The organism is Vibrio sp. 1641 (assembly GCF_033339995.1).
GTDB classification, from domain to species: domain Bacteria; phylum Pseudomonadota; class Gammaproteobacteria; order Enterobacterales; family Vibrionaceae; genus Vibrio; species Vibrio alginolyticus.
This window is the reverse complement of sequence record NZ_JAWOVP010000002.1, coordinates 668,115-725,785: the sequence shown is the minus strand read 5'-3', so window position 1 is coordinate 725,785 and position 57,671 is coordinate 668,115. Positions and strand designations below refer to the sequence as shown.

Sequence of the window (57,671 nt, the reverse complement as noted above, 5' to 3'; positions counted from 1 at the left end):
GCAATGATCCCAAAACATATCCAAAGCGATAGGTGCAAAACGTCTCGCAACACCAGTGAAATGAGGCTTACATTCGTTGACGATTGGATGATGATCGGTAATACGGTCAACAAATCTATGTAATCTGATGCCATTTGAGATATCGCGTTCATACAGCTTGCTTGGATCTCCTTTTACGAAGTCTCCAAGCAAGTTTCCCAACAAATGGCTGTTACTGTGATCTGCGATATGCAGGTGGGCTAGAAAGTTCATTCGACGCCAGTTTTGGCCTCTAGGGCTTGGTGTGACATGAACCTAGTATAACGTCAATTACGACGAGATGAGAGTGTTCCGCTATTCGGCTTCGTTGTCTGAGCCAACGTATTCCGACAAGATAATGCCAATTTCAAGCGCATCTAGCAGCTCTAGGCTCTCATCGTTTTGGTATTGGTCGCTCATTGTGACCTCCTTTATTTTAAGCTCTCTTGCTTTTACTTGCTGACGGCCTGGCTCTTGCCATATCCACATCAGCAACTCCTTTTTATAGTCTTTATATGACACATTCATGACAGCGAGAAGTAAAGATTTGAAAACCTATGAGCACAATCAAAAGTAAACGATTGCAATTAAGTTTCATATCCGCTTAACACTTTAGAGAAATGACTCTTTTATCAACATTCATGTCAATTTAAAGATATAACATACTGTTATAGGCGTCCTTAGATCTCATTTCTTAAACTAAATTTAGTATTCGTTACATATTTTGCTGATTAACTTCGCATATTTTGTTTCGATATAGCAATAGATTTGGTCAATATCTTTTATCTCTAATGGAGCTTTAAATGAGAGAAGTTGAGTTTAGAACGATAGACAGGCTGTTTATCAAGATGTCTATCAACGACAAAATGTGGGTTATATTCCTACTGTTTTTAGTAGCCCTCACTTCAGTGGCTGGAAGCCGCTACTTCAATGAAATACAACAATTTGAGCAGCAAGCCATCTCGGCGAGCGAAGCGAAGCTTTCTGGTATCGTTGATGCTCAATCAAACCGCGCTACAGAAATTGACGGCGTATCGAAATCGAACCGCGTAAGCGAGAGTTCTTTTGTCGATGGGTCTGTCACCGCTTATGCCAAGTTGCATTCTGGAGAAGTGATTAAGCTGACTCAAAATGTGTCCACACAATACGAATCGGTAAAATCATCAGCTCTATCGTCACTATTACTCAGCTTCTTATGGGTTATTCCTTTTGCCCTATTCTCTTACTGGGTGGCAACGTTTATCGGAGGAGCTCTGTGGGTTTTATATACAACAACCGAAAAAATTGGTGACGGTGACTTAACCTCTCGTCTTGGTTTTCACCCTGGTCGAGATGAATTCGGTACCATCGGCTGTGCGCTAGACAAGTCTATGGATACCTTAAGTGAACTGGTTAATAGTGTTAAAAATAATGCAACGATGTTGAGCGAGACATCTTCTGCATTCGAAAAAGATATGCAGTTGAGTGAAACCCAGATATCTCATCAATATCAAACGCTTGATTCAGTCGCGACGGCAATGGAAGAAATGACAGCCTCTGCAAAGGAGGTATCAAGTATTTCTCAACAAGCAACGACGCAGTCAGACCAAGATGCCCAGAAGATCGAACTAAGCAGAAGCCGTGTACAAAACGTGATTGGCGAGATAGAGACGTTATCTAGCTATATTGAACAAGCCTCTACGTCAGTAACCAATTTAAACGAGAATACGACGCAGATTAATGACGTGATCACAACGATTAACGCCATTTCAGAACAAACTAATCTGTTGGCGCTAAACGCAGCAATCGAAGCAGCCCGTGCTGGTGAACAAGGTCGTGGATTTGCAGTGGTTGCCGATGAAGTACGTACATTAGCAAGCAGAACTCAACAGGCAACAGTAGAGATCCAAGCCATGATTGAGAAGCTTCAAATTGAGAGCCAGAACATTGCTTCAATCACCAACCGAACCGTTCAGCAAGCTCAAACCAGCAGCCAGCTTATTGATGAAATCGGCCATGATGTTACCTCTATTGCCGAGTCAGCACGCTCATTAATGGACATGAGCATTCAGATTTCCACATCTGCTGAAGAACAAAGCGCAGTTGCTAACGATATTGCATCGGAACTTTCAGAAATTCGTAGTCAATCAAGCACAATCAGAGAAGTGGCGGAGCAATCTACCGCTGGCGTCGCTAATCTCACGCAAGCCTCCGTTTCTCTTGGTGAGATATTACAACGCTACCGCACCGCATAAGGTTGTGGAACTTATGATCAACAAGGGCTCCTTAAGGAGCCCTTTTCTTTAAACCGTGTTCAACTATTACCTTCGATATTTTCTACGACATCCAAGTGGATATTTGAAGTGAATCTCAAGTTCTCGCTGTACCGGATGAAATAATGTTCTTAAACAAAGCGTTCCGCTATGCTTGATCTTGCCAATTCCAATTTGCTGCTGGAAAACAATATGAATAATTACAAAGACACAAAAGACATAGAGAACCTGAACTGCCCACTCTGCCAAGGAGATGAATATCTCATTTCATCGGATGGCGAGAAATTCACATGCGCTGCTTGTGGATTTCATACAAAAAACTTCTCATCTATCCAATGTCTACATCAAACGCCTTACCTACAGTCTAAACTTAAGCACATCCACAGCTTGAGTCCGGTTTGCCATTAGTAGGTCAAACAGAGCAGCCACACAGCTGCTCTTTTAATTCATCTAAATGATGAATGCGAATTACACGCTCGTCATCAACACGATTGATAGCTTCACCATTAAATAACTGCACCGTTTTGATACCGGCGTTTAGTCCCGCCTCGACTCCTTTAGGCGTGTCATCAATATAAAGACAGTCACTTGGTAAAAAGCCCATGCTCATAGCACTGTACATGATTAAATCGGGCTCAGGCTTCCAACTATTCGCATCGAATGCCGAGAACACTTTCCCTCGGAAAGCATCGAGTAAACCGGTTAACTCCAAAGCGTATTCAATTTTATCTTTAGGTCCATTAGACGCCACACAATATTCGATATTATGCGAATCCAAAAACTGAATTAATCGTTTTGCGCCATCCATCGGCTGTAAGTGACGCACAAAAAGAGACTGGACTTCTTCTCGGTATTGCGGTTCTAAAACATCAATTGGGACTTTGATATCTTTCAATTCTTTAGTATCTAAAAGGATGTCAGCGAGCTTTCCTCCTTTAAAGTGAGAAACGCACTCTTCCATCGTTAACTCAGCCCCATGCTGGTTAAATACATTGACGAGCGCTTGGCAACACAGTCTTTCGCTGTCGACCAACGTACCATCACAGTCAAATATCACGCACTTAATATTGGTAATTGCCATAGCCATCTCCAGACGTCTTAAAGGCTCAAGCCCAAGCTGATTTTAAGAATGTTTGGATTAATCTTATTTGAGTTTGGGATTGTTGAAACGACGAGCTTGGCATTTCATGGAAATAGAAGGGAGCAATTACAGTTTTTCTAAGCAAGATCACCCAACGTCATCTTGCTTTACTTTTTATGCACATTGATGTGTAAGTTAGTCTTCGATAACCACTGAGTCTAACAGTTTTTGCTCGGTGCTTAGTCTTTTAGCCAGATCAGCCACAAACGAGCTTTTGTATTTTGATTCAGAAACAGCAACATCAGAGATGAGTGTATTTCCTTCGAGATGGCTAACAATAGCAGCACCAATTGGGACTCCTGATTTAAAACCAACATATAATTCAAAATCTGGCGTGAGGATAATCTGTGTCAGATATTCAATGATCATATCTTTATCATACTGCTGTTCCCAGCGCTGAGATTGCAAGATAGAGAACATAATGGTCAGTCGATGAAAATCGACCAGAAAAATGTCGTCGGGGTTAAATTCAGAGTCACTTTCCAGTAGTGTGTCTTTGTCGACTACTTGATACGTTGCTTTTTCTAGCGTTTTGAAATAGACATCGCGCCCTTTCAAACTCTCTGGTGTCGGAAATTCAACTTCGACCAGATCATACAGCCATGTATTTTTACGCTCGATACTGGCTAACTGTTGTTCATTCATCTTGATACCTTCGTTTAGAGCAGTACATTAGCATGAAGCCCGCAACAAACCTAGCGCACATAGACCTTTCCGTGGCTAAATTTTGTTTTAGGTGCAAACCTCTGATAGATTTCATCAATATCTTTCCTAGTTAAGGACAAAAATAATGAAAAAGATGCTGTTAAGTGCATTGCTTGCTACTACTCTAGTTGGTTGTTCAGATAACGATGTTGCTGACGTGGGGCTCGGTTGGTTTACTTTGAAAGACATCAAAGTCGGTGAGTTGAAAGACGAGGTGGTAACAGGTGTCACATGTCACATCGCCTCTATCGAAGCGGATTTCAGCTTAGCAGATCCAAGTGATAGCTCAATATCATGTCGTCAGACTGGCGAAATCACACCGGAAATGATTGCAAAAATAGATAAGAGTAAGTCCGGTGAAATTGTATTTAAGAAGTCAAAAAGCATTTTCTTCAAAACAATGAAGGTTCGCCGTATTTATGATGCCGATAACCAAACCTTACTCTACTTGTCTTATACAACAAAAGAGACCGATGGTAGTTTTAAACATAGCCTTTCGACAGTCCCACTTTGGGGTACCAAGGCTTACGTTGAGCCAACTGAAGTGAAAAAGTAACGCGGGTAAATTTAGTTAGCGCGGAGCAGGCTCTTTCCGGGCGCTGCTGAGCAACAAGTTTAAAAAACAACCCATTGCAATACGACAAGCGTCATAAATTGCAGCTGCTTTGGTTGCTATTTACTCAGCTCGCTGATTTTTTCAGCGAGCAGACTTCTTTGTAATAAATCGCCACGATTTTCATTTTTTTGTGATACAATCCCGCCTCTTTTTTTTCTCACTCAAGAACAAGCATGAAGTTTCCTGGTCAGCGTAAATCTAAACACTACTTCCCAACTCACGCTCGAGATCCATTAGTAAACCAAATCCGACAGGCACCTAAGCTATATCGCCCAACTATTGTTGGTGTCGGTCAAACCATTGTAGATATCGAAGCACGTGTAGATGACGCGTTTTTAGAGAAATACAACCTGAGTAAAGGACATTCGCTCGTTCTTGAAGAAAGCAAAGCAGATGCTCTTTACGAAGAACTGGTTGAGCAAGGCCTGATCACACACCAATACCCAGGTGACACGATTGGCAATACTCTTCACAACTACTCAGTTTTAGCCGATAGCAAATCCGTTTTGCTCGGTGTGATGTCTAAGAACATTCAAGTCGGTTCTTTTGCTTACCGCTACCTTTGCCGTACGTCTTCACGCATGAACCTTAACCATTTACAAACGGTAGATGGCCCTATTGGTCGCTGCTACACCCTAATTTCTCAAGACGGTGAGCGTACATTTGCTATCAACGAAGGTCATATGAATCAACTACTTCCGGAAAGCATTCCTGAAGAGATCTTTGAGAAAGCATCAGCCCTGGTTGTTTCTTCTTACCTAATGCGTGGTAAAGAAGAAGATCCAATGCCTAAAGCGGTACAAAGAGCGATCGACTTTGCTAAGAAGCACGATGTCCCTGTTGTACTTACGTTAGGGACAAAGTACGTTATCGAAGGTAACGCACAGTGGTGGCAAGAATACATTCGCGAAAACATTTCTGTTGTCGCTATGAATGAAGAAGAAGGTGCGGCGCTAACAGGTGAAACAGAGCCGCTAGCTGCTGCTGATAAAGCACTTGAGTGGGTTGATCTCGTACTTTGTACAGCAGGACCAAATGGTCTGTACATGGCTGGTTACACCGACGAGAAAGTAAAACGAGAAACCACACACGACATCCTTGAAAGCTCCCTCGAAGCCTTTAACCAGTACGAGTTTAGTCGTGCGATGCGTAAAGAAGACTGTCAAAACCCAATGAAGGTCTACTCTCACATCGGCCCTTACCTTGGTGGACCACTAGAGATTAAGAACACTAACGGTGCAGGTGATGCAGCCCTTTCAGCCTTACTGCATGACATGGCAGCAAACTCTTTCCACCAAAAAGAAGTGCCTAACTCAGAAAAGCACGAAGTACGATGCTTAACCTACTCCTCGCTTTCTCAGATCTGTAAATACGCAAACCGAGTAAGCTATGAAGTGTTGACGCAGCACTCTCCTCGCCTATCGCGAGCGCTTCCTGAACGAGAAGATAGCTTAGAAGAGACTTATTGGGATCGTTAAAACGACAGCTTTAAAGCTAAAAATATATCAAGGTCACCATTTGGTGGCCTTTTTGTTTTTATCTAGCACTATAACGAGTAGATTTCGTTAGTATGTCGCACAATACGAAGCAGTAAACTCTTTACAAGCCTAACCGAAACAGTACCATCACCAAGCAGACCTTTGCCTCACAATAATACTCGTTATAACTTAGGTAGTTTTTCAACGCTACCTGAGTGCCACTTTGGGGATTCTCCATGCAGTCAGATATCGAAATTTGCCGAAACACACCACTTTCTTCTATTGATGTTATCGCGGAAAAAGTAGGACTATCACCCGAAGAGTATGACACTCACGGGAAGCACAAAGCCAAAGTCCACCCAAAATGTTTGGAACGACTCAAAGCAAATGATGACGGTAAACTTGTACTCGTCACTGCGATCACGCCGACTCCTCTTGGCGAAGGAAAAACCGTTACGACGATAGGCCTGGCGCAAGGTTTAGCAAAGCTTAATCAATCTGTTATTGCATGTATAAGGCAACCTTCGATGGGACCCGTCTTCGGTATTAAAGGTGGCGCAGCGGGCGGCGGTTATTCTCAAGTAGCTCCAATGGAAGAGTTAAACTTACACCTTACTGGTGACATTCACGCAGTGACAGCGGCGCACAACCTTGCTTCAGCCGCTCTTGACGCTCGCTTGTTCCATGAACAACGCGAGGGTTATGATGCCTTTGAATCACGCACCGGGTTAAGAGCACTTAAAATCGACACGGCAAGTATTACTTGGAAACGAGTGATGGACCATAATGATCGTGCACTACGTAAAGTCAAAATTGGCCTCAATGATGCAGGAAAAACCATCAATGGTTTCGAGCGTGACGAAGGGTTCGATATTTCAGCGGCTTCCGAGTTGATGGCTATCATTGCACTAGCCAAAGATTTAAAAGATTTACGCCAACGTATCGGGAAAATTGTCGTAGCGTACGATTTGAACGGAAACCCCGTCACTACGGAAGATCTACAAGTTGCAGGAGCAATGGCAGTAACACTAAAGGAGGCGATTGCACCAACACTGATGCAAACTCTAGAAGGTGTTCCTACGTTGATCCATGCAGGTCCATTTGCAAACATCGCCCATGGAAATTCATCCATTATCGCGGACGATATTGCGCTAAAACTGTCAGGTTACACGGTAACTGAAGCCGGTTTTGGTTCGGATATGGGATTTGAGAAAGCGTGTAACATTAAAGCTGCTGCCGCCAACAAAGCCCCGGACTGTGTAGTGATCGTAGCAACATTACGCGGCCTCAAAGCGAATTCTGGACACTACGATTTACGGCCAGGTATGGCTATTCCAGATTCCATTTTTAATCCGGACCAAGCAGCATTGGAGGCTGGGTTTGAAAATTTAAAATGGCACATAAATAACGTTCATAAATACGGTTTACCTGCTGTCGTTGCCATTAACCAGTTTCCACAAGATTGTGTGAAAGAGCTTAAAGCTCTTGAAGAGCTGATTCACCAATTTAATCCCGAAGTTAAAGTAGCCATCAGCACCGCTTTTTCGCAAGGCGGACAAGGCGCAACGGAACTAGCTCAACATGTTATTGATGCGTGTACCACGCCTGTAGAGTTTTGTCCGTTATACAACAAAGAGCAATCATTACTCGAAAAGCTCATGGCAGTATGTGAAGCGGGCTATGGAGCAACCAATATAGAAATGACTCCTATCGCGACTGAACAGCTCAAACATTTTGAGCAATTAGGCTTTAACAACTTAGCGGTTTGCATCGCGAAGACACCACTATCGATAACCACAGACTCCGCAGTCAAAGGCGCACCAACTGGTTTTACCGTCCCAATCCGCGAGCTGCGCTTGTGTGCGGGCGCAGGATTCGTTTATGCATTATCTGCTACCGTGATGACGATGCCAGGCTTACCTGATAAACCCGCATTTATGAATTTAGATCTTGATGATGAAGGAAATATCATCGGTCTCTCTTAGTGCAGTGATAACGTATCGCTATCAGTGAAGTGAGCATATTCATTAAGTGAGTGGTCTACTTACCTATCCACTCACTCTCAACAACTGTGAAAAGAGGTGTCTCAGGCCTTCTACTCTTGAATCGTTGATACAAAGCTCTCCTGCCTTACATCAACGCGCCTGTTTTAGGCCTTTAGAGTTAAGACGCTAACCCTAAGCCTTGTTTGGCGATAGTTATTAAGCTAGAAAACCCTATTTATCTTCTTGTTTTGTCGCCACTTTACATTGTAAATCCATACTTGTTGACTTCTCCTTTCTACAATTTTGCGCCAATTTGATGCACGGGCTATTTAGCGCTTCACTAATATGGTGCAGTTGTCTTACAGTGAAATTTTAACCTCCTTGATTTTTAAGGAGATATTCTATGGCGCGATTCTTGTAGTAGACTTTTCACTAATAAGCACATTAGCACATGCTTTTCAAAACCTCTGCGTTGCATACCACCTCCTTCAGGTTAGCACCGTTTTGATGCATGTCAGAAAAGGGAAAGGGAATACTATGGAAGACGCACTCGCCGTAATTTTAGCAGGAGGGATGGGGTCTAGACTCAGCCCACTCACCGATGACAGAACCAAGCCAGCCGTACCTTTTGGCGGAAAATATAGAATTATAGATTTCACACTAACCAATTGTTTACATTCGGGTTTACGCAAGATCCTTGTTTTAACCCAATATAAATCTCATTCACTTCAAAAACACTTACGAGACGGCTGGTCGATATTCAATCCAGAGCTAGGCGAGTACATTACTGCTGTTCCACCACAAATGCGCAAGGGTGGTGCATGGTATGAAGGAACCGCCGATGCGATTTATCACAACATGTGGTTGCTATCGCGAAATGATGCAAAGTATGTGGTTGTGTTATCCGGCGATCATATCTATCGAATGGACTACGCCGCAATGCTTGAAGAGCATAAAGAGAAAGGTGCTAAGCTCACTGTTGCCTGTATGGATGTTCCCGTAGAGGATGCTTCAGCATTCGGTGTAATGGGCACCGCAGAAAACGGGCTCGTTACTTCGTTTATAGAGAAACCTGAAACCCCACCTACTCTTCCTGGAAGCGCGACCAGAAGCCTTGTTTCTATGGGAATATATATCTTTGATATGGATGTTTTGAAAGAAGCGCTTGAAGAAGACTCAAAACTCGATTCATCAAGCCATGACTTCGGAAAAGACATCATACCTAAGCTGATTGATACCGAATCCGTTTACGCCTATCAATTCTGTGGCAGTAAAGGGCGCGTCGATAAAGATTGCTATTGGCGCGACGTGGGTACCATTGATTCCTTCTATGAAGCGAATATGGATCTACTAGAACCTGTGCCGCCAATGAACCTTTATCAGTCTAATTGGGCGATTCGTACTTACGAGCCGCAGTTTCCACCAGCTCGTACTGTATCGTCGGCTACGGGTAATGAAGGTATTTTTATTAACTCCATCATTGCTACCGGTGTCATCAATTCCGGCGGCTCAGTACAGCACTCCATTATTTCTTCTAATGTACGCATCCAAGACAGTGCAACGGTAGTCGATTCCATCATTTTTGATGACGTGGAAGTCGGTGAAGGAAGTCAGTTGGTCAACTGCATAGTTGATAAACATGTTCGTATTCCGCCACATACTCAAATTGGCATCAACAAACTTGAAGATGCGAAGCGATTTAAAATCTCAGACAAAGGTATTGTCGTCATACCCGAAAGTTACCAATTTGATTAAACGACAAACTATCACAACAAAAAAGCGCACGATAATCATCGTGCGCTTTTGTTTAAGTGCCTGTAAACATTAGGCTATAACAAATAATCCATAATAATTAGATGTTACATACCGTCGACCAGCTACCATCTGTACCCGGTTCAGCCGCTGTCCACCAGTTCGCTTGGTAAACCACACCGTTGTGGATGATCTTATCACCTTGGTTAGCGTGGCTTGGATTACCTGCCCAATCCGTTTGTGGCAGAGCTGGGTATGTCACTAAACCTGTCGTATCACACGTACCTGGTTCAGTGGTACCACCACCCGTGCCCGCATTGAGATCACCAATTGGTAGATCTGGCTGTTCAAACTTGAACGCAAACTCTTTACCACCAGAAATCACTGAGTAGTTAGCAGGACCAGAGATTGGTAGGTAGTAAACCATATCAAGCTCGTAAGTGCCGCCCGCTGGCAAGTCTTTCCATGCTGGTAGAGAGAACGACACACGGTGCATTACGCCATCTAAGCCACCAATGTTGTTTGCTCGAGTATGTCCAGAAGCAATCACTTTCAAACCACCACCTGATTGGTCTTTCGCGTTGTCCGGCGCAGATACTGGGATATCGAATTGGAATTCAGTACCGCCAGGGATCGCTTGACCAGTGTTGTTCGTAAACGTGATTTTCGGGTTAATTGGGTAGTTTTGATCGCCAACTTTGAAGCCGCCAACACTAACAGTAATGTCTACTGCTTCAGTTGGTGTTGGACCAGTCGCTACTTTATTACCGTAAGGCGTCGCAGACTTAAACTTGTCGTAGATAGCTTTGGTCATAGTGTTACCCATGTGGTATTCACCATTACCTGCCGCACAAGCTTGTTCAGTGGCATCTACTGCCGTACGATTACCATTTGCATCCAGTACGTAACAGTTGTAGTCACCGGCTAGTTCCCAGAACATGATACCGCCGATCTCTTTATCGATAACGTAATCGGCTTTCACCTCGATAGAAGCTTTATCTTCCGTAGATAGGAATACGCTCTTCTCTGCGTTCCACAACCAAGGTGCCACAGCAACGCTATCGTAATGACGGGTATAAGTACCAACAAACTTATCTGAAGGATCGTTGACAGGGTCGAGACCGTAAGCAGCTGCGTAAGAGCCCCAAATACCGTTTTCTAGGTTCTTAGCATGCCACATTGGGTTAGAACCAGCGCCCATTTCGTTTCCTTTAGGGTCGGTATCATGCCACATGTTGTCGATACCAATAGCGCCGTGACCACAGTTGTTCTTCTCACCTTCACCTGTGCCCGGTTGGCACTCTGCTTGGTTTGGTAGTGCCGCTCGGCCCCAAAGGCCATTGTCGCCACCAGTAACACCTTGCCAACCACGGGTGTAGTAAGGAACACCAATGTTGATACGACCTGCTGGCATAGAGCCACGGAAGTAATGGTAAGCCCAGTCTGTGTTCAAGTAACCGATACCACCGTATGCAGCAGTGCCGTATACGTTCCACTGCGCTAGCTCAGAGTCTTTACCTGTATCGAATAAAGCCGCGTTATGACCAACGTGATCATTCCAAGCCCCATGCAAGTCGTAAGACATGATGTTTACGTAGTCTAGGTACTTAGTTACATCGAAGGTTTCCATCCCACGTAGCAAGTAACCTGAAGATGGTGCTGCGATAGTCAGCATATAATGAATACCATCTTGCGCGGATGCCGCATCAAGTTTCTCACGCAATACTTTCATCAGCTCTTGGTAAGACGCCCATAAATACTGACGACGTGGTTCCATGAAGTCTTTGTCGTAAGGGTTACCAGCACCAGCCATTGACGTCGGGTATTCATAGTCGATATCCAGACCATCGAACTTGTACTGACGCATCATTTCAACGGCTGAAGTTGCGAACTTCTCAATACCAGCATGATTAATAGAACCGTCCGCATTCGTCGTCATGGTGTAGAAGCCACCATCAGCTACACGATCGCCGTTCGTATCGAAGTGACCGCCCGTTTCAGCCCAACCACCAATCGAGATTAGCGTTTTAACATCATGTTTTTGCTTGTAAGTTGCTAGTGCACCAAAATGACCTTTAAAACCAAGAGCGGGATCTACCTCAACGCCTGGCCAAGTTTTACCTGTAGCAGGGTTGTTAGGATCATTTACGTCGCCAACGTTTACTTTGCCGTCAGAACCAATGCTCACAAACGCGTAGTTAATGTGAGTAAGTTGTTCCCAAGGAATGTCTTTAACAAGGTAAGTCGATTGTGGGTCGTCACCTGATCGCCAACTGGTGAAGTAGCCGATTACACGACGTGGGTGATCAGCCCCCATTTTCTCACGGCCTTCTTCGTCATAAATAGAACAGTAAGGAACATCTACACCCGTTGTTTGATAAAGACCATCAGGACGACAATTAGATGTCACTGCGCCGCCGTTTACTGTTAACGTCGCAATTGCAGAATCTGCTGTTGCTCCAGCATCATCGGTTGCTCTCGCATAAACACTTAATGAGCCAGCTTGTGAAGGGGTTACATCCAGCGTGTATGGCGCTGTTGTAGCAGTGCCAGCAAGCACACCTGCAACATAAAAATCAACTTTAGCAACGGTACCATCCGCATCCGTAGCATTTGCAGTCAGTGTTACGGAACCACCCAGGTCAATAGAGCTCGCAGAAAGCACGACATCCACTGTCGGCGCTTCGTTACCAGGTTGCGCTGATGCCACAGTTAACGTCACAACACTTGCCGTACTAACGGCACCTGCATCGTCATAGGCCTTGGTAGAGAACTCGTGCTGTCCTTCAGTTGCTGTCCACGATGCAGCATACGGCGCAGACGTTGCCTGACCAACTAATACACCATCAACAAAGAACTCTACTTTGCTAACAGTCCCATCAGTATCTGCCGCATCTGCAGCTAGGTTAACAACATCACCCGCAGTCACAGAAGCCGACGCAGAAGGCGATGTCAGAGTAACCGTCGGGACTTCATTCTGAGGTGGATCAACCGGTCCAGTGCCATCACAAGCGCCAAGTGTTTCCCACTCGCCCCACTCACCAGATTGCGCTGGATTGTTGTTTTGCGTCCAGTAACGCGCTTTATAAGCATTACCTTCATGCTGAACTTGGTCGCCACCGTTATAAACTTTTGATGATTGCCAAGTTTCTAGAAGGGCACAGTCAACTGCTGCGTAGCTATTGAAGGCCATAAGACAAGAAGCGGTGAGTGTGCTTAGTGTGAACACGTTTTTCACTGCGTTGCCGTTTTTAAGGTGCATAATCGCTCTTCCTTAAGTTATTGTTAAAACAATACTAAATGCGCTAAACGAAGCGCATCTATACTTTTATTTCGACGTAAAATAACTTAAGTACAAGTTGGTGATTTCACACTATCTATTTACGAGTTTTCCACACCGCCTCGCAACAATCCACTAAATGATTGCAACAACGTACCTATTATTTGGCACCAGTAACTAATTTTATAACTCAAATAAATATGTCACTCGCAAATTAATAAAAAAGGTAAAAAAAGTCGCCATTTTGAAATAAAGATCACTAAGCCTTTGTTGACCTTGGCGTTTCATTAAAATGCCGCTTGTACTCGCGACTAAACTGTGATGGGCTCGTGTACCCGACCATTCTCGCTGCATCATTAACACGTCGCCCCTCTAACTGGATCAATTCGCGCGCTTTGTTAAGTCGAACTTTCTTAATATATTGCAACGGAGATTCAAGCGTGACATTGCGAAATGCTTGATGGAAAGCAGACACACTCATGTTGGCTTCTTCAGCCAATGCTTGTACGTTCAACTGTTCGTGATACGCTTGATGTACACGATTTAGTGCTTTAGCGACCCTCGCGTAAGAACCTTCTTGATGTGCTAGGTCAAATAAAACATACCCCTCTTTGCTCACCAAAGTACGATACACAATTTCCTCAAGAAGCAGCTCGCCAAGCATGATGACATCAAGCTCGTCACACATTGCTTTCATTAACCGCTTGCACGCATCCAACATACCTTCATTCATACGTACCGACTTAAGGCCGCAACGGGTCGCATCCAGACACTTATTACTGAATTTCTCACCCTCTAATTTTTTAACGAGTTTATGAAGAAGCGTTGGCGAAATATCTATCGAAATGCCAAGTAAAGGCTCATTGTTTGTCGCAAACGCTTCGCACTCTAGTGGCATGGGAACCCCGACAACAAGGTAATCATCGGGCCCATATTGCACTGGTGTATCACCAATATGAATGTTCTTATGCCCTTGACCCAATACGATGATGCCGGACTGATAGACAAACGGCTGGCGATGATTCCCTTTGCTACTGCGATAAAACCATACGCCATCTATCGCTGTTTTCTTCATACCTTCTAGGTCATGCAGCCCCTGCTTTTCAACATATTGCTGCATGATATCTGCGAGAGTGTGCATTAGAGCGCTCCATCAATGACCAACGAGTTTGGTCTCTATTATCGTTTCGAGCACTATACTTCCTCTCGACTTTAACTTTCTAGCTCAAGAGCATTAATTTTGTAGAAATAGGCAAATTATTTGCAGAAATCGACCTGTTAACGATCGTTAATCAGGACTAATATGCATGTATTCAATCTCCTTCACTGGAAGCAAGAGGGCTAATAATGAACTTTTCTTATGTAAACCCAACCAAGATTTTCTTTGGTCAAAAACAAATCGCAGCAATCAAAGAAGCTATCCCATCCGACCAAAAAGTTTTAGTGGTATACGGTGGTGGCTCCATCAAAAAAAATGGCGTGTACGACCAAGTAGCGGAAGCTCTTGAGGGACATGAATGGCTAGAGTTTTCAGGTGTTGAACCAAACCCAACCAAAGAAACACTCGATAAAGCAGTCGCAATGGTAAAAGAGCATGGCGTTGACTTTATTTTAGCGGTAGGTGGTGGTTCAGTCATCGATGGCTCCAAATACGTAGCAGCGGCATCAAAGTATGATGGTGATGGTTGGGATATCATGATTGGTAAGCACCAAGTCACTGAAGCGACGCCTCTAGCTGCAATTTTGACATTGCCAGCAACAGGCTCAGAGTCAAACATGGGCGCAGTTATCACTAAAAAAGAAACTCAAGACAAACTTCCGTTCATGTCTCCAGCAGTGCAGCCAAAATTTGCCGTGTTAGACCCAGATGTAATGAAAACACTGCCAGAACGCCAGCTTATCAACGGCATTGTTGACGCATGGGTGCACGTATGTGAGCAATACTTGACGCTTCCTACCGGTGCAATGGTTCAAGATGGTTATGCAGAAACACTGCTGAAAACTTTAAAAACACTCGGAGAACAGTTTGCGGAACGAGACGACGATATGTGGCGCGCAAACTTAATGTGGTCTGCTAACCAAGCATTGAATGGGTTAATTGGTAGTGGCGTTCCACAAGACTGGGCAACACATATGATCGGCCATGAATTAACGGCTCTATGGGGCGTTGATCATGCGCGTTCTCTTGCAATTGTCCAACCGTCGTTACTTCGTAACCAAATGCAGTTTAAGCGCCCTAAGTTAGAACAAATGGGTCGCAACGTATTTGGTCTTGAAGCAGGTGAGGATTTAGCAGAGCGCACAATCGAAGCTATCGAAGCGTTTTATCATCAACTTGATGTCGCAACTAAGCTCGAAAACTATGGTGAGAGCCGTGAACAAGCTATCGATGCCATCATTGATCAACTAAACAAACACGGCATGACTGTTTTAGGTGAAAACCAGGCGATCACACTTGAACGTAGCCGAGAAATCTTAGAGTTAGCTGTCTCATAACTGCAACAATTCTTCACTGCCCTTCCTAGGGTTTAACGGTATTGTGACTTAACAGTCACAATACCGTTTTTTTATGCTATTTTGTAAGCCACATCACGTTCAAAACGAGGAGGCTTCTAAAAACAACGATTCCCTCCAGACAAAAAATCGGTCGTGTTGGTTAGTAAAGAGACAACTGTCCAGCTTTACACAAATAAAAATAATTGAGATCAAAGAACGAGTTAACTCGTTAATTAAGTTTTGATTTGTTGTAGTGAAGTACTACATAATTTTGTCTGTTCGAGAAAACACTTTATGTGGCTAGTTGTTGTCGTATTAGCATTCATACATATCATCAGTATCCGTAAAGGCTCTAAATGGCTCTTTTACGTTTCTAAACCATTACCAGTGCTCTGTATGCTTGGTATTTTAATTCAGTCCCCGGCTTACCCAATGCCATATGCGCATTGGATTTTGATTGGCTTATCGCTCTCGTTGCTTGGTGACGTGTTATTAATGCTCCCTAGAGACAAGTTCATTACAGGATTAGTGCTCTTTTGCTCTGCCCATCTCTCCTATAGTTATGGTTTTGCCATCATGTCAGCGTGGCATTTTACACCTTGGCTCCCAATTGCCTTGTTCGGACTGGGTATATGCGTCTACTGGTTGTTCCGACCGGATCTCGGTAAAGAGAAACGGCCAGTTGCCAGTTATATATTGGTACTGATGACTATGTGCTGGGCTTCGATCGAGTATTATTTGAGTGGAAAAACACAATCCTCCTCTTTTGCAGTGCTCGGAAGCTTTATCTTTATTATCTCTGGCATCGTATTGGCTTTTGAACGCTTTGGTGGACGGTCAATATTTTCACGACAAGTTGTCATGGTGACCTACTATTCTGCACAGACACTAATGGTTATGTCTGTTGTTGCGATTGTTGTTCGTTATCCGTATCTCGTTGAACTGAGTTAGTCATACTCTAGACTGCACCAACATTAAAGAAACATGGATGTATCTTGTAAGCGATCTGAATAGAGTCTTAAAATCATCGCCTAAACATTAGCTTATTCTTAATGAAATTACGCGCACAACTTGCTATTGTAAAAGGATATTTTTCCGTTATAGCGTGCCCCTTTGAAAGAGAATACTCCCGTCGTTGAGTTTAGCGACGTAAATAAGTGGTATGGCGATTACCACGCTCTAAAAGACATCAACTTCTCCGTGCATTCTGGCGAGATCGTCGTGGTGTGTGGCCCTTCAGGTTCCGGAAAATCAACGCTCATTCGTTGCATCAATCATCTTGAATCGATTCAAGAAGGCCAGCTTCATGTGTTCGACCAGCCTTCTCACGCAAAATCTCTCAAGCCCGGTAAAATCGGCATGGTGTTCCAACACTTTCACCTTTTTCCTCATTTGACTGTACTGGAAAACCTCACCTTAGCGCCGATTCGCACACACAAATTATCAAAACAAGAAGCTGAAAAACGCGCAAAACATTACCTAAAGCGAGTCAATATTGAAGAGCAAGCGAGTAAGTATCCTATCCAGCTTTCTGGCGGTCAGCAGCAACGCGTCGCGATTGCCCGCTCCTTGTGTATGGAACCGGATTTACTCCTGTTTGACGAGCCAACTTCAGCGCTTGATCCGGAAACGATCAACGAAGTGTTGGATGTCATGGTTGAGCTGGCTCAAAGCGGAATGACGATGATTTGCGTCACGCATGAAATGGGATTTGCCAAAAAAGTAGCGAACCGCGTGGTATTTATGGATGAAGGCCAAATCGTGGAAATGAACTCTCCAGTCTCCTTATTTGAGACACCACAGCATCCACGCACCCAAGCATTTTTGAACCAAATTTTAAGTTACTGATGATAGTTCGCGTAATCAAACCTGTCCTTCAAGCTTTACTGCAAATGACGCTCCTCTTCATAGCGATTGTGTGGGTGTTGGACTCTGGTGCCGACGCTATGGGCTATCAATGGCAATGGGAGCGCGTACCTGATTACATCGCTTTTTATGAAGATGGAGAATGGTGGCCGGCAGAACTTATTGATGGGCTATTGGTCACGCTTAACATCTCGGCTATTAGTCTATTTTTTACCTTAGTATTAGGGTTGGTTACCGCGTTACTAAGGCTTAGCGATTCGAAAGTCGGCAATATTATTGGTACCACTTATGTCGAAGTAATACGTAACACGCCGTTGTTGGTGCAAATCTATTTACTCTACTTCGTGTTTGGCCCCGTGATTGGTTTGGACCGATTCAGCACCGCCGTTTTGGCATTATCCCTTTTCCAAGGTGCCTACACCGCGGAAATATTCCGTGCAGGTTTAAACAGTATTCCTAAAGGGCAATTCGAAGCAGCACAAACTCTCGGACTATCACCGTTTTACACCTACAAAGACGTAATTTTTCCTCAGGTTTTACAGCGCACATTACCGCCATTAACCAATGAAGTGGTTTCTTTGATCAAAAACTCTTCCATTGTAAGCGTGATGGCGATTTTTGATCTAACAACACAGGCACGCAACATCGTCTCAGAGACGGCGATGCCGTTTGAAATTTGGTTTACCGTGGCAGCAATTTATCTTGCTCTCACTCTGTCACTTTCTGGCTTGTCTGCATGGCTAGAACACAAACTCGGAGCCAGTTGGCGCAAATTATAAGGAGATAACATGAAGTTATTCAAAGCGACCATTACTGCATTATTAGGGCTAGCCATCGCTATGCCTACAATCGCGAAAGAAGATGTTGCCACACCCAATGTAGATCAAATCAAAGAACGAGGCACTTTGCGCGTTGGTATGTCAACATTTGTACCTTGGGCAATGCGTAACAAGCAAGGTGAGTTAATCGGTTTTGAAATCGATGTGGCCAAACGCTTGGCACAAGATTCAGGTTTGAAAGTGGAATTCGTACCGACTGCGTGGGATGGCATTATTCCCGCACTACTGGCGAAAAAGTTCGACGTGATCATCGGTGGCATGTCGGTTACGCCTGAGCGTTCCAGAAGCGTCTTGTTTACTGAGCCCTACTCGCACTCAGGCGTTCAAGTAGCAGCAAACAAAGAACTCGCCTCTGGTTTTAGCGAATTTTCGGATTTTGACTCACGACGCGTAAAAATTGCGGCTCGTCGCGGCGCATTCACCGTTCAAGTAGCCAGAGAAACCTTCCCGAAAGCGAAGATCCTGCAATTTGATGACGACGCGCAAGCGTTCCAAGAGGTGCTGAATGGTAACGCCCACGCGGTCATTGCTTCTAGCCCAAAACCAGAACATGAGACAGTGAAACACAGCGACAAACTATTCCTTCCATTCTCTGAGCGACTATCACAAGGTAACGAAGCCTTTGCAGTTCGCTTGGGGGAAGAAGATAAAAAGGCCTTTTTCAATAAATGGATTGAAGCAAGAACCCAAGATGGATGGTTAAAACAACGTTATGAATACTGGTTCTCGACATTAGATTGGCAAGATCAAGTCGCGCAAGGCCAGTAATCTAAATGGCTCGTGGACGCCGCGAGCCTATACTCTCCAATCATCCATTTTACTTTTCCATAACTTATCGGAGTCAAATTTTTGGGCGAACACACTACCACTCGCACAGCACCCGCGAAATCCAGCACAGGCTACCTTTTACCGCAATTAAACACACTAGACTGGGTACTACTTGTTATGTGCGGTATCGGTGGTGTTTGGCTGTACCATCGGTCCGCTGTTGGTGTGCATTATTTGTGGCAGTGGAAAGAGGCGCTTGAATTACTTTTCACGCTTAGAGCAGATGGTGGTTTGCCCTACTTCTTCCAAGGTTTGATTTCGACGTTAAGGCTCAGTATTTGGGGCATCAGCTTCGCATTAGTGTTTGGCACTTTGTTAGGCTTAGCACGCTTCTCTCGTTCCGTTTGGTTGCGCACACCTGCCAATGCGTTTATCCAGTTAGTGAGAAACATCCCTCCGTTGGTGTTTGTTTTTATTTTCTACTTTTTCATTTCTAACCAATTGATCCCGTTACTCGGTTTGGAAGATCTTCTACGAAACTACAACGGCGAACCAAATGCGCTACAGCGCTTTCTGTTTGGGCCTTCTAACCTTTGGGAAAACCTTGCCTCTGGCGTGTTATGCGTCGGCTTACTCTCTTCTGCCTACATTGCAGAAGTTGTGCGCGGTGGTTTACAAAGTATCGACCAAGGTCAGTGGGAAGCGGCTGACTCATTGGGCTTGTCTCGATGGGTGAAATACCGATTTGTTATCGCGCCACAGGTGCTTAAATCAATAACACCTGCACTTGCCGGTCAAACCATCTCTTTGGTGAAAGACACCTCTATTGTTTCACTGATTTCGATACAAGAAATGACGTTTGTTGGGACAGAGATGGCAAATTCATCAGGGTATATATTTGAAATTTGGTTGATTGTCGGCCTTGCTTACTTCTTAATCTGTTTTGGTCTGTCACTTATTTTCCGCCATATTGAAGCAAAATCGGAAGCCATTTCAAATTAACTCAACCGCATATGTAATTAGGCACATTTGATTCTTCAAATCAGAATTGCACCCTGTTACATTGGCAAGATGCTAAATTTTCGGCGTTTTTCATGGAGTTAAAGAATCAATCCGACTACGAGCGATACATAAAACAAGATAATCTTGGTGAATATTACGTAGTTCTCAATCAATTCACTTTTCACAGTGTTTATCAGCCAATTTTTGATAGACGCCAACGTATTATTGGTATGGAAGCCTTACTGCGTATTCGTGGCATTGATGGTTCCCTAATTCGTCCTGACGTGTTTCTGGCCAATAATGGTCTTGATCCCTACTTTCGCTTATGTGTAGAGTTTTTATCTAGAGCAATGCACATTCGAAATTTCGCACGCTATTTCGCAGGGACGCCGATCAAACTGTTTCTTAACGTCATGCCTCAAACGCTACTCACACTAACCAAAGACATGGGCTTTAAAGATAACGGCCTGCTTTACAAACGCCTTTCCGAACTTGGTATGAGCCCATCAGACGTAGTTTTTGAAGTAGTCGAAGAGTCATGCGGAGATACGGATTTATTAATCAAAGCCGTACAGTTAATGAAAGCAAATGGTTTTATCTTTGCTATCGATGATTTTGGCGCCCAACATTCTGATATCGCACGTGTTCAGCAGCTCTGCCCTGACATCATCAAAATAGATCGTTCCTATTTGCTAGACTACTGCGCCGGAGAAACCTTTTCCATACATAGCGCCGTTGAGCTAGCGGATCATATGGGAGCAAAAGTCATTATAGAAGGGGTTGAAGAAGACGTGCAGCTACAAGCTATGTATCAACTTAATTTGGATTATTACCAAGGCTTTTACTTAGGAAAGCCTTGCGCCATTCATCACTGGACAGATAGCCTAAACATCGAGACGACAGTGCATTAACACTGCCCACTTACAGCACAGTGAAACCAAAAAAGCGCCGATATAATATGCTCGGCGCTTTTTAGTTTTACTCAGATGTCACTTATTTAGTTAAGCGTTCATTTCCCTAGAAAAAATCAATAGAATTACGACCGCTCTTCGGATCACGAGTGGCTTGCGGTTTGTCTTCTTTTTTGCCTTTCTTAGCAGACTGAGACAACGCTTCTTTCTGCGCTTTACGCTCTTTATGTGCCGCTTTACGGCCTGTTGATTTAGGCCCAGAGGCTTTAGGTGACTTACTTTGACGAGACTTATCTTTACGAGAAGACTGCGCTTCTTTTTTCGCTTTCTTTTCTGCTTTTTGCTCTGCCGTTTCAGGTTCGGTTACTGGCGCATCGCAAACCACAACATAATATTCCTGGTTAAACTCGAAAAAGTCACCATCATACATCTTGCGGCGCTTACGTGTTTCTAGTTCACCATTCACCGCGACGTAGCCTTCCTCGATGATATGTTTTGCTTCGCCACCACCACTGACCAAGTTTGCGATTTTAAAAAGCTTATACAGTTCGATAGGATGCGCATCAACATCAATGCCGATCGCTTCGATTTCAATCTCGTCGCCTTCTAAATACTCTTCGTGGTCGTAATCTTGGGTCATGTTATTTACTCTTCATATTTGATGCTCTGAAGTTTAAACGCAATGTCCCAAAATAGAAACCTCAGCCAATGCTCTATCGCAGGTTCTTTGTGGCTTTTGAGCACGTCTTGACCTATTTAACTGACCATTCGCAAGCTGTTACGTCAATGCCAACTTCAAACGAGGCTGCAATTCCATAATCCGAAGGTATATACTCTCCAGGTTATTGTTAAAAAGAGTGAATACTTTGTCTCAACCAAGTAGAATTACCTTTGTCACTGCGAACTTGTTTAATTTTGTCGCACCGCCTAACGCCTACTATGATTTCGAGAACATATACTCGTTAGAGCAATGGCGAGACAAACTTTCGTGGACGCAACGTCAAGTTGAAAAACTGGAAGGCGACGTGATTGGCTTACAAGAAGTATTCAGTATCGAGGAGACCCAGGCATTCTTTTCAACCATCGGCTACCCCTACTTTGCGACCGTTGACACTCCACATGTTGAGGATGAGTACATTTACTCAAGCCCTGTTGTGGCAATCGCATCTCGGTTTCCAATAGAAAAAGTACAAGCGGTAGAGTTTGACTTAGCAACGCTTGAACCTTTTGGAGTAAGTGTTGCTCCAGAGTTCAGTCGCAAACCCATCTATGCCCAAATAATACATCCTGTACTTGGTCATATCGCCGTTTACGTAACGCACCTGAAATCTCAACGCCCGGCCGACTCAGAACAGCCAGAAACGTCTAGCACGATTATTGGGCGCTGGTTATCCACCCAGCAAAGGGGCTGGGAAGCAGCGATGTTAAGAGACGCGATGCAAAAAAGGTATCGAAAAGAACCAATGCCGACAGTGTTAATGGGCGATATGAATCAACCTATCACTCCTATCAGCGTTAACAGCGCATTGGTATCCAATACTGGTGACAGCGTCACTGAATTACAACTCAAAGATGGTTGGTTATTGCAAAGTGACGCTCAGAAGGATGAACGCCCCGCCACGCATTATCATTTTTCCACTGGGAACGTACTCGACTATATCTTGCTCTCACAAGAGTTTGACACCTTATCAGATATATCGGTTGCCGAGGTTGTTGACTATCAGGTGTCTAACCAACATCTGATCAACCCGATTTATGACAGAGATAAAAACGCCAGCGACCACGCATTTGTGGCGCTGACTGCTGAAGTAAAGCTTTGAGCAACCTATTTAGTTACTTAGTGACGTTTCACAATTTTACGCGGGATAAGTTCTACGCCAGGCTTGTAACGCTTGGCGGAAGCGTTGAGTGCCAACTCCATTGCGCTGTCCGCGATCAACTCAAACTGTTGAGGCAAAGAGTTGATTTTCACAGGCAAGAAGTCCAGCAGTCGATTATCACCAAATGTTGCTAAACGCACCTTTCCCATCAGTTCTGGTTTTTCTAGCATTACATCCAACACACCTTCTAACAGTGTATATGACGTTGTAACAATGGCATCTGGCAATGCGTTCTCTGTTAACCATCTCTCTAAGACTTTCTTGCCTTCTTCCCGGGAGAAGTGTTGTCCATAGCCCACTGTTGCCGTTTTACCACCTTGTTGAGAAGCAGATAGAAAACCGAGCTCACGCTCTTTTGAGACTTGAAGATCTTGCAATGCACCGATTAAGCCAATGGACTTAATATCCTCTGACAGTACTGACTGAGTGAGTTCAAGTGCGGCATCAAAATCTTCGCTGATGACACAACAAAAGTGCTCATCATCCATTGGACGGTCTAGCGCGATAACTGGCGTACCAGAATTTTGCAACTTAAGGTAATACTCGTTTGCAGTGGGCATACCACTTGCCACAAACAACGCATCAATGCGACGACTGACTAATGCTTCCGCCACCTTTTGCTCTGTATCAGGATCATCATCAGAGCAGCCAATCAAAATTTGGTACCCCGCTTTCCGAGAGTTCTGCTCTATCAGCTTTGCAAGACGCGCATAACTGGTGTTCTCTAAGTCTGGGATGATAAGCCCAAATGAGCGTGAATTACCTGCCCGCAAGGAAGACGCCGCATGATCTGGCTTATAATTGTACTCATCTACAACGGCCATCACCTTTTTCTGAGTCTTCTCGCTGATGCGGTATTTCTGCGCTTTTCCGTTAATCACATAGCTTGCAGTTGTCTTAGAAACACCCGCTAATTTGGCTATTTCATCCAGTGTCATATTCTAAACCTTATTCTGTGCGCGCGATCATATTAATACATCAACGATCTTTCGATAAGTTGAATTATAAGCTGAACCGATTCAGTATAAAAGCTGAAAGGATTCAGCAAAACTTAAAAATTGACGTAAATCACCTGAATACACAACAAACCAATTTGTAGGCTAGGCTATAGGACAGCGCCAAAGACTCATTTGTTAACGTCAGTTTTTAAAACAGTTTTTCTGAGTCTTTTAAAAAATTTACCAACAAGCTGAATCGATTTAGCTTGAAAGATAAAAGGTTTGAGGAGTGATAAGCGCTCAGAAGAAGCGGCGTTCAACTTCTCACACAGAATACATTTTTAAATTGATACCTTAAGGCTGGAGAAGCACCATGCTTAAGCTAAATAAGAACGACATTACCCTCTCGCAATCAGCGACAGATAAGTTTGAAGCAATAAAGAGTATTGCTCATAGCCTGACTGATAAAGGCCTAGTTGAGCAAGGTTACGTTGAAGGCATGCTAAACCGTGAAAACCAAAACTCTACGTTTTTGGGGAACGGTATTGCCATACCGCACGGTACAACCGACACTCGTGCAATGGTGAAAACAACGGGTGTTGCTGTGCACCACTTCCCACAAGGTGTCGACTGGGGTGATGGCAATACTGTGTTCGTCGCTATCGGTATCGCAGCTAAATCTGATGAGCACCTTGGCATTCTTAAACAGCTCACCAAAGTGCTAGGCGCAGATGGCGTAGAAGAACGTCTGCGTAATGCAAAAAATGAAGACGAAATCATCGCCCTACTGCACGGTGATGTTCAGCTTGAAGCAGACTTTGACGCTTCTTTAATTCAACTCATGTTCCCTGCGAGCGACATGCTACAGATGAGTGCTGTTGCTGGTGGTCTGTTAAAAAATACGGGATGTGCTGATAACGAATTCGTTGCTGATCTCGTTACCAAACAACCAACTCACTTAGGTAATGGCCTGTGGTTAATTGGCAGTGACAAACATGTCACTCGCACAGGCGTGTCATTTGTCTCGACGGCAAACGACTGCGAATATGAAGGTCAAAAAGTGCGTGCACTTGTCGCGTTCGCAGCATGTAACAATGCTCACCAATCTATCCTAAAAACGCTTTCTAATATTGTGTTTAACAATGAACACGGCAAGCTTTTAGATGCATCCGTAGAACAGATTCTTGCTTTGTTCAAAGGTGAAGAAGTCACAGCTGCATCTTCAGAAGAAGGCAATACCGCTGTATTTAAAATCAAAAACTCTCACGGCCTACATGCTCGTCCGGGGGCAATGTTAGTCGCAGAAGCGAAAAAGTTTGAATCCACTATACGTGTTGCCAACCTAGACGGAGATGGAAAAGCAGTAAACGCGAAGAGCCTAATGAAAGTCATCGCGCTGGGCGTTAAGCACGGTCACCAACTTCAATTTACAGCAGAAGGCCCTGATGCGCCGCAAGCCTTGGAGTCTATCGGAAATGCAATCGCTTCTGGCCTTGGTGAAGGTTAAGGATCCGATATGACAAACAAAACAAATAAGGTTGTCACTATTACGCTCAACCCGGCATTGGATTTAACAGGTTCAGTAAATGAACTAAACGTTGGTTCCGTGAGCTTAGTACAGCAAAGCAATCTCCACGCTGCAGGTAAAGGTGTCAACGTAGCAAAAGTGTTGAGCGATTTAGGCGCAGATGTCACGGTTACCGGCTTTCTTGGTAAAGATAACCCTGAGCTATTCCATCAGCTTTTCAATGACATCGGCGTTAAGAATGAGTTTGTAGAAGTACAAGGTGCAACTCGTATCAACGTCAAGCTCGTTGAGGCTAATGGAAACGTTAGTGACATTAACTTCCCTGGTGTTCAAGTTACGGCAGAAGAAATCGCGCGCTTTGAAGAAACCCTATTCCGCCTTGCTGAAACACACGATTACTTTGTATTGGCAGGCAGCCTACCGGGCGGTGTTACTGCAGAGCAATGCGCTGCATGGATAGAAGCACTGCATCAACAAGGCAAAAAGGTGTTGTTCGACAGTAGCAAAGCCGCATTGAAGTCAGGTATTGATGCTCACCCATGGTTAATTAAACCTAACGATGAAGAACTTGGTGATTTTGTTGGCGAACATCTAGCAACACCTGAACAGTGCCAAGCTGCAGCGCAAACACTGAGCGACAAAGGCATAGAAAACATCGTGGTTTCTATGGGACCTGACGGTGTTATGTGGCTCAACCAAGGCGAATGGCTTAGTGCAAAACCGCCTCGAATGCATGTCGTGAGCACCGTTGGCGCAGGCGATACGCTGGTCGCTGGCTTGTGTTGGGGCCACATGCAACTGATGCCTAAAAACGATTTATTGCGCTTCGCTACAGCACTTTCTGCTTTGGCAGTTAGTCAAGTTGGCGTAGGGCTAACCAGTCAGGAAGAACTGGAAAATATCAAGCGACAAACTGAAGTTAGCGCGCTTTACCCTATTACAAACTTAGAACAAAACTAAGGAACAGAAGGTTATCGTATGAATATTGCCATTATTACTGCCTGTCCGAGCGGTGTAGCAAATAGCATCCTTGCGGCAGGATTACTAGAACAAGCCGCCGCAAAATTAAACTGGAATGCCAAAATAGAATGTCAATCAAGTGTGGTTGAACCAACACTATTGACGGAAGCTGACGTTGAACAAGCAGAAGTCATTGTCATTGCGGCAAATACTAGCGTCGACACTTCTCGTTTTGTAGGAAAAAAGGTTTACCAAGCGGAAATTAGCGAAGTAGCAAAAGACGCAACTGCGTTTCTCCAGCAAGCGGTTGAAAACGCCACTTTACTTGAAAAAGCAACCACACTTGCAGCCCCTATCACTACAGATACAACATCAGCATCAAAGAAGATTGTTGCAATCACGGCATGCCCTACTGGCGTTGCGCATACCTTTATGGCGGCAGAAGCTTTAGAAGAAGAAGGCAAGCGTCGTGGCCATCAAATCAAGGTGGAAACTCGTGGTTCAGTTGGCGCTAAAAACCAACTGACTGAGCAAGAAATTGCAGACGCCGATCTGGTGATCATTGCTGCGGATATTGAAGTGCCACTTGATCGCTTTAACGGCAAAAAGATGTACCGCACGAAAACAGGTCCAGCTCTGAAGAAAACAGCCGAAGAGATGGACAAAGCATTCGAGCAAGCCACGGTGTATCAACATTCTGGTTCAGCTAACTCTTCATCTTCCACCGAAGAGAAAAAAGGCGCTTACAAACACCTAATGACGGGTGTTTCGCACATGCTTCCTGTCGTCGTTGCAGGTGGTTTGATCATCGCTCTATCTTTCGTGTTCGGTATTGAAGCATTTAAAGAAGAAGGCACACTAGCAGCAGCCTTGATGAACATTGGTGGTGGCTCTGCATTCGCATTGATGATTCCTGTACTTGCTGGTTACATCGCGTTCTCAATTGCTGACCGTCCTGGTCTGGCTCCTGGTCTTGTTGGTGGTATGCTAGCAAGTTCAACGGGTGCTGGTTTCCTAGGTGGTATCGCAGCTGGCTTCATTGCCGGTTACGCAGCGAAACTCCTCGCAGATAAGGTGAAACTGCCACAATCGATGGAGGCGCTTAAACCGATTCTGATCATTCCATTTGTAGCAACATTGTTCACTGGCCTTGTCATGATCTACATCGTAGGCGGCCCAGTTTCAGGCATCATGAACGGCCTGACTGACTTCCTAAACAACATGGGATCTGACAGTGCAGTACTACTGGGTATTATCCTTGGCGCAATGATGTGTTTCGACCTAGGAGGCCCGGTAAACAAAGCCGCTTACGCATTTGGTGTTGGCCTTTTGGCTTCACAAACTTACGCGCCAATGGCGGCAATCATGGCCGCAGGTATGGTTCCTGCGCTAGGTATGGGTTTAGCGACCTTCATTGCGAAGAACAAATTTGAACAAAATGAACGTGAGGCAGGTAAAGCATCATTTGTCTTGGGCCTTTGTTTCATCTCTGAAGGCGCAATTCCATTTGCTGCGAAAGATCCAATGCGCGTGATTCCATCTTGTATGGCAGGTGGCGCACTTACTGGTGCCCTATCGATGCTATTCGGTGCGAAATTAATGGCACCACACGGCGGTCTATTCGTGCTGCTAATTCCTAACGCAATTTCACCAGTATTAATGTATTTAGTGGCTATTGCAGCAGGTACAGCGGTAACTGGCTTTACTTACGCATTCTTAAAAAGCAAAGCAGAAGCGAAACAAGAAGTCGCAGCTTAATTAGAGCGACTCCGGTTAACAATGCCACCCTCGAATTTGGCATTTAGCACCTCCCTTTAATTCCGGTTAAGGGAGGTGTTTTTTATTCCGCAGCCGGAACGGCTACAATGTCTACTTCCCCACTGCTCATATCCACCGTTGCTTGATAAGCGCTATGCGGGTCACCGTAGTGCTTGAAGGTAAAGTGGTAAACGTTAGCTGGCGTCCACAAGGTTTTTGACTCTGCGGGCAGAATGTCATAGCCGTCTTGCTGATAAAGCTCTGTCGCCATTACATTTGCGATTGCCGCCTGCTGGTTAGCGTCTCGATCCACCTTTTGCTCTAGTGACGGGTTACTTGGATAAGACTCACCGTTGTAACTCATGAGTCGATATGAGCCATTACTCCAAACGATAAAGTCCTGCCAACCATTACTGTAACTGTCGGCTAGTACAATAGGCGTGCGAGTTACCGACATTCGATTAATAACGTTTCCCTCATTATCAAACATATATGCAGAGCAGCCACCACTACCACAGAAATAGCGATCTTGAAGCAACACTATGTGTTCTGCCTTGCCGTCGCTGTTTAGGTCGGCGCTACCCGATAGATAACGTAGATTGTCTTGCTCGAGCGACAGCCCTTCAGGGGCTAAAACCTTACTATCAATCCAACTGGAAATGACTTCAGCACTAACACTGTTGACTTTAGGGGCAGGTTGTTTGGTTTCTGTCGGCATGCTATCCGTCGCGGTGCAGCCAACCAAGGTGAAAGAACCAACGAAGAAGAGTCCGTTTAATATACGCTTATTCATGTAATCTCAATCTTTGATGTGTCGTTACATCAGTATACGCATGATTTGCATTGTAATCGTAAGAAAATCATTAAAATCAAGCAAATGAATGGTTTGGTATATATTAGTAAGATCAAAAAAGCCCCGAAGAAAACCTTCAGGGCTAGGCAGGAAGCTGGCAAATAGCCAGGAGTCCCTATGCAGTGGTCGGTTTTACCCTAAACAGAATTGCAAACATCACTGGCACCACTATCAGTGTCAGTACAGTAGCAAAACCAAGACCTGCCATAATCGTTATTGCCATCGAGCCAAAAAAGGCGTCGAAGACCAATGGAATCATCCCCAAGATAGTTGTTAGTGCCGCCATACTTACCGGACGAACGCGGCTTATCGCACTATCAACAATCGCGAGGTAAGGATCTTTACCAGACTCCAACTCAAGGTTAATTTGGTCAAGCAACACAATACCGTTTTTCAAAATCATGCCACTTAGGCTTAACAAACCAAGGAATGCTGTAAAACTGAACGGCATGTTCGTGGTAAGCAAACCAAAAGCAACGCCAATGATCGCTAACGGAACGGTGAACCAAATGACCAACGGTTTTTTGATTGAGTTAAACAGTAAAATAGTAATGATGAACATCAACAAGTAACCCATCGGCAATGAACCGAATAGGCCTTCTTGTGCATCTTTGGATGATTCGTACTCACCACCCCATGTGATTTCGTATCCTTCTGTAACATGCAATGCCATCACTTTAGGCTGTACACGAGCAAATAAGCTTGCTGCCGTGTCGTCACTCAACACATCATGGTCCGCGAGAACGGTTAACGTACGCTTACGGTCACGACGCTGAATTAGCGGCTCACTCCAATCCAGTTGAACGCCATCAATCACTTGATCAACCGGAATGTACGTTTGCAACGAAGGACTCCAAATGGTCACGTTTTGTAGTGATTCAAAATCTACGCGTTCTTCTTCAGGAAGGCGTGTCATAATTGGCAACGTATGTGTACCATCACGCAAGTAACCTAAGGTGCTACCACCAAACGCCATTTGCAGTGTGCTTGAAAGATCTTCTTTCGAAATACCTAAGCGACGAGCTTTAGACTCATTGAAAACGGGTACAAGTTCCTTGGTGCGCTCTCGCCAATCGTGACGAATGTTTCGGGCACCAGGGTCGGTATGAAGGATGTCTTCGACTTGCACCGCCAAGTCACGTAAAACTTGTGGATCAGGGCCAGTAATACGCGCTTCGATCTTAGACGCTGGTGATGGACCAAATTCCATCAATTTAAATTGGAACGTAGGCGCATCAAATGTTTTCGCCAGATTCGCATCTAACTTATGCAGTAAACCAAACATTTTCTCACGATCAGTCGCGCGAACTTGGAACTGAGCGTACGCTTCGTAACTTTTTTCTGGTTGATAGGTTAAAGCAAAACGCTGTAGGCCCTGCCCAATCGAAGCAGAAACAAAGTCAATATCATCTTGCTGACGAATGTAGCTTTCGATCTCTTCAGCTTTTTTGATCGTTTCACGGATGTCAGTACCCTCTGGCATCCACATATCCACGTAGAACATCGGCGTATTCGATGGTGGGAAGAACTGCTGTTTTACATTACCAAATGCCACGACAGCACCCACTAATAGCGCCACCATGCCAGCAACGGTAAGCCAGCGGAATCGCAATGCAAATTTCAGTGATGCCCCAAATACGACAAACAACCAGCCTTTATAAGGATCATCTTCGCTAGTACCCTGCTCTTTGTTTTCCTCTTTCAACAAAAGATCGGCAAGGAAAGGCGTCAGTGTAATAGCGGTAATCCAGCTTAAAAATAGTGAGAAACACAGCACCCAGAATAGAGAGCCCATGAACTCACCTGTCGCATCTTGCGACAAGCCGATAGGTGCAAAAGCCGTAATTGCAATAACAGTTGCGCCCAGCAAAGGCCATTGTGTTTGCTTTACAATATCGACAGCCGCTTGAACTTTGGTACGCCCTTTCTTTAGGCCAACCAATATGCCTTCCACGACAACAATCGCGTTATCAACCAGCATACCCAAGGCAATAATTAACGCGCCAAGAGAAATACGATGCAGTTCGATGTTGTTGTAATTCATCAAAATGAAGGTACCAAATACCGTCAATAACAACACAACTCCAATGATGACACCACTGCGTAAACCCATAGTAAACAGCAACACAATGATTACGATCGCCACTGCCTCCGCTAGACTAATTACAAACGCTTTAACAGATTCATCCACCTCATTGGCTTGGTTGTAAAAGTAGTTCATATCGATGCCAGCAGGCTTGATAGACTCAAGGCTCGCGAGCTCCGCATCCAAACGTTCACCAACCTCAACCACGTTCACACCCGATGCAAACGAGATACCGATATTAATCGCTTTTTGACCGTTAAAGAGTACGACGTTGCTTGGCTTCTCTTGAATACCGCGAGAAATCGTTGCTACGTCTTTTAGACGAATTAGATTTCCTGTGTCACGGCCATGAATGATCAGATTTTCTAGTGCTTCTACAGTGTTTAAGGTGCCGCTTGGGCGAATAACAAGGCTTTCGCCATTGACCATCACTTCACCTGCTGAAACCACATTGTTTTGCTGGTTCAACAAGCTCGAAACCACATTCATGTCTAAGTTCAGTGCAGCAAGGCGATCAAGTGAGATCTCAACGAATAGCATTTCTTGCTGATCGCCCGTGATGTCTACCTTACCAACACCATCAACAAGCTCGATTTCACGGGTCAGGTAATCCGCATAACGTTTCAGCTCTACATAGTCGTAATCGTCACCAGTGAGCATTAACATCACGCCATAAACGTCACCGAAATCATCAATGATCTGTAAAGACTGAACACCTTGAGGCAATGATGGTCGTAAATCATTAATTTTACGGCGCATTTCATCCCAAATTTGCGGCAGTTCATCAGGACCATAGTCCATTTCCATGCTCACCGTTATTTGAGACATACCATTAGAAGACGTAGAGGTAATTTTGTCGATATAAGGGAGTTTTCGAATCTCTTTTTCTAGAGGATACGTCAGCTCTTCTTCAACTTCTTTTGACGTCGCGCCAGGGTATGTTGAGATGATCATGGCATCTTTGATCGTAAATGCCGGGTCTTCTAATCGTCCCAGCTCCAAAAATGACGTTAAACCACCAACAGCAAGGATAATAATGAACAACCAGCTGATGACTTTGTTTTTTATTGAATACTCAGCAATGTTCATTATTGGTTATTCTCCACAACATCCACATGTTTACCTTCGCGTAATTTACGCAGATTTGAATTAATCAGAATATCGCCCTGGCTAACACCTGACGACACAATGGCTCCATTGCCATTCACTTGAGAAATCATGACAGGCACCCGTGTGACAATGTCACCTTCTTTTTTCCACACAAAGAACTCATTCCCTTCACTTCCTGCTTGAAGCGCCGTGACAGGCACACTGTAACCATCGATAGAGGTAATGCCCGCCTTCACCACATCGACCAAAACGCTTACGCTGGTTCCCGGCAATATCTCTGTTTTTGGCTGTGGCATCGTCAAGTACATTTCGTAGGTTTGAGTTTCAGCGTTGGGTTCACTTGTGTGCTCTAAATAGTCCAAAGCAAATCTGCCATCGATGCCGGAGAAGGTTGCTCTAGGCTTGTAGCTCATGCTGTCTGAGTTTGGGTCTACCATCGCTAAAACATTGTCGGAAAGCTCAATACGCACGTAAACCAAATCGTTTTGGTATAGGTTTAACACGGGTTCACCAATTGCCACACGCTCAAAACGTTCTTTGAAAACATCGGATACTTTACCGGCGAACGGGGCGAATAAACGGGTGTAATTCAATTGATTGGTCGCGTTATAGAAAGTAGCCTCAGCTAGCTCTTTATTGGCGGTTAGCTCATCAAGTTCCGCTTTTGAAATCATTTGACGTGCATGCAAGTCTTCACCGCGTTTAAGCTGACGAATTGCAAGTGTGTATTGTGCTTCTGCGTCATTCACGGCTTGCTTCTCTTTGCTATCATCTAGCTTTGCGATCATTTGCCCCTGCTTCACAACGTCACCCGCTTTAACCAATACGTGCTGAACTTCGCCAGCGCGGCGAAATGCCATTGGCGTTTGCTCTGCAGGCACTACTATGCCTTTGAACGCGCGATGTTGACTTTGTACTGGTGCATCCACCGAGATAGTCGACACAAAAAGTGGCTGCTCGACGATAGCTTGGTTTTCATTTTTGCACCCTGTTAAAACTGCAAGTGCAATCGCAGAGATCGTAAATAGAGAACGTTTCATTAAATGCCTCCCTCACGAACCCAAGCTTTCACCACTTGCCCTTCAACCAGTCTCTCAACACCAGCAATAACAACGTAATCATTGTTATCAAGCCCGGCTTTCACACCACCTGCTGCATCAAGTGACACAGTGACTTTATTGACCTGCTGCGTGCTTCTGTCCATTACCCAAACTTCACCTTGCGTCCCATTTTTGTTGACCCAAGCAGACTGAGGTAACGTCATCGCGTCCGATACATGTTGTTTAGCAATGTGTACCTGCCCTGTCATACCTGTCAGCAAATTGCGATCTTCTGGTCGAGTGATGGTCACGATCGCCTCATAACTATTGGTATCGATGTTTGGCTGCGTCGAAATTTCTTTAAATTGCCCAGGGATACGTTTTCCTGGCTCGCTATCCATCGTCACCCACATATCGGAGTTTTGCAGTGACTCAAGTGATACAGATTCCGCATAACTTACTGGCAAGGTGAAAGATACATCCAACGTCGTGTTATCAATGAGATTCAAGATCTCCTGCTTCTCTGCTACTACTTGAAACGGGTTGACATAGGTATATGACACAATGCCATCAAACGGTGCATGAATTTTGGTATAGCTCAAATCGGTTTTAGCTTGTTCGTAGTTCGCCAATGCCGCTTTATATTGAGTTTCTTTCTGATCGTACTCATCAGTACTAATGAGTTTTTTTCCGTAAAGGTTTTTAGCGCGGTCCCATTGTGTTTTCGCTAACGCGTACTGCGCTTGAGCGGCATCTAACGCAAGCTGAAGATCTTTAGGGTCTAACGTTGCAAGCACTTCACCTTTTTGGACCTTTTGACCCATGCGTACACGTAATTCATCTACCTCTCCACCAACCTGAAAAGAAAGCTGCGCGCGATGTGTTGCATCAATACGCGCTAAAAAGGCGTGCGAGTCTTCAAGTTCTAGGTCTTTCACCGCCAGTAATTTTACAGGTTTGATTAAAGGTTCAGACGGCTCAGAAATGGCTTTATTACACCCAGTTAGCATTCCAGAAAGACTTAATGTCACCACTGCGCCAACTAAAGTGCGCTTTAAATATTGTTTTCGCACCCGCTTTCTCCGTAGGTTTTATATATTACACAGCCGTGCAGTATAAGCAGAATTTGAAATTGATCAACATATTTTCCAGGTGGATAGCAAATTAATTAGTCAAAGCGTTCGGTTTCTGGTAAAAGTAAGCGCGTGATTAATATTCGGGAAAATTCGAACTATGAATGAAAGAAAGCAGGGGCGTAGAAGTGCTGAAGCAGCAGAACAAACTAAGTGTCTGATCCTTAAAGTGGCAGCAGATATGTTTTGTGAACTTGGTTACGAGCGTGTCTCGCTGCGCAATATCAGTGAAAAGGCTGGTGTTTCACATAGTTTGATCCGTCACCACTTCGGCAGCAAAGAGAAAATCTGGCAAGCGGTTAGCGATGCAATGGACGAGTTCATGCAGTGCTATATGGCTGAACTCATCAATGAAATGCCGGAGAACACACCTTCGAATAGAAAAATTTATCTGTTTATGGTTCGCATGCTAGCATTTGCTCTTGTCAACCCTCACCCAGTACAGATGATCGCCGATGCCATTCGACAAGGCGATGACGGTGCTCTACTGCAGTATTTCTTAAAGTCAAAAGATGAGTTCGCTGCGATATTTACCGGAATTTTCGAGCAGTACAACAGCGAAAACCCTAATGCACAGTTTGATCAGTGGGAATCAAAATGGCAAATGTTGATCTTCGCACATGGTGCTGTCAGTCTCGCGCCAATGATGCAAGAAACATGGCCGGATATTGCAGATAATCGCGAAAAACTGCTGATCAAGCATTGGGAATTGTTTAATACCATTATGGCCTCTCAATTTGGGATCGCAAAAGAAGAGATGATTCATCCGGAAAAGCTTGAAGATATCGTTATTGATATGTGCTGTACTATTGATGAAGCAGTAAACTAAAAGCAAACAAGCGAAAAGAAGACATAAAAATGCCGAGCTACAAAGCTCGGCATTTTTGTTTCAATTCGTTTTAACCACGGTAGTAGCGTTGTGGTACGAACGGCATTTTTTCAACTGTCATTGGTAGCATTTTGCCACGCACTTCAGCGAACACTTCAGTACCAATCGCCGCCAAATCCGCACGAACATACCCCATTGAGACTGGCTTACCTGCATTCGGGCCCGCCGTACCGCTGGTTACAACGCCAATTTTAACGCCGTCAGCATCAAACAGTTCAACACCTTCACGCACTGGCGCTTTGGTTTGACCTACTAGACCCACACGCTTACGCGCCACATCTTTAGTCTCAATCTGTTTAAGAATAATGTCTGCGCCAGGGAAACCACCTTCACGTTCACCACCAATACGACGAACTTTTTGGATACCCCATAGCAAGCTCGCTTCAACAGGTGTTGTTGTTGTGTCTAGGTCATGACCGTATAGACAAAGGCCACACTCAAGACGAAGTGAATCACGAGCACCAAGGCCAATCCATTCAACTTCATCTTCCGCAGTCAGTTTACGTGCTAGCTCTTCCGCTTTGTCAGCAGGAACCGAGATTTCGTAACCGTCTTCGCCTGTATAACCACTACGAGAAACAATGCACTCGGCGCCTAAAATATCGACTTTACGAATATCCATGAACAGCATTTCAGAAACTTCTGGTGCAAAACGCGCCAATACAGCCGCCGCTTTAGGGCCTTGAATTGCAAGTAGAGCTCGGTCTTCGATAATTTCTAGCTCAACACCAGATGGTAAATGCGCTTGTAGGTGTGCGATATCTTGCGCTTTACATGCTGCGTTCACAACCACAAACAGATGATCGCCTAGGTTAGCCACCATCAAGTCGTCCATGATGCCGCCCTCTTCATTAGTGAAAAAAGCGTAACGCTGTTTACCAGACTCAAGATCCACAATATCCACTGGGACTAATGTTTCTAGGAACGCAGCTGCACCGTCACCAATTAGGCGAAGCTGTCCCATGTGAGAAACATCAAACAGACCTGCCGCATCACGAGTATGTAAGTGTTCCTTCTTTACGCCTAGAGGATACTGAACAGGCATATCGTAACCCGCGAACGGGACCATTTTGGCACCAACTTCAACGTGAAGTGCGTGTAGTGGTGTTTTCAGTAGTTCTTGAGTCATTTTCGTCTCCATTTAGATAGACCCGAGAATGCTATCGGCATTCGATGTGTTTCCAATAATAAACATGGCTCATTCTATTTTGCACGAACAAGACGTAGATCGACTTGCAAAAGTGTGACTCTTAACATTTTAATCACAACAAATCGTACAAAAAAAGCGCTTTAATGAGCAAGTTCTCATCAAAAAAGCGCCTTTTCATCATAACGACCACCAACAGCAATCGTTTGCTTTCACTATAGGAAATTTACAAGTATTTATCACTATTTGGCTGTCACCCACAAAATGAGCGCATCTTCCTCGCTAACACTGGTCAACATATGTCCCATATTTGCATCGTAATAAACGCTGTCTCCCTCGCTTAAAACAACAGGTTCGTAAAACTCAGAATAGAACATAACCTCGCCAGATAAGATAAGTAAAAATTCTTCGCCGTCATGACGAACCCAGTCTTTATATTCATCAAAACTACGAGCTCGAATTTGGCTCTTAAACGGCATCATTTTCTTATTGGAAAGTTGTGTCGCGAGCAGTTCATGTTCATAGGTTTGTGTTGGGTGTGGTTTACCTTCATTCTTCTTGGTAACATCCCTGCGCCCTGTCGCTACCTTTTTTCTAGGTGGCTCAAAGAGTTGTGGCATGTCAATTTGTAAGCCTAGTGCCAATTTTTGCATCGCTTGAAACGTCGGGGAGATCTGCTCATTTTCTATTTTGCTCAGTGTAGATCGAGCAAGCCCGGTTCGCTGACTCGCTTCTTCTAATGTGATACCGAGTTTCGAGCGGATATCCTTAATACGCTGGCCCAGTTTTAACGGCTCGATATTTTGGTCATGTTGCTCTTTTGCCAACGTCATCGATGGGTATTCATCGTAAATACTTTCTGCCATAAATCCCTCTATAGATATCCATATTTTTTGTCTTACTCGCATTGTGCATGAAGCACATAGTGGATAGAAGTCCACCAAGTGAATTAAAGCGTGCTCTTGTTAACAAATTTTGAAATCTTGTTTCCTATAGGAAATTTTTGGTTGATTGTTCCCGTCACAGGCGCTATGTTACCAACTTGTTAGATGTAGAGATGCATATTTCCGTAAGAGATTGGTAAAGGAAACACGCCATCCAACGGAGTTTTTGCCCAAATTTAGGGCCGGATGTTCACTCTGTTCTGCTACGCAGTTCAGCTGTTTTTGAGGACAAATGAACCACAACCGCAAATCATAACTCATCTATTGCGGGTTCATTTTCAGATTTGGAAGGTCAACTACCATGAATAAGAGTTACCCTAACCACAGCTTGGAAAACTTTTTCTCTACCAACCTCTCTGCGACAGATGATGCTGTCTTTGCTGGAATTCAAGCGGAATCCGCTCGCCAAAACGAACAAATCGAACTTATCGCTTCCGAGAACATTGTTTCTAAAGCGGTAATGCAAGCTCAAGGCACATGCCTAACAAACAAATACGCTGAAGGTTACCCAGGTCGTCGTTACTATGGTGGTTGTGAGCACGTAGATACAGTGGAAGCCATTGCTATCGAACGCGCAAAAAAACTTTTCAATTGTGAATACGCAAACGTTCAACCACACTCAGGGGCACAAGCAAACGGCGCAGTAAAGCTGGCACTGCTTCAACCTGGTGACACCATTCTTGGTATGTCTTTAGACGCAGGTGGTCACCTGACGCACGGCGCACGCCCTGCACTTTCTGGTAAATGGTTTAATGCAGTTCAATACGGTGTTGATCGCGAAACACTAGAAATTAACTACGAAGATGTTCGTGAGCTAGCACTTGAGCACCAACCTAAAATGATCATCGCAGGTGGTAGCGCTATTCCACGTACTATCGACTTTGCAAAATTCCGTGAAATCGCAGACGAAGTAAATGCAATTCTTATGGTCGACATGGCGCACATCGCTGGTCTTATTGCAACAGGCGCACACCCTAGCCCACTGCCACACGCACACGTTGTTACGACTACAACACACAAAACATTGCGTGGCCCTCGCGGCGGTATGATTCTTACTAACCACGAAGACATCATTAAGAAAATCAACTCAGCCGTATTCCCTGGCCTACAAGGTGGCCCACTGATGCACGTTATCGCAGCCAAAGCGGTCGCATTTGGTGAAGCGCTTGGCCCTGAATTTAAAACTTATATTGATTCGGTGATCAATAACGCAAAAGTCCTAGCGGAAGTATTGCAAACTCGCGGTTGCGACATCGTAACTGGTGGCACAGACACGCACCTAATGCTGGTTGACCTTCGTCCGAAAGGGTTGAAAGGCAATAAAGCAGAAGAAGCTCTAGAGCGTGCTGGGATCACATGTAACAAAAATGGCATCCCATTCGATACAGAGAAGCCTATGATTACATCGGGCATCCGTTTAGGAACGCCTGCGGGTACAAGCCGCGGCTTTGGCGCTGAAGAATTCAAACTCATCGGTAATTGGATTGGTGACGTACTGGACGGTTTAGTGAACAACCCTGAAGGTGACGCAGAAGTTGAAAAACGCGTTCGCAAAGAAGTAAAAGAACTTTGCAGTCGCTTTCCTCTATACCAGTAAACGATTTTTTTGAAATCATAATAATTCCTGACAAGTTATTCGGAGATTAAGCAATGGACAAAACACTGAAGTTTGCAGATAGCCACGAGTGGGTACGTGACAACGGTGACGGCACAGTAACAATTGGTATTTCTGAGCATGCACAAGAAATGCTAGGTGACGTGGTATTCGTTGACCTACCAGACGTAGAAGACGAAGTTGAAGCAGGTGAAAGCTTCTCTCTCGTTGAATCTGTAAAAGCAGCGTCAGACATCTACGCACCAATCACTGGTGAAATCGTAGAAATCAATGAAGAACTAGAAGACAGCCCAGAGCTAATTAACGAAGAGCCGTACGAAGGTGGCTGGATCGTAAAAGTGAAGATGTCTGATGTATCTGAACTAGATAACCTGAAAGACGCAGACGAATACCTAAACTCTATCGAAGAAGAGTAATTAGGATGTGACGAAAGCTGTTCCCTAGCCTGTTTAGAGAACAGCTTTTTTTCTAGGTTCGGACGTATAATTTAATTTATCAGTAACGCAAATCCGCTACCCGAACCAAGGAGTAGGTAAAGGACAATGACTGAATTACTTCAAAGCCTCAGCACACAAAACGAGTTCGTTGCTCGCCACAATGGACCAAACAAATCTGACCAACAGAAAATGTTGGAAGCGATCAACGCAGTTAGCCTAGATTCGCTTATCGACGAAACCGTACCAGCACAAATTCGCCTAGAGCAACCAATGAGCTTGGCAGAAGCGAAAAGCGAAGCAGACATGCTGGCAGCAATGCGTAAGTTCGCCGATCAGAACCAAGTTAAACGTACATTCATTGGTCAGGGTTACTACAACACCTTCACGCCGAACGTGATTCTACGCAACGTGATGGAAAACCCGGGCTGGTACACTGCTTACACCCCTTACCAACCAGAGATCTCACAAGGTCGTTTAGAAGCACTTCTAAACTACCAACAAATGGTGATGGATCTTACTGGTATGGAAATCGCGAACGCGTCATTGCTCGATGAAGCAACGGCAGCAGCAGAAGCGATGACACTTTGTAAGCGTGCGGGTAAAAGCAAGAGCAACGTATTCTTCGTTGCTGACGACGTTCACCCACAAACCATCGAAGTGGTAAAAACTCGTGCGAAATTCATCGGCTTTGAAGTCTTGGTTGGTTCTTTAGAATCACTACCAGAGCAAGACGTGTTCGGCGCACTAGTTCAGTACCCAAGTACAACAGGTGAAGTTCGTGACCTAACGGACATCATCGCTAAAGCGCAAGCAAACAAAACACTAGTGACTGTAGCAACGGACCTTCTTGCTTCTACCCTACTTAAACCTGCAGGTGAAATGGGCGCAGACGTAGCAATCGGTTCAGCACAACGTTTTGGCGTGCCGATGGGTTACGGCGGTCCACACGCTGCTTTCATGGCAACGCGTGATAAGCACAAGCGTACAATGCCTGGTCGTGTTATCGGTGTTTCTATCGATACTAATGGTAACCAAGCACTGCGTATGGCAATGCAAACGCGTGAACAGCACATCCGTCGTGAAAAAGCGACATCAAACATCTGTACTGCTCAAGCACTGCTAGCGAACATGGCGTCTTTCTACGCGGTTTACCACGGCGCAGAAGGTCTACGCACGATTGCTCGTCGTACGCACCACATAACAGCCATCCTAGCCGCTGGCCTAACTAAAGGCGGCTTCGAGCTTGCTCACAACAGCTTCTTCGACACCATCACTATCAACACAGGTGCACAAACTGAAGACCTATACGCGAAAGCACTAGCCGCAGACATCAACCTACGTAAGTTGGGTACTCAGCTAGGTGTGAGCTTCGACGAAACCACAACCGTGGCAGATGTAGAAGCCCTATTCGCAGTATTCGGTGTGAAAGAAGAAGTCACAGCACTATCAACTGAAATCGCAGGCAACGAGTTTGCAGCCATTCCAGAAGCATTGCGCCGCACAACAGAATATCTAACACACCCTGTGTTTAACACGCACCACAGCGAAACACAGATGATGCGTTACCTAAAACAGCTAGAGAACAAAGACTTCTCACTCACGCACGGCATGATCCCACTGGGCAGCTGTACGATGAAGCTGAACGCAGCAGCAGAGATGATTCCAGTAACTTGGCCTGAGTTTGGTTCGATCCACCCGTTCGCACCAGCAGAACAAGCAGCTGGTTACGCAGCACTCGCAAAAGACCTTAAAGAAAAGCTATGTGAAATCACTGGCTATGACGCATTCTCACTACAACCAAACTCTGGTGCATCGGGTGAGTACGCAGGTCTTATCGCGATTCAACGCTACCACGAAAGCCGTGGCGAAGGTCACCGCAACGTATGTTTGATCCCAAGCTCTGCGCACGGTACTAACCCTGCGACAGCATCTATGGTGTCAATGAAAGTGGTTGTGGTTAAGTGTGATGAAGAAGGCAACATCGACATCGACGACCTAGCAGCGAAAATCGAGAAACACAAAGACAACCTATCAAGCATTATGATCACTTACCCTTCGACGCACGGCGTTTACGAAGAGAAAGTGAAAGAAGTGTGTGAAATGGTTCATGCCGCCGGTGGTCAGGTTTACCTAGACGGCGCTAACATGAACGCGCAGGTTGGTCTAACATCACCAGGCTTCATCGGTTCAGACGTTTCTCACCTAAACCTACACAAAACCTTCTGCATCCCGCACGGTGGTGGCGGTCCGGGTATGGGTCCTATCGGTGTGAAATCTCACCTAGCTCCTTTCTTACCAGGGCATATTGAAGACGGTGTAGAAGGCGCAGATTTCGCAGTATCAGCAGCAGATATGGGTAGCGCTTCTATCCTGCCTATCTCTTGGGCTTACATCGCAATGATGGGCGAAGCTGGCCTAACAGATGCTACAAAAGTAGCAATTCTGAACGCAAACTACGTGATGGAAACACTTCGCCAACACTACCCTGTTCTTTACCGTGGCAAAAATGGCCGCGTAGCGCACGAATGTATTATCGACATTCGTCCGCTGAAAGAAGAAACAGGTATCAGCGAAGAAGACATCGCGAAGCGTCTAATGGACTACGGTTTCCACGCACCAACTATGTCGTTCCCTGTAGCGGGCACGCTAATGGTTGAGCCAACGGAATCGGAAGATCTAGAAGAGCTGGACCGCTTCTGTGATGCGATGATCGCTATCCGCGAAGAAATGGAGAAAGTGAAAAACGGTGAATGGCCACTGGATAACAACCCACTTGTTAACGCGCCACACACTCAAGTTGATCTTTCAGCTGAAGATTGGGACCGTCCTTACTCTCGCGAGATTGGCTGCTTCCCGTCTAAAGCGACCAAATCTTGGAAGTACTGGCCAACGGTAAACCGCGTAGATAACGTATACGGCGACCGTAACCTAATCTGTTCATGCCCAAGCATCGATAACTACGAAGATTAATTTTTGTAGTCTCTAAATCGACAAAGGCGAACCGTTTGGTTCGCCTTTGTTTTTGGTGTGCCGCCCTAACATTTGTTGATACATCGAGAAGGAATGATGGCTAGTTATTGTTTGCACAAAAGTGATTTAGAAATACAGTGACTTCTGAGAACCTTTGAATTAGCACTAATATCTCAGAGCCTTAAAAGCTTGTTGGAAACTCCTCATGAACACTATGTTATGCAGGTGCTATGTAGTTTCTAGTTCAGTTGCAGTAAGTCCCATTTATTACCATAGAGATCTTGGAACACCACCACTGTCCCGTATTCTTCCACACGAGGCTCTTCATTAAATACAACACCATTTTTCTTCATCAACTCGTAGTCACGCCAAAAATCATTAGTTTGCAGAAACAGGAAAACACGGCCACCTGTTTGATTTCCTACTGCATGCGTTTGCTCCGGTGTACTCGCTTGAGCTAAAAGTAGGTTTGTACCATTGGAGTTTGGAGGAGAAACTTGAACCCAGCGTTTACCACCACCTAGGTTGGTATCTTCAACCAGAGTGAATTGAAGTTTTCGAGTATAGAATTCGATAGCATCGTCGTAATTTTCAACGACTAGAGCAATGTTTCCGATTTGCTGCTGAACAGTTTTGGCCATGATGATTTCCGCTGTGTCAAAACGCTAATTGTACGCTATTTTGAGACTTTTCTAGAAAGCACGTAACGCCTTGCAAATGTTTAAGGCACACAATACGAATGTTTACGCACAGCGCCTTTGCCACTAGAACCTACAAACAATATAGCTACCACAAGTGTCGAATCTTGATTGAGCAACTCATCAAAGCCTTAGCTATAACTCAAGAGCAAACCTCTAACCTAATAACGAAGGCTGCTCGTATACCACGGTATTATAGTTCTTCTAGTTTTCCCTTAGCTAAATCTTCTTGTTGCTTAAGGAACATGAAGAAGTTTGCCTCACTGATAAACGGGTTACCGCTTGTGCCGAGCTTCTTCCTATTTTCAAAAAGGAAATTTTTATGTGGATGGTTCGAAAGGTTAACGTTCACAATAGGTGCCTGTAGTGAAATTTTTCTAATTTTCTCCATGCTAGTCAGGAACTGGCCAATAACTTCTGGATCATTGCTACTTACGCTATGCCCACCAACGATAAAAGCACGATATTGTTCGCCATTATCTTCAACAGTGAAGTCTAAGGAATAATCACCTTCCGTGTGGCCAGGTGTGAGATAGAACTTAAACTCATGTCCACCAATAGCCATAGAGCTATCGCTTTTTATCTCTATGTCTAAATTTGGAGGAAGGAACTTGTTCTCACCTTCGCTTTTGTTTGATTGCTGTATAGATAGTTCATGAGCGCTTTTGGTCATCACGACTTTGGAACCATACTTCTCTTGAAGTAACTGGGCGCCTCCAACGTGGTCAGAATGCCCATGAGTTACCAATATGTGCGTTATTGGCTTATCTTTTAGCCCTAGCTTTTCTAGGTTGATAGGTATCCACTCAGAGTAAGGGAAATCAAGCGTATCAATGATAACCAGTCCGTCGTCTGTAGCAATGGCATATGATGAGACCCACTTGTCTCCTATATAATAGACATTATCAAACATTTGAAATGGTTCTACATAACCGTTCTTATCATTCATTGCTGGAACATATTGACTTAAAGAAGCAAAAGACGAAGCACTTAAAAGTAAACCTACAACAATTTTTTTCACGAAATCACACACAAATATATCCTTAATAATTTCTTATAGAACCTCGCGGATGAGAAAGCTCTAAACGATTTTCAGACGCAAATACAACTGCAAATACTTTCTACTTAGCTTTAGTTTTAGCTGACCGAATCACTTGTAAACTCGAATCCCATTAACTGCCTATGTATTCATGATTCTTTTAGAGGTTAAATAAATGAACTCAATTGAAGCAGAGTCATGAAGCTTCAATTGAGGTTACCGGCACAGCACAATGTGATAAACCTCTTTCAAGCAAACATTTGAATGCGATTTTTCCAATTTAAGACATGTTCAATAAATGCATCAACTCTTGCAGGCCTTTTATCGCGGTCTCGATACATAATGAATACTTCTTTACCCGAGCATTGCCATTCTGGCAACAAAGGCAGCAGGTTATGTTGATCATGATTTAGCTCATGAAAGTAATAGGTTGGAATCCACGCAATTCCTAAACCATGGATGACGGCGTCTCTAACTAGCAGTACATCATTTGAAGTGAATTGAAACTTTAGCGGATGATCAAATGTTTCATTGGTGATTTGATTAACTAATTTCCATTGGCTGTCGTTGTTTACCGTAATTAGGCGATGATGAACAAGTTGTTCTGGATGGGTAATCGGTTGGTGTTGTTCTAAATAGCTTCGTGATGCACAAAGCGCAAATGGAATCGACCATAATTTCTGAGCAATCCAGTCTTGTTCAATAAGATCACCAAGACGAAAACTAACATCGACACGGTTAGATACAAGATTGATTTTTTCATTCTGTACATCTAAATCGATACATATCTTCGGATGTTGCTCTGCAAATTCATAAACGCACCGCTTTAACCACATCTGTGTCATGTTAATTGGCGCTGATATTTTGATCGTTCCGCTTAAAGACTGACGCTCAGTCGCAATTCTCGATGTCACATTATTTAAGCTAAGAAGTAACGGCTCACAGAGTTGATAATATTTTTCGCCATCAGTTGTTAACGCAAAGTGGTGTGCACTGCGGTTAAATAGTCTGCAATTTAAGTTTGTTTCCAGCCTTTTTAACTTCCGGCTTAGCGTGGCTAACGGGACATTAAGACGCTCAGATGCTTGTGTTAGGCTTTGATAGCGAGCAACAGAAACGAATAACAAAAGATCATCCAAAGAGTGACGTTCCATATTTGGGATTAACCCTCTTAAATTTGGCTATTAAAAATCAAATATGAAATATATAGCATTATCGCGTCAAGTTAATTTTTATCAGGAAGATCTATGTCTAAGCATTTATCAATTTGGTGCGGTGTTGTTGTCGCTATCTTTTTTTGGTCTAGTAACTTTAACGTAATAAAGGCTATTAATAGCGATGTCTCTCCTTTGGATTCAGCGACGTTACGATTTTCCGTTGCAGCTTTAATACTCTTACTGATAAGAGGTACTAAACGCTCTCCATATGGAGCCAAACTCACACGAAAAAGTATGTTGTCGTTGTTTGTTATAGCAACCGTGGGTGTAACTATCCAAAACTTCTCTATTTTCTCTGCAATGAGATTTACTACCCCAGTTAACGCAGCGGTTGTTCAGGCAAACCTACCACTTGTCACTATCTTGTTGTCGGGCTTTATTCTCAAAACTTCCATTTCGGTTAAAACTCTTTTAGGTGCACTAATCAGTTTTTGTGGAGTGGTAATCGTCATTACAGGGGGAAATATTCATTCTATTAGCAGCAATAGTAATATTGGTGATCTATACATGTTATTTGCTTTAATTAGTGGGTGTTTATACACAATTCTAGCGAAGCGTTTAACATCTCATATCCCAGTAACTCAGCAGTTACGTTGGGTGTTAAGTATTGGTGCCATTCAAATGGTCGCTATAGCGATGTACCACGGCGACTTTAGCCGTAGCTTAAATGCCATAACATTTAAAGACCTAGCATTAATAGCTTACATGAGCCTGTTTGGAACTTTGATTGCTTATTACTTTTGGATGAAAGGCGCTATCGTTCTTGGTCCAGATAAGATGTCTCCATTATTTAATATTATGCCGGTATTCACTCTACTGATTTCGTTCATTTCTGGTGAGCAGGCTCAATGGGAAAATGTTTTAGGCGTCTTTATCGTTGCGGCTGGTGTGTATATAGGTAACTCAGCACCTTTTGCTCGTTTACGGAAGGTGGTGGAGTAAAAATAGACGCCAACCTTAAGTCGCATTATTTAGAGCAATACTTTGTTAATTGGCATAAGTTTTCTTGGTTTCCAATAGGTACACTTTTCGCTTTCGTCGTTCACTCTTTTATCTAATTTTATTGAGTGCATGTCGAAAATCTTCAATCTTTTGCTAAGAGCGTTTTTTACTATGTAAAAAACAGAGGAGAATGACCATGAAAAAACGACTCAACTATATTGAAGTAGCGCCAAAAGCAATAGAAATCCTATACGCTCAGGAAGCTTACTTCCATGAACAATTTAGCCAATCAGAAACTATGAACATGATCATATGGGAACTGGTTAAGTTACGCATATCGCAAATCAATCAATGTGCATTTTGTATCGACATGCATAGTAAAGATGCGCTTAAGTTAGGTGAAAAGCCGGAACGCATATGGGGGCTTAGTGCATGGAAAGATATGCCATTCTACAGCGATGCAGAACACGTTGCGCTTGGCTGGGCTGAATTACTAACTGCTGGCCTACCAGTAGATGATGATACCTATCAGCTGACCTTGAATACCTTTGGAGAAGAAGCTATGGTCAACCTAACAATTGCGATCAACGCGATCAATAGTTGGAACCGAATAGTTAAGGCATTTAAGCCAAAGGTTGGAGTCTATAAACCTCGATAATTCTATTTGACGGTTCTTACTTGTAAGCCACTGCTTATGCCTCAACTTTATATGATGAAAAGTACATGTGTATCACTTTCTCATTTAAGTTGAGGTTAAATAGGATGATTCATTTGAACTTAGAATTTGATATTTTAAAACCTCAAAAGGCTTTAGCTGGCTATGTTCAAGCCATTTGGTCAGCATCCGTCAAACCTGATACGACGCAAACCGTACGTAAACAATTACTCAGTGATGCTGGTACAGGTGTGGTATTCATTTTACAGAATGAAGTACAAATGGATGGTGAGTGGCAAACGCCGGGGGTTGTCCTACTGCCTATAAGCATTCTCGCACATCAGGTCTGCCTACCGCCAGGCGCGGTGATGACTGGCGTACGCTTTCATCCTGCTGTTGGTTATCAACTATTTGGTAAACGTCTAGAACAGCTATTGCGGATTCAAGACGACCACCCTTTGGCTTCTTCTGCGCTAGCAACATTTGAGTCTCTGCAAACAGCGCGTTCGCCATATGCAAGGATTTCTACGTTATATCGCTGGGTTCAAACACTGATTGAGGAATATGAACCGCAGTATGTCGGCCACATTATTGACCAACCTACAGGGACCATCAGTCAGCGCCAGAGAGAGCGCAATTTTCAGAAATGGTTGGGGATTACTCCTAAACATTACCAACGCATTAAACGAGTGAAGCACACTTTAGAGCAACTCCGAGCGCAACCCGATCTTACTTTATCGGAGTTGGCGCTGGAGCAAGGTTTTTCCGATCAAGCACACATGACTAGAGAGTGTAAGCAGATTGCGCGCATGACACCGAAGCAGTATGTCCGAAAGAGAAACCTCTAAACCTTATTAGCTTTCTACATCAAACCCCATTGATTCAGAATCGACCATATACTTGTTACAATGTTCGATCATATATCACCTACTTTTTCGATCGCTCATTCCAGCTTGATGTGAGTTGGTTAGCTCGCTTTTGATGCCGCGTGCCGCTCTACCATAAACGCGATCACTTCTTCGTTTAAGCAAGATTTGCTGATGTATTGGCGTTGTTTACCAAGGTGAAGGATAAAGCCCAAATCAGTTTGTTCGAGTTGGTCGATATCATTCCAAGCGAGGCTGCGGTCAACTTTACCGCTTCTGTAGCGCACGCCATCTGCATTAACTTCAAACACCACTTTGTTGCCACGACTTGAACTTATGGTTTGACGCCATAGCCACCAGGTTCTTTTGAAGTAAACGCTACACGCTTCAATCACACTCAATACGATAAAGAACCAACCGACGTAACCGTTAGGTAGCAGTTCAAACTCCAATAAAACCACACCAAAGATAAGAAACAGCATCCCTTTTAGGTACGCTTGTGGGAACTTCGTTGGCTGGCTAGTTTGATCATAACACTCAGCAAAGAAAGGTTTGTCGAGTATGTATTCTGTAGTGAATTCGAAATCTTTAGACATGTATGGTTACTTCAAGGCTTCTGTAAATGAGTAATCTTGGTTGCACTCTCGGAACACCTGCATTGTAGCGCTTCTCGGGATTTATCTTTAGTCCTTTTGATTCTGTTTTGTAAATCAATGATACCGCCACGCCAAAAGACCTCGGTGCACTCGCCAAGATCAAACAAGGCGAACCATTTGGCTCGCCTTGCTAATTAATAACCTGTGTGACTTGTTGAGGTTTTCTACTTTAGAGGGTCGTTGTCTGGCAACGCACTGTGTATACATACTGCCAGTCGGTGTTTGATGCTTGCGCCGTCTAGCTTGCTTTCCGGTAGTGGCGTGATCTGTTTAGCATCAACCAAGAATAGGTAAATCGCTTTTACTCTTAGAGGTTGTGGTGACTGAGGAAGGTCAAAGCCTTGTAGCTTCGCCATCTTCCCACCAATCTCTAGTGCCTTCTTAACCAGTTTGTCTTCATTGTGAAGCTTGGAGCTTTTTGACATTTATAAATCCTCTTCTTCGCTTCAATTAAGAATACATGAAGTGTCGCGTATGGCGTGTTAGTAAGCTCGCATATTGATAAGTTTATGCCTTCTTACCGAGTAACTGATTGAAAAACGACCTTAATTCGTCATCACCAAGATTGAGCAGGTAGTCACCAATATACCATTCAACAATCGATTGATTTGGATGTGCCGTGACTTGCGGGTTACCAAACCAAATGCCCTTTTCCGTGGCAAACGTGTGTTGGAGTTCTTTCAACTCTTCGCAGCTAAATGGCAGGATAAGGTGCAACATATTTGCTTGAGGCTGGGTTGGTCTTACCGCCAAAGATGGGAACTCATCAATGATCTTGTAGATTTGTTTTGTTCGCTCAAACAGAGCCCGCAGCTGCGCCAACCTTTCATCGAACGGCATTGCCGCAGACACTACATAAGGTGTTCTACTAATGATTTATTTAGAACAGAGATCATGCTCACCGTAAACGAGCCACTTTGGCAAATATGCGGTTTCTGGAATTGTCCAGCCATACTTATCGTATGCCAATGCAGCAAGACCAATCAGTTTCAGAGAAACATTTCCTTTTGGCGAATAGCGAACATCTTCATTTATGTAGAACTGGTAATGCGCCTCTAACGCATCCCTCAGTGCCTCTTGATAATGTGCCTCATCGCCATCGATAATGGCAACAAACACATTCACAAATGGAATAAACAAAGAGTGTACATATGGCACTCTGGTTGATTCTAAGTATTGCGGGGAGGATTTCTCCATCACAGTTTGCAATAACTCTGGTAACGCTGATGAATTGCTAAATACACCGTTAACGAACTCGACTAGCGCAACATCGAATGGATCTTTTAAACGCACTAACGACTCATCCATGATGGTCATCAGCTCTACGCAGCGCCAATCTCTCGCGGCCATCGCTAAACAGATTTCATCCAACCAAGCATCCATCGTTCCCCCTGCAATAGAACGGTTACCTACTTCCGAAAAATGTCGGTGCCCAACGGAGAATTCAACCACTTTGTCTGAATGATTGGCCAGCAAGTACACGTTATTCAGTAACTCAAGCGCTCTTTTTATATAAGCTGGCGAGGCCTGATGTTGTCCGTATTTTGAAGCAGTGAAGAATGAATCAAGCGAATACCAAGCGTCGCCTTTCATTCTTTTGAGAGGTTGCTGATAAAAAGATTGTTTTTCATCAAGCATTTCTTCCCAGAAGTTGTAAAAATCTTCATCTTCCTCACGAAAAATACGCAATTTTCTTTCTTCAGGTATATCTAAATAGTGATTTTTTATTGTTTCCATCGTTCCCTAGCCTCGCATTATAAATTGTTCTAATTTTTTGCTGTGATGATATTCATCCTCAAAATCAAGCCGTGAATGATGCCGAAGTTGATTTATAAAATCAATTTATAATCAGTATGTTGTATCGAAAGTTAATGCTTAATTGAAATGAATCGAAAAGCCGAAAAACATTTGAAATATAAGGCTACCGCACAAGCCGCGATGGGTAAGCCAGAACGTACCTGTCCATAAACAGTGGACGACGAATACTGACTTTGTGGAGTAAAGATAGACAGATATTCACCATTGTGTTCGCCTTTCTTTTTCTGTCGCTTTCGATAATACTCTTGCGCAATATTACTCAGCTGGAAATTTTATGCCTCAAGCAAACTCTGTGGTCGTACTCGACTTTGAAACCACAGGTCTCTCTCCTACTTTAGGTGATCGCGCAATAGAAATTGGTGCAGTAAAGTTAGTCAATGGCGAGGTTGTCGATAGTTTTCAGCAACTCATGAATCCCGGTTTCAGAGTGAGTTCTTTCATTGAGAACTACACCGGCATTACCAACAATATGTTGCGATCGGCACCAAGCTGCGAAGAGGTAATGGCGTCATTTAGTGAGTTCATTGCTGGCGAGAACCTTATCGCTCACAACGCGTCCTTCGATAAACGATTTTTAGATGCAGAGCTTGAACGAATCAACTGTGGTTATTCGGGTGAGTTTGCTTGCACCTTACTGGTGGCAAGACGGCTCATTCAAGATGCCCCATCACATAAGTTAAGTGAACTTGTTCGCTATAAAAATATCGACAACGACGGCGTTTTCCACCGTGCACTAGCCGATGCGCAAATGACAGCCAAGCTTTGGCTCTTAATGGTCGAAGGGATAGAAAACTCAGGCGTCGAAAAACCAAGTTTTCAGTTGATGCAAACGGTCAGTAAAACAGCCAAAGGAAAAGTCGACCTGCTACTCGCCAAAAGCCGTGCGTAACCCCTCCGAACTAAAAGCTGATTCTAGTCTCTTAGACGTTTAAGTGATTTTCGATATACATGCGATATTGGTTATCCCAGTTAATTTCCTAATCCGAAAGCGGCAGTTCGCTGGTCTCACCAACCAAACTGGCTTACTATGCCAGGTACCTAAAACGCTTTGTGAGTCACTCATGAGCAGAAAAAATAACAAAAATCTCAGCATTCTTCTTAAACTCAACACCTTTGTTTCACCTTATAAATGGCGTGTTGCTGCTGCCTTAGTTGCCCTAATCGCAACAGCCAGCCTAACGCTATCCGTCGGCTACGGCGTGCGCATTCTTATCGATCAAGGCTTTGCTCAGCAATCATTGCAAGAGCTTACCAATGCGATTCAGTTTATTGTCGGTGTCACATTGTGTATTGCCATTGGGACTTTCTTTCGCTTTTACCTTGTCTCTTCCGTAGGTGAGCGCGTTAGTGCGGATATTCGCCTTGCGGTGTTTAACCATGTGATTACGCTGCATCCGAGCTATTTTGAGACCAACAGTAGTGGCGACATTATGTCGCGCTTGACTACCGATACCACATTGCTGCAAAGCATTATTGGTTCATCGTTCTCGATGGCGATGCGTAGCGCTTTGATGTGCTTTGGGGCCATCATAATGTTGTTTGCCACTAACGTTAAGCTCACGCTGATTGTGCTTGCTTCTGTGCCTTTGGTTCTGGTTCCGATTTTGTTTTATGGACGACGCGTGCGTGCGCTCTCTCGCCAAAGTCAGGACTCAATGGCCGATGTCGGAAGCTACGCTGGAGAAGCGATAGAGCATATTAAAACCGTGCAAAGTTTTAGCTCAGAGTCGCATGAACGAGCGGCTTTCGCTGTCGAGGTGGAAAAAGCTTATGAAGTAGGCAGACAGAGAGTAAAGCAGCGAGCGATCCTGATATCAGGCGTTATTGTGATTGTGTTCAGCGCGATTGCAGGCATGCTTTGGGTAGGCGGCAGCGATGTGATTCACGGAAAAATGTCTGCGGGTGACCTAGCCGCATTTGTGTTTTATGCCATTATGGTTGCCTCATCGACTGCAACCATTTCCGAAGTCATGGGTGAATTGCAGAGAGCCGCAGGTGCTACCGAACGGCTGATTGAGATCCTTCAAGTAGCCAGTGATATTAAAGCGCCAAGCAACCATTTGCCTGTCCGTGCCGACATGCCTGCTGAGGTTAACTTTAATTCAGTGAGTTTCAACTACCCTTCTCGCCCAAATCAACCAGCTATCAAAGAGTTAAATCTAACTGCTGAACAAGGAAAAGTGTTGGCGTTGGTCGGCCCTTCTGGTGCAGGTAAAACAACACTATTCGAACTGCTGCAACGCTTTTATGATCCGCAAAAAGGGCAAGTGTTGTTTGGTGGTGAAGATATTCGACAGTTCGATCCAAACGAGCTTCGACGTCAAATGGCGCTCGTACCACAACAACCAGCGCTGTTTAGCCATGATGTTTTCCATAATATTCGCTACGGTAATCCTGAAGCGACGGATGAACAAGTTATCGAAGCCGCGAAAAAAGCCCATGCCCATGAGTTTATTGAGAAGCTTCCCGAAGGCTATCACAGCTTTTTAGGGGAGCGCGGCGTTAGGCTATCAGGCGGACAAAAGCAGCGCATTGCGATTGCTCGCGCGATTCTAAAAGATCCAAAAATCTTACTGCTAGACGAAGCTACCAGCGCCCTTGATAGTGAAAGTGAACATCACGTTCAGCAAGCACTTGAAGCTCTAATGAAAGGACGCACAACGCTGATCATTGCTCATCGTCTTTCGACTATCCAACATGCGGATAAAATTGCGGTGCTCGACAATGGCGAATTAGTCGATGTTGGTAACCACCAATCATTAATGCAAAGCTGTGAGTTGTATCAGCGACTTGTGGCATTGCAATTTAAGCACTTGGAGTAACGCCTAGTTAAGCGCTCAAAAATAAGCAAAGGCGGACCAAATAATTTAATAACAGGAGTTTAACGATGTTTTTGTGTCAGTCCAGCGAGCCCTTGCGAGACTAGGAATCTAATAGCAGCGCTCTGAGTGGTTAATGAGATAATTTAGACCATGAAAAGCTAGGATAGAAGATCCCACATCATATCCCATCGTCGCTGTACAAGGTGACGAAATACAAAAGATGCCACTCGCAGTTAAACGAGCGGCATTAAACCAAGCAGCTCGCCTTTTAACAAAGGAATTCCAGTAAGAATCCAGTAACCAGCGTATTCTTCCTTCAACTAGAAACACCGTTCACAACCACCATATAAAAACCATTCAACTTCATTTGTAACAATCTAGGTTTCAAAAATAGGAAATCATTGCTGAAAAAGTTTACCGCGTTTTGTGTTGCTATCTATGGTTACAATGTTTGAGACATCAATGCCTTTAAACCAAGCAACACAAAAGCGGCACCGATATGAACAGCGAAGCGAAACAACTATTTTCTTATCTATGTCAGCGATACGATGCGCTTTCTCAAGAGCTTGAGTCTCGCCCTTTTCCTGAATTTTCTGAGACTATTACTCATCCTCTTGGGCACTGTTTAGTCCGTTGCCCATCAGGTAGCCAACGCTTTTCTATTGTAGCAGTCAACTTTGCACCCTCCGTTCGCGGGCAAGGCGTGCTTACTGCATTTATCGACTACATCAAAAGCAATCCTTACCACTACCAAGGTGTTGAGGTTGCAATCATTGAAAACAAGAATTTAGCTAAACGGCTTTTGTCTCTTGGCTGGAAGTACAAGTCCCTGTTTGGCAAGATTTTCTTCGCTAGCAAGCCGACCCTAGTAAAGGACTTTCAGTCTGCGTAATAGTTATTACGAAACCGCATCGACATCCAAAGTAAAACCATCACTCAAAATCCGTAAGCATGTTGAAAAAAACTTGGCGATCTTCTGCAGTACTTCCTCGATGAGCAGTGTATTCAACGTGCGCGTCTGCGCTGGCTTTTGGGGATAGATTGATGCCCCATAACGCATTAATTTGGTTTGGTACGATGGAATAACGCATATCAACAATTCGCATTTCATTATTCGGATCCGTCGCTACAAAACCGTTTGAAAACCAACGGAAACGTTCGATGTCTCTTGCTTGTTGCGATTGCGGGTTTAGCCACGGAAATTGCTCTTTTATATTTAACTTTGGAGTTGATTCGCCAGGGTAAATTTTTATTGAACGCCCCACCCTTACGGCATCTACATAGTAGCTCTCTTCCGTTTCATAAATTAGTTTCCAAACCAAAAGATTGCTGAAACTTGGTTTGGCTTTTAATTGTATAGCGTTGTGTTGTCGCTCTTTGACGATTTCCCAACCAGCTACTTCTGCTCTATCTCGCTGGATCATTCCAAGACTTAGGTAAGCCAGGCACCATAAAAATGCAATGCGGGCATAGTTTGGGCTTCGCTTCAGTGCAACAAACAAAAGCAATATTAAAATAGGGAGTGTGAACGCGGGGTCGATTACCGAAATAGTGTTCCAAGCATAACGCGTGTTGCTTATCGGCCATAGAAGCTGTGTTCCATAACTGGTGCATGCGTCTAATAACGCATGGGTACTATAACCAAGCGCGCAGTAAAACCAACTCTGCCGGAAGCTTAGTCCTCGCTTTTTTGCGAACAATGGATACAACACCAAAGCACAAATGAAACTACCAAACGGGATAAACAAGAGCGAGTGAGTAAATTGGCGATGGTATTCCAAATACAGCAAAGGATCAGTTGAAGAACGGATTAGCACATCTAAATCCGGAGCCACCCCAGAGACCACGCCCAACACGCCAACAACTGCAAGGTTTCGCTTGTTGCTCACCGCCAGTGGCAAAGCTGCACCCAATAAACCTTGCGTTAACGGATCCATCGTTCACTTCCTTTAGATAGATGAAGCTCAGCTGGAAAGCGTACACGCTCAATAGTCGGTTCCAATTTAAAAACCAGAAGGTTCTTCGACATAAATTATCCGCATTTAAGTGGAAAACAATACACGACTTAGTCATGCATTTGCTTGTTTAGCAACAAACACCTTGATTTAGTGTAAGAAGGAATCACGCCGTTCGCTAGTGAACGAACAAATCTGAGTCTAGGCTTGTTTGGTATTTCAAACCCGAAGGTTTATCTGACGCGAAAAAACAAGGCGAACCCAATGGCTCGCCTTGTTTCTAATTTACTGAACGATAAACGACAGGTGTTTAGTCTTGAGGATTCTCTTTCGCGTTGATTTCAGCGTAAGTGTGCAGCAGCTCCGTCAATGTTTTTACCCACGCAAAAACATCCGAAGGTGCATTTTCGATTAGTTTTTCCACTAGAGCACAGTGTGTTTCTAGCGTGATGGCCTCTTCCAAACGGAATGAGATCGCGTAGAAATGCCAAAGCACCAATCGCGTCATTCGCTCGCTATTTTGCTTTGCGTTGTCTGAGTCATCAAACGCTTGTTGAATTTCACTCAGTGCGATTGCTGTCATGCGTAGCATTGCATCAAGACGTGCAGACAACATGCGGTCTTCACTATCCACTTCTTCTTGATCAAAAGTGAACAGCTCATTCATCACGTCTTCTGGCACCATTTTACTGATCATACGAGCACTAAACTCTTCCAGCTCATGGCGAGGCATAGTTACAAGACAATCAAAGGTGTAATCACGAAGCATAAAATCACTCTAGGTTAGAAATCAATTTCAGCCTCGCATTCTAAATATTGAAATTTCAATTGCCAGTGTTAATTTCTATCCATCTACGAAAAACTACAAAACACCGTTGATTGCAATACCAACACCAATCCGCTGCTGATTATGATCATAGTCGATCAAGCTCTTACCATAACCCGCTGAGTATTGTGCGTACCCCTGAACTTTGCCCCAAATCGGAAATGACACACCCAGTTCTGCAAAACCCTTATGTGTTTGAAAGTTCTGGCGACCTAAAAAGGTAAACTCGTAACCATTCCACTTGTAAGCACTCGATAGCTCAAAGTGTCCCATATAGTCTTCGATATCCGGGTTATCATCACCTTTGGGATCATTAGGCGATATCTTTTCATCTTCAGGTATACGCCACCAAGGCTGGATAGAAACCGCAAAATTGTCTTTTGCAAAGGTTACGTTGGCATAGACACGGTTCCAACTGCGCGATAGCTCCTGTCTCTGACCGTTAGACTCATGTTCAATACCAAAACCTAACCAAGTCGAACCATCAAGTGGTTTCCAGTCAGTTGGTGTGTAGTAAAAAAGCTCTGGACGATAATTGGTTTCACGGAATGGACGAGATGCTGCACCCGTGTATACCTGCCAAAATGATTTAAGAGTCATTCCAAAAAACAGACCATCGCCATCAAACAACAAGTCATCATAGTTCATTGGTACTTTAAAACTGATTTGGAACTCCGCCTCTTCCTTACGCAGTTCATCGCCGTATTTGGTGTCGGCATACGCGCGTTTATTTACACGATCACTGTATGTAAACGGAAGAATATAGTTAACGCGATGCGCGACTAGGCTAAACGGTTCGAACGCGTTTTCTCGTTCTGATTCCAAACGCTTGTCGACCAAGCTTTCCTGAAGTTCTTCAGGCTCTTCAATTTCTGGATCTGCGGGCACTGTGCTGGTTACTGTGTCAAGCTCACACTGCGCGCGAATGCTCTTTATGGTTTCCTCACCTTTGCTTTGCTTTATTTTGTCTAGCAAACATAAATCATAAGCACTGGCTGTTTCTCCCATCGCAACTGGCGCTGCCAATAAACTCAGTATTGATATCCCTGCCACTTTTGAAGCCATCTGAAACCCTTAATATTCTTTATGTCAAACCAGATAATTTTAGTTTTTCTTGGTAAACCGCTTGCCATTCTTACGTTAAGGCAATGTTAAATGTCCGCCGACTTTACGTCTTGGATAAATGCAACAGACTTTAGACATATCGGTCAACTATGATCAAAGCGCAAAAAACAACCAAGAGTTGAGCATCATAGATAAAAACCACTCGTTTGCATGATGCTCATGTTCTCTATGCAAAATACTGGCTCGTAACTTTGATTGCAAACCCGGCTATGAATAAACCCAAACCATAACCCAAATGCGCCAATGTGCTAAGAAAACGGGCTTTCCAAGGTGTTGGGGTTTTACTCGCAGCAAAACCAAATCCTAGACAAGGTTGAATGACCAAAAATGGGAAGATCAACGTTACCACGCCTGTAATTAAGCTGGGCATTAGACTGGGCTCTACCAACCAATGATGACCAAAAACAGTAACGTGAGCCAAAGCGAAAGTAACGCCGATGGCATAATGAAAAAACCAGCCCAGTGACTTTTCTCCCGGCATCGCCTCTGACGCCATAATTGGCGCATGCATAAACTTTCCTTGGGGCATGTACAAAACCCAGCGCGCAACCAACGCATAGTTTAATGAAGGAATACCAAACACTCTCCTTTGTAACCATGCCCATAAATCCATTATCAAAGTGGCACCAATCCCTATTAGCACCGCTTGCAATCC

The 57,671-nt window shown here is 44.2% G+C and carries 50 protein-coding genes and 1 pseudogene (2 of these 51 cut by a window edge); 26 read left to right on the top strand and 25 right to left on the bottom strand.

From position 1 onward, the window contains the following. Nucleotides 1–252: the beginning of an ACP phosphodiesterase gene (locus R7Z47_RS07130; RefSeq protein WP_213867702.1), read on the bottom strand. Its footprint begins 351 nt before the window's first position; 252 of the gene's 603 nt are visible here — the first part of the coding sequence; its start codon is at nucleotides 250–252; its stop codon lies off the left edge, out of view. Between the two features lie 81 nt (nucleotides 253–333). Then, on the bottom strand, nucleotides 334–507 hold the full coding sequence (locus R7Z47_RS07125) for a hypothetical protein (protein WP_017820948.1): 174 nt from the start codon (nucleotides 505–507) through the stop codon (nucleotides 334–336). 314 nt (nucleotides 508–821) lie between these two features. On the opposite strand from R7Z47_RS07125, the gene R7Z47_RS07120 reads away from it, so the two are divergent. Then, nucleotides 822–2,252 (top strand): methyl-accepting chemotaxis protein, encoded by a 1,431-nt coding sequence (locus R7Z47_RS07120; protein WP_025767793.1) that lies wholly within the window; start codon nucleotides 822–824, stop codon nucleotides 2,250–2,252. A 430-nt stretch (nucleotides 2,253–2,682) separates the two neighbouring features. Here R7Z47_RS07120 and R7Z47_RS07115 read toward each other — a convergent pair whose 3' ends face one another. Beyond that, nucleotides 2,683–3,351, bottom strand: a complete 669-nt coding sequence (locus R7Z47_RS07115; RefSeq protein WP_047103569.1) for an HAD-IA family hydrolase — start codon at nucleotides 3,349–3,351, stop codon at nucleotides 2,683–2,685. 195 nt (nucleotides 3,352–3,546) lie between these two features. Further along, entirely contained in the window at nucleotides 3,547–4,056 is a 510-nt protein-coding gene (locus R7Z47_RS07110; RefSeq protein WP_005386088.1) for a hypothetical protein, read from the bottom strand. A gap of 145 nt (nucleotides 4,057–4,201) precedes the next feature. On the opposite strand from R7Z47_RS07110, the gene R7Z47_RS07105 reads away from it, so the two are divergent. The 4 genes from R7Z47_RS07105 (at nucleotide 4,202) to glgC (ending at nucleotide 9,950) form a co-directional block, all read left to right on the top strand. After that, nucleotides 4,202–4,672 carry a CreA family protein gene (locus R7Z47_RS07105; RefSeq protein ID WP_005397614.1) on the top strand — a complete coding sequence of 157 codons (471 nt, stop codon included), beginning with the start codon at nucleotides 4,202–4,204 and terminating at the stop codon, nucleotides 4,670–4,672. A 233-nt stretch (nucleotides 4,673–4,905) separates the two neighbouring features. Continuing rightward, the gene (locus tag R7Z47_RS07100; protein ID WP_005376376.1) at nucleotides 4,906–6,210 is read left to right on the top strand and encodes an inosine/guanosine kinase; all 1,305 of its coding nucleotides are present in this window, start codon (nucleotides 4,906–4,908) and stop codon (nucleotides 6,208–6,210) included. Between the two features lie 236 nt (nucleotides 6,211–6,446). Next, complete coding sequence (locus R7Z47_RS07095; protein WP_262606751.1) at nucleotides 6,447–8,195, top strand: formate--tetrahydrofolate ligase; 1,749 nt, start codon at nucleotides 6,447–6,449, stop codon at nucleotides 8,193–8,195. 537 nt (nucleotides 8,196–8,732) lie between these two features. Further along, nucleotides 8,733–9,950: a glucose-1-phosphate adenylyltransferase gene (gene glgC, locus R7Z47_RS07090; protein ID WP_033906540.1), complete on the top strand. Its 1,218-nt coding sequence runs from the start codon at nucleotides 8,733–8,735 to the stop codon at nucleotides 9,948–9,950. 97 nt (nucleotides 9,951–10,047) lie between these two features. On the opposite strand, the gene R7Z47_RS07085 is transcribed toward glgC, so the two are convergent. Continuing rightward, nucleotides 10,048–13,209, bottom strand: coding sequence for a chitinase C-terminal domain-containing protein (locus R7Z47_RS07085; RefSeq protein WP_262606752.1), 3,162 nt, complete (start codon nucleotides 13,207–13,209; stop codon nucleotides 10,048–10,050). A gap of 277 nt (nucleotides 13,210–13,486) precedes the next feature. After that, nucleotides 13,487–14,368 (bottom strand): AraC family transcriptional regulator, encoded by an 882-nt coding sequence (locus tag R7Z47_RS07080; protein WP_017634187.1) that lies wholly within the window; start codon nucleotides 14,366–14,368, stop codon nucleotides 13,487–13,489. Nucleotides 14,369–14,574: 206 nt separating this feature from the next. Here R7Z47_RS07080 and R7Z47_RS07075 point away from each other — a divergent pair, with 206 nt between their 5' ends. From R7Z47_RS07075 to R7Z47_RS07045, 7 genes are all read left to right on the top strand, one after another. Then, nucleotides 14,575–15,723, top strand: coding sequence for an iron-containing alcohol dehydrogenase (locus R7Z47_RS07075; RefSeq protein ID WP_054700944.1), 1,149 nt, complete (start codon nucleotides 14,575–14,577; stop codon nucleotides 15,721–15,723). A gap of 294 nt (nucleotides 15,724–16,017) precedes the next feature. After that, complete coding sequence (locus R7Z47_RS07070; protein WP_005376394.1) at nucleotides 16,018–16,674, top strand: lysoplasmalogenase; 657 nt, start codon at nucleotides 16,018–16,020, stop codon at nucleotides 16,672–16,674. Nucleotides 16,675–16,836: 162 nt separating this feature from the next. Beyond that, the gene (locus tag R7Z47_RS07065) at nucleotides 16,837–17,571 is read left to right on the top strand and encodes an amino acid ABC transporter ATP-binding protein (protein WP_262592163.1); all 735 of its coding nucleotides are present in this window, start codon (nucleotides 16,837–16,839) and stop codon (nucleotides 17,569–17,571) included. Continuing rightward, on the top strand, nucleotides 17,571–18,368 hold the full coding sequence (locus R7Z47_RS07060; RefSeq protein ID WP_256902706.1) for an amino acid ABC transporter permease: 798 nt from the start codon (nucleotides 17,571–17,573) through the stop codon (nucleotides 18,366–18,368). The genes R7Z47_RS07065 and R7Z47_RS07060 overlap by 1 nt, the downstream gene beginning before the upstream one ends. Nucleotides 18,369–18,377: 9 nt before the next feature. Next, complete coding sequence (locus R7Z47_RS07055; RefSeq protein WP_064369266.1) at nucleotides 18,378–19,196, top strand: transporter substrate-binding domain-containing protein; 819 nt, start codon at nucleotides 18,378–18,380, stop codon at nucleotides 19,194–19,196. 81 nt (nucleotides 19,197–19,277) lie between these two features. Further along, entirely contained in the window at nucleotides 19,278–20,198 is a 921-nt protein-coding gene (locus tag R7Z47_RS07050; RefSeq protein WP_262592162.1) for an amino acid ABC transporter permease, read from the top strand. A gap of 92 nt (nucleotides 20,199–20,290) precedes the next feature. After that, nucleotides 20,291–21,109 (top strand): EAL domain-containing protein, encoded by an 819-nt coding sequence (locus tag R7Z47_RS07045; protein WP_262592161.1) that lies wholly within the window; start codon nucleotides 20,291–20,293, stop codon nucleotides 21,107–21,109. A 106-nt stretch (nucleotides 21,110–21,215) separates the two neighbouring features. On the opposite strand, the gene R7Z47_RS07040 is transcribed toward R7Z47_RS07045, so the two are convergent. Continuing rightward, a complete protein-coding gene (locus R7Z47_RS07040; RefSeq protein ID WP_262592160.1) occupies nucleotides 21,216–21,749 on the bottom strand; it encodes an RNA-binding S4 domain-containing protein in 534 nt (177 codons plus the stop codon). A gap of 226 nt (nucleotides 21,750–21,975) precedes the next feature. Between R7Z47_RS07040 and R7Z47_RS07035 the strand changes: the two genes are divergently transcribed. Beyond that, nucleotides 21,976–22,929, top strand: a complete 954-nt coding sequence (locus tag R7Z47_RS07035) for an endonuclease/exonuclease/phosphatase family protein (protein ID WP_213871094.1) — start codon at nucleotides 21,976–21,978, stop codon at nucleotides 22,927–22,929. Nucleotides 22,930–22,946: 17 nt separating this feature from the next. Here R7Z47_RS07035 and cra read toward each other — a convergent pair whose 3' ends face one another. Next, complete coding sequence (gene cra / locus R7Z47_RS07030; RefSeq protein ID WP_005386066.1) at nucleotides 22,947–23,927, bottom strand: catabolite repressor/activator; 981 nt, start codon at nucleotides 23,925–23,927, stop codon at nucleotides 22,947–22,949. Between the two features lie 373 nt (nucleotides 23,928–24,300). On the opposite strand from cra, the gene fruB reads away from it, so the two are divergent. Genes fruB through fruA form a run of 3 tightly spaced genes read left to right on the top strand, consistent with a single transcriptional unit; the run spans nucleotide 24,301 to nucleotide 28,173 of the window. After that, on the top strand, nucleotides 24,301–25,434 hold the full coding sequence (gene fruB / locus R7Z47_RS07025) for a fused PTS fructose transporter subunit IIA/HPr protein (protein WP_213960948.1): 1,134 nt from the start codon (nucleotides 24,301–24,303) through the stop codon (nucleotides 25,432–25,434). Nucleotides 25,435–25,443: 9 nt separating this feature from the next. After that, entirely contained in the window at nucleotides 25,444–26,415 is a 972-nt protein-coding gene (pfkB, locus tag R7Z47_RS07020; RefSeq protein WP_042520798.1) for a 1-phosphofructokinase, read from the top strand. 18 nt (nucleotides 26,416–26,433) lie between these two features. Further along, a complete protein-coding gene (gene fruA, locus R7Z47_RS07015) occupies nucleotides 26,434–28,173 on the top strand; it encodes a PTS fructose transporter subunit IIBC (protein ID WP_005376409.1) in 1,740 nt (579 codons plus the stop codon). A gap of 82 nt (nucleotides 28,174–28,255) precedes the next feature. Here fruA and R7Z47_RS07010 read toward each other — a convergent pair whose 3' ends face one another. The 4 genes from R7Z47_RS07010 to R7Z47_RS06995 form a co-directional block, all read right to left on the bottom strand. Then, nucleotides 28,256–28,966 (bottom strand): hypothetical protein, encoded by a 711-nt coding sequence (locus tag R7Z47_RS07010; protein WP_047103537.1) that lies wholly within the window; start codon nucleotides 28,964–28,966, stop codon nucleotides 28,256–28,258. A 175-nt stretch (nucleotides 28,967–29,141) separates the two neighbouring features. Continuing rightward, complete coding sequence (locus R7Z47_RS07005; RefSeq protein ID WP_318129921.1) at nucleotides 29,142–32,201, bottom strand: efflux RND transporter permease subunit; 3,060 nt, start codon at nucleotides 32,199–32,201, stop codon at nucleotides 29,142–29,144. Further along, nucleotides 32,201–33,262 carry an efflux RND transporter periplasmic adaptor subunit gene (locus tag R7Z47_RS07000; protein WP_262606753.1) on the bottom strand — a complete coding sequence of 354 codons (1,062 nt, stop codon included), beginning with the start codon at nucleotides 33,260–33,262 and terminating at the stop codon, nucleotides 32,201–32,203. Before R7Z47_RS07000 ends, R7Z47_RS07005 begins: the two co-directional genes overlap by 1 nt. Then, nucleotides 33,262–34,335: an efflux RND transporter periplasmic adaptor subunit gene (locus R7Z47_RS06995; protein ID WP_017820965.1), complete on the bottom strand. Its 1,074-nt coding sequence runs from the start codon at nucleotides 34,333–34,335 to the stop codon at nucleotides 33,262–33,264. The genes R7Z47_RS07000 and R7Z47_RS06995 overlap by 1 nt, the downstream gene beginning before the upstream one ends. A gap of 160 nt (nucleotides 34,336–34,495) precedes the next feature. Here R7Z47_RS06995 and vdeR point away from each other — a divergent pair, with 160 nt between their 5' ends. Further along, nucleotides 34,496–35,224 (top strand): efflux transporter transcriptional repressor VdeR, encoded by a 729-nt coding sequence (vdeR, locus tag R7Z47_RS06990; RefSeq protein ID WP_017820966.1) that lies wholly within the window; start codon nucleotides 34,496–34,498, stop codon nucleotides 35,222–35,224. A gap of 70 nt (nucleotides 35,225–35,294) precedes the next feature. Here the strand turns inward: vdeR and gcvT are convergent, their stop codons facing one another. Further along, on the bottom strand, nucleotides 35,295–36,413 hold the full coding sequence (gene gcvT / locus R7Z47_RS06985) for a glycine cleavage system aminomethyltransferase GcvT (protein ID WP_017820967.1): 1,119 nt from the start codon (nucleotides 36,411–36,413) through the stop codon (nucleotides 35,295–35,297). A gap of 260 nt (nucleotides 36,414–36,673) precedes the next feature. Continuing rightward, on the bottom strand, nucleotides 36,674–37,297 hold the full coding sequence (locus R7Z47_RS06980) for a helix-turn-helix domain-containing protein (RefSeq protein ID WP_005376429.1): 624 nt from the start codon (nucleotides 37,295–37,297) through the stop codon (nucleotides 36,674–36,676). Nucleotides 37,298–37,676: 379 nt separating this feature from the next. Between R7Z47_RS06980 and R7Z47_RS06975 the strand changes: the two genes are divergently transcribed. From R7Z47_RS06975 to gcvP, 3 genes are all read left to right on the top strand, one after another. Beyond that, nucleotides 37,677–38,972: a serine hydroxymethyltransferase gene (locus R7Z47_RS06975; protein WP_005376430.1), complete on the top strand. Its 1,296-nt coding sequence runs from the start codon at nucleotides 37,677–37,679 to the stop codon at nucleotides 38,970–38,972. A 53-nt stretch (nucleotides 38,973–39,025) separates the two neighbouring features. Further along, the gene (gcvH, locus tag R7Z47_RS06970) at nucleotides 39,026–39,406 is read left to right on the top strand and encodes a glycine cleavage system protein GcvH (RefSeq protein WP_005376432.1); all 381 of its coding nucleotides are present in this window, start codon (nucleotides 39,026–39,028) and stop codon (nucleotides 39,404–39,406) included. 126 nt (nucleotides 39,407–39,532) lie between these two features. After that, on the top strand, nucleotides 39,533–42,397 hold the full coding sequence (gene gcvP / locus R7Z47_RS06965; RefSeq protein ID WP_154204337.1) for an aminomethyl-transferring glycine dehydrogenase: 2,865 nt from the start codon (nucleotides 39,533–39,535) through the stop codon (nucleotides 42,395–42,397). 239 nt (nucleotides 42,398–42,636) lie between these two features. Here gcvP and R7Z47_RS06960 read toward each other — a convergent pair whose 3' ends face one another. The 3 genes from R7Z47_RS06960 to R7Z47_RS06950 form a co-directional block, all read right to left on the bottom strand. Continuing rightward, nucleotides 42,637–43,038, bottom strand: coding sequence for a VOC family protein (locus R7Z47_RS06960; protein ID WP_137282666.1), 402 nt, complete (start codon nucleotides 43,036–43,038; stop codon nucleotides 42,637–42,639). Nucleotides 43,039–43,288: 250 nt separating this feature from the next. After that, a complete protein-coding gene (locus tag R7Z47_RS06955) occupies nucleotides 43,289–44,116 on the bottom strand; it encodes an MBL fold metallo-hydrolase (protein WP_239945295.1) in 828 nt (275 codons plus the stop codon). A gap of 266 nt (nucleotides 44,117–44,382) precedes the next feature. Next, nucleotides 44,383–45,288, bottom strand: a complete 906-nt coding sequence (locus R7Z47_RS06950) for a LysR family transcriptional regulator (protein WP_005376440.1) — start codon at nucleotides 45,286–45,288, stop codon at nucleotides 44,383–44,385. 93 nt (nucleotides 45,289–45,381) lie between these two features. Here R7Z47_RS06950 and R7Z47_RS06945 point away from each other — a divergent pair, with 93 nt between their 5' ends. The 3 genes from R7Z47_RS06945 to R7Z47_RS06935 all read left to right on the top strand — a co-directional run bounded on the left by R7Z47_RS06945 (nucleotide 45,382) and on the right by R7Z47_RS06935 (nucleotide 47,796). Next, the gene (locus R7Z47_RS06945) at nucleotides 45,382–46,293 is read left to right on the top strand and encodes a DMT family transporter (RefSeq protein ID WP_154204335.1); all 912 of its coding nucleotides are present in this window, start codon (nucleotides 45,382–45,384) and stop codon (nucleotides 46,291–46,293) included. A 196-nt stretch (nucleotides 46,294–46,489) separates the two neighbouring features. Continuing rightward, a complete protein-coding gene (locus R7Z47_RS06940) occupies nucleotides 46,490–46,951 on the top strand; it encodes a carboxymuconolactone decarboxylase family protein (protein WP_005376442.1) in 462 nt (153 codons plus the stop codon). A 104-nt stretch (nucleotides 46,952–47,055) separates the two neighbouring features. Then, nucleotides 47,056–47,796: a helix-turn-helix domain-containing protein gene (locus R7Z47_RS06935; RefSeq protein WP_170960428.1), complete on the top strand. Its 741-nt coding sequence runs from the start codon at nucleotides 47,056–47,058 to the stop codon at nucleotides 47,794–47,796. A 119-nt stretch (nucleotides 47,797–47,915) separates the two neighbouring features. Here R7Z47_RS06935 and R7Z47_RS06930 read toward each other — a convergent pair whose 3' ends face one another. From R7Z47_RS06930 to R7Z47_RS06915, 4 genes and pseudogenes are all read right to left on the bottom strand, one after another. Then, nucleotides 47,916–48,410: a YcxB family protein gene (locus tag R7Z47_RS06930; protein WP_213962484.1), complete on the bottom strand. Its 495-nt coding sequence runs from the start codon at nucleotides 48,408–48,410 to the stop codon at nucleotides 47,916–47,918. 224 nt (nucleotides 48,411–48,634) lie between these two features. Continuing rightward, complete coding sequence (locus tag R7Z47_RS06925) at nucleotides 48,635–48,895, bottom strand: DUF5062 family protein (RefSeq protein WP_318129918.1); 261 nt, start codon at nucleotides 48,893–48,895, stop codon at nucleotides 48,635–48,637. Nucleotides 48,896–48,977: 82 nt separating this feature from the next. Next, nucleotides 48,978–49,346: pseudogene (locus tag R7Z47_RS06920) on the bottom strand (threonine aldolase); the annotation flags it as partial. After that, nucleotides 49,347–50,207: an immunity 49 family protein gene (locus R7Z47_RS06915; RefSeq protein ID WP_017820973.1), complete on the bottom strand. Its 861-nt coding sequence runs from the start codon at nucleotides 50,205–50,207 to the stop codon at nucleotides 49,347–49,349. Between the two features lie 355 nt (nucleotides 50,208–50,562). Here R7Z47_RS06915 and R7Z47_RS06910 point away from each other — a divergent pair, with 355 nt between their 5' ends. The 3 genes from R7Z47_RS06910 (at nucleotide 50,563) to R7Z47_RS06900 (ending at nucleotide 54,002) form a co-directional block, all read left to right on the top strand. Then, nucleotides 50,563–51,177 carry a PolC-type DNA polymerase III gene (locus R7Z47_RS06910; protein ID WP_017820974.1) on the top strand — a complete coding sequence of 205 codons (615 nt, stop codon included), beginning with the start codon at nucleotides 50,563–50,565 and terminating at the stop codon, nucleotides 51,175–51,177. Nucleotides 51,178–51,349: 172 nt separating this feature from the next. Continuing rightward, nucleotides 51,350–53,110, top strand: coding sequence for an ABC transporter ATP-binding protein/permease (locus R7Z47_RS06905; RefSeq protein ID WP_262606754.1), 1,761 nt, complete (start codon nucleotides 51,350–51,352; stop codon nucleotides 53,108–53,110). Between the two features lie 499 nt (nucleotides 53,111–53,609). Then, nucleotides 53,610–54,002 (top strand): hypothetical protein, encoded by a 393-nt coding sequence (locus tag R7Z47_RS06900; protein WP_213969411.1) that lies wholly within the window; start codon nucleotides 53,610–53,612, stop codon nucleotides 54,000–54,002. Nucleotides 54,003–54,042: 40 nt separating this feature from the next. Here the strand turns inward: R7Z47_RS06900 and R7Z47_RS06895 are convergent, their stop codons facing one another. The 4 genes from R7Z47_RS06895 to R7Z47_RS06880 all read right to left on the bottom strand — a co-directional run. Continuing rightward, the gene (locus R7Z47_RS06895) at nucleotides 54,043–55,047 is read right to left on the bottom strand and encodes a metal-dependent hydrolase (RefSeq protein ID WP_262606755.1); all 1,005 of its coding nucleotides are present in this window, start codon (nucleotides 55,045–55,047) and stop codon (nucleotides 54,043–54,045) included. A 328-nt stretch (nucleotides 55,048–55,375) separates the two neighbouring features. Beyond that, nucleotides 55,376–55,834 carry a hypothetical protein gene (locus R7Z47_RS06890; RefSeq protein ID WP_005388759.1) on the bottom strand — a complete coding sequence of 153 codons (459 nt, stop codon included), beginning with the start codon at nucleotides 55,832–55,834 and terminating at the stop codon, nucleotides 55,376–55,378. Nucleotides 55,835–55,927: 93 nt separating this feature from the next. Continuing rightward, nucleotides 55,928–56,956 (bottom strand): phospholipase A, encoded by a 1,029-nt coding sequence (locus R7Z47_RS06885; RefSeq protein WP_213969412.1) that lies wholly within the window; start codon nucleotides 56,954–56,956, stop codon nucleotides 55,928–55,930. A gap of 226 nt (nucleotides 56,957–57,182) precedes the next feature. Next, nucleotides 57,183–57,671, bottom strand: partial view of a DUF2938 domain-containing protein gene (locus tag R7Z47_RS06880; protein ID WP_047101474.1) — the 3' portion only. 15 nt of this gene lie beyond the right edge of the window; the window shows 489 of its 504 coding nt (coding positions 16–504); its start codon lies beyond the right edge, outside the window; its stop codon occupies nucleotides 57,183–57,185.

Excerpts from the sequence above, each read along its gene's own strand:
- R7Z47_RS07125 (WP_017820948.1), bottom strand. The coding sequence starts at position 507 with ATGTGGATATGGCAAGAGCCAGGCCGTCAGCAAGTAAAAGCAAGAGAG.
- R7Z47_RS07120 (WP_025767793.1), top strand. The coding sequence starts at position 822 with ATGAGAGAAGTTGAGTTTAGAACGATAGACAGGCTGTTTATCAAGATG.
- R7Z47_RS07115 (WP_047103569.1), bottom strand. The coding sequence starts at position 3,351 with ATGGCAATTACCAATATTAAGTGCGTGATATTTGACTGTGATGGTACG.
- R7Z47_RS07110 (WP_005386088.1), bottom strand. The coding sequence starts at position 4,056 with ATGAATGAACAACAGTTAGCCAGTATCGAGCGTAAAAATACATGGCTG.
- R7Z47_RS07105 (WP_005397614.1), top strand. The coding sequence starts at position 4,202 with ATGAAAAAGATGCTGTTAAGTGCATTGCTTGCTACTACTCTAGTTGGT.
- R7Z47_RS07100 (WP_005376376.1), top strand. The coding sequence starts at position 4,906 with ATGAAGTTTCCTGGTCAGCGTAAATCTAAACACTACTTCCCAACTCAC.
- R7Z47_RS07095 (WP_262606751.1), top strand. The coding sequence starts at position 6,447 with ATGCAGTCAGATATCGAAATTTGCCGAAACACACCACTTTCTTCTATT.
- glgC (WP_033906540.1), top strand. The coding sequence starts at position 8,733 with ATGGAAGACGCACTCGCCGTAATTTTAGCAGGAGGGATGGGGTCTAGA.
- R7Z47_RS07085 (WP_262606752.1), bottom strand. The coding sequence starts at position 13,209 with ATGCACCTTAAAAACGGCAACGCAGTGAAAAACGTGTTCACACTAAGC.
- R7Z47_RS07080 (WP_017634187.1), bottom strand. The coding sequence starts at position 14,368 with ATGCACACTCTCGCAGATATCATGCAGCAATATGTTGAAAAGCAGGGG.
- R7Z47_RS07075 (WP_054700944.1), top strand. The coding sequence starts at position 14,575 with ATGAACTTTTCTTATGTAAACCCAACCAAGATTTTCTTTGGTCAAAAA.
- R7Z47_RS07070 (WP_005376394.1), top strand. The coding sequence starts at position 16,018 with ATGTGGCTAGTTGTTGTCGTATTAGCATTCATACATATCATCAGTATC.
- R7Z47_RS07060 (WP_256902706.1), top strand. The coding sequence starts at position 17,571 with ATGATAGTTCGCGTAATCAAACCTGTCCTTCAAGCTTTACTGCAAATG.
- R7Z47_RS07055 (WP_064369266.1), top strand. The coding sequence starts at position 18,378 with ATGAAGTTATTCAAAGCGACCATTACTGCATTATTAGGGCTAGCCATC.
- R7Z47_RS07045 (WP_262592161.1), top strand. The coding sequence starts at position 20,291 with ATGGAGTTAAAGAATCAATCCGACTACGAGCGATACATAAAACAAGAT.
- R7Z47_RS07040 (WP_262592160.1), bottom strand. The coding sequence starts at position 21,749 with ATGACCCAAGATTACGACCACGAAGAGTATTTAGAAGGCGACGAGATT.
- cra (WP_005386066.1), bottom strand. The coding sequence starts at position 23,927 with ATGACACTGGATGAAATAGCCAAATTAGCGGGTGTTTCTAAGACAACT.
- fruB (WP_213960948.1), top strand. The coding sequence starts at position 24,301 with ATGCTTAAGCTAAATAAGAACGACATTACCCTCTCGCAATCAGCGACA.
- pfkB (WP_042520798.1), top strand. The coding sequence starts at position 25,444 with ATGACAAACAAAACAAATAAGGTTGTCACTATTACGCTCAACCCGGCA.
- fruA (WP_005376409.1), top strand. The coding sequence starts at position 26,434 with ATGAATATTGCCATTATTACTGCCTGTCCGAGCGGTGTAGCAAATAGC.
- R7Z47_RS07010 (WP_047103537.1), bottom strand. The coding sequence starts at position 28,966 with ATGAATAAGCGTATATTAAACGGACTCTTCTTCGTTGGTTCTTTCACC.
- R7Z47_RS07005 (WP_318129921.1), bottom strand. The coding sequence starts at position 32,201 with ATGAACATTGCTGAGTATTCAATAAAAAACAAAGTCATCAGCTGGTTG.
- R7Z47_RS07000 (WP_262606753.1), bottom strand. The coding sequence starts at position 33,262 with ATGAAACGTTCTCTATTTACGATCTCTGCGATTGCACTTGCAGTTTTA.
- vdeR (WP_017820966.1), top strand. The coding sequence starts at position 34,496 with ATGAATGAAAGAAAGCAGGGGCGTAGAAGTGCTGAAGCAGCAGAACAA.
- gcvT (WP_017820967.1), bottom strand. The coding sequence starts at position 36,413 with ATGACTCAAGAACTACTGAAAACACCACTACACGCACTTCACGTTGAA.
- R7Z47_RS06980 (WP_005376429.1), bottom strand. The coding sequence starts at position 37,297 with ATGGCAGAAAGTATTTACGATGAATACCCATCGATGACGTTGGCAAAA.
- R7Z47_RS06975 (WP_005376430.1), top strand. The coding sequence starts at position 37,677 with ATGAATAAGAGTTACCCTAACCACAGCTTGGAAAACTTTTTCTCTACC.
- gcvH (WP_005376432.1), top strand. The coding sequence starts at position 39,026 with ATGGACAAAACACTGAAGTTTGCAGATAGCCACGAGTGGGTACGTGAC.
- gcvP (WP_154204337.1), top strand. The coding sequence starts at position 39,533 with ATGACTGAATTACTTCAAAGCCTCAGCACACAAAACGAGTTCGTTGCT.
- R7Z47_RS06960 (WP_137282666.1), bottom strand. The coding sequence starts at position 43,038 with ATGGCCAAAACTGTTCAGCAGCAAATCGGAAACATTGCTCTAGTCGTT.
- R7Z47_RS06950 (WP_005376440.1), bottom strand. The coding sequence starts at position 45,288 with ATGGAACGTCACTCTTTGGATGATCTTTTGTTATTCGTTTCTGTTGCT.
- R7Z47_RS06945 (WP_154204335.1), top strand. The coding sequence starts at position 45,382 with ATGTCTAAGCATTTATCAATTTGGTGCGGTGTTGTTGTCGCTATCTTT.
- R7Z47_RS06940 (WP_005376442.1), top strand. The coding sequence starts at position 46,490 with ATGAAAAAACGACTCAACTATATTGAAGTAGCGCCAAAAGCAATAGAA.
- R7Z47_RS06935 (WP_170960428.1), top strand. The coding sequence starts at position 47,056 with ATGATTCATTTGAACTTAGAATTTGATATTTTAAAACCTCAAAAGGCT.
- R7Z47_RS06930 (WP_213962484.1), bottom strand. The coding sequence starts at position 48,410 with ATGTCTAAAGATTTCGAATTCACTACAGAATACATACTCGACAAACCT.
- R7Z47_RS06925 (WP_318129918.1), bottom strand. The coding sequence starts at position 48,895 with ATGTCAAAAAGCTCCAAGCTTCACAATGAAGACAAACTGGTTAAGAAG.
- R7Z47_RS06915 (WP_017820973.1), bottom strand. The coding sequence starts at position 50,207 with ATGGAAACAATAAAAAATCACTATTTAGATATACCTGAAGAAAGAAAA.
- R7Z47_RS06910 (WP_017820974.1), top strand. The coding sequence starts at position 50,563 with ATGCCTCAAGCAAACTCTGTGGTCGTACTCGACTTTGAAACCACAGGT.
- R7Z47_RS06905 (WP_262606754.1), top strand. The coding sequence starts at position 51,350 with ATGAGCAGAAAAAATAACAAAAATCTCAGCATTCTTCTTAAACTCAAC.
- R7Z47_RS06900 (WP_213969411.1), top strand. The coding sequence starts at position 53,610 with ATGAACAGCGAAGCGAAACAACTATTTTCTTATCTATGTCAGCGATAC.
- R7Z47_RS06895 (WP_262606755.1), bottom strand. The coding sequence starts at position 55,047 with ATGGATCCGTTAACGCAAGGTTTATTGGGTGCAGCTTTGCCACTGGCG.
- R7Z47_RS06890 (WP_005388759.1), bottom strand. The coding sequence starts at position 55,834 with ATGCTTCGTGATTACACCTTTGATTGTCTTGTAACTATGCCTCGCCAT.
- R7Z47_RS06885 (WP_213969412.1), bottom strand. The coding sequence starts at position 56,956 with ATGGCTTCAAAAGTGGCAGGGATATCAATACTGAGTTTATTGGCAGCG.